This is a genomic window from Longimicrobium sp., assembly GCA_036389795.1.
In the GTDB taxonomy this organism is placed as follows: Bacteria; Gemmatimonadota; Gemmatimonadetes; order Longimicrobiales; family Longimicrobiaceae; genus Longimicrobium.
In genome coordinates, this window is record DASVWD010000007.1 from 1 (window position 1) to 51203 (window position 51203).

General features: G+C 72.5%; 48 protein-coding genes and 1 pseudogene. 20 read left to right on the top strand and 29 right to left on the bottom strand.

The genetic code is table 11. The features are described 5' to 3' along the window. The first annotated feature begins 163 nt into the window (after nucleotides 1–163). The 3 genes from VF746_00545 (at nucleotide 164) to VF746_00555 (ending at nucleotide 3954) form a co-directional block, all read left to right on the top strand. The gene (locus VF746_00545) at nucleotides 164–2461 is read left to right on the top strand and encodes an NADP-dependent malic enzyme (GenBank protein ID HEX8690898.1); all 2298 of its coding nucleotides are present in this window, start codon (nucleotides 164–166) and stop codon (nucleotides 2459–2461) included. 168 nt (nucleotides 2462–2629) lie between these two features. Next, complete coding sequence (locus VF746_00550; GenBank protein HEX8690899.1) at nucleotides 2630–3199, top strand: DUF402 domain-containing protein; 570 nt, start codon at nucleotides 2630–2632, stop codon at nucleotides 3197–3199. Further along, the gene (locus tag VF746_00555; protein HEX8690900.1) at nucleotides 3196–3954 is read left to right on the top strand and encodes a thioredoxin domain-containing protein; all 759 of its coding nucleotides are present in this window, start codon (nucleotides 3196–3198) and stop codon (nucleotides 3952–3954) included. Before VF746_00550 ends, VF746_00555 begins: the two co-directional genes overlap by 4 nt. A 95-nt stretch (nucleotides 3955–4049) precedes the next feature. On the opposite strand, the gene VF746_00560 is transcribed toward VF746_00555, so the two are convergent. After that, nucleotides 4050–4466: a hypothetical protein gene (locus VF746_00560; protein ID HEX8690901.1), complete on the bottom strand. Its 417-nt coding sequence runs from the start codon at nucleotides 4464–4466 to the stop codon at nucleotides 4050–4052. Nucleotides 4467–5030: 564 nt separating this feature from the next. Beyond that, a complete protein-coding gene (locus VF746_00565; protein HEX8690902.1) occupies nucleotides 5031–7427 on the bottom strand; it encodes a transglycosylase SLT domain-containing protein in 2397 nt (798 codons plus the stop codon). Between the two features lie 155 nt (nucleotides 7428–7582). On the opposite strand from VF746_00565, the gene VF746_00570 reads away from it, so the two are divergent. Next, nucleotides 7583–7975: a DUF1622 domain-containing protein gene (locus tag VF746_00570; protein ID HEX8690903.1), complete on the top strand. Its 393-nt coding sequence runs from the start codon at nucleotides 7583–7585 to the stop codon at nucleotides 7973–7975. Between the two features lie 66 nt (nucleotides 7976–8041). On the opposite strand, the gene VF746_00575 is transcribed toward VF746_00570, so the two are convergent. The 4 genes from VF746_00575 to VF746_00590 form a co-directional block, all read right to left on the bottom strand. Next, nucleotides 8042–8248, bottom strand: coding sequence for a pinensin family lanthipeptide (locus VF746_00575; GenBank protein HEX8690904.1), 207 nt, complete (start codon nucleotides 8246–8248; stop codon nucleotides 8042–8044). A gap of 102 nt (nucleotides 8249–8350) precedes the next feature. Next, nucleotides 8351–8644, bottom strand: coding sequence for a hypothetical protein (locus VF746_00580; GenBank protein HEX8690905.1), 294 nt, complete (start codon nucleotides 8642–8644; stop codon nucleotides 8351–8353). A 258-nt stretch (nucleotides 8645–8902) separates the two neighbouring features. Then, nucleotides 8903–9088 (bottom strand): hypothetical protein, encoded by a 186-nt coding sequence (locus VF746_00585; protein ID HEX8690906.1) that lies wholly within the window; start codon nucleotides 9086–9088, stop codon nucleotides 8903–8905. Further along, complete coding sequence (locus VF746_00590) at nucleotides 9088–9474, bottom strand: hypothetical protein (GenBank protein HEX8690907.1); 387 nt, start codon at nucleotides 9472–9474, stop codon at nucleotides 9088–9090. The genes VF746_00585 and VF746_00590 overlap by 1 nt, the downstream gene beginning before the upstream one ends. Before the next feature lie 57 nt (nucleotides 9475–9531). On the opposite strand from VF746_00590, the gene fusA reads away from it, so the two are divergent. Both fusA and VF746_00600 read left to right on the top strand, forming a co-directional pair. Then, nucleotides 9532–11637, top strand: a complete 2106-nt coding sequence (fusA, locus tag VF746_00595; protein HEX8690908.1) for an elongation factor G — start codon at nucleotides 9532–9534, stop codon at nucleotides 11635–11637. A 507-nt stretch (nucleotides 11638–12144) separates the two neighbouring features. Next, nucleotides 12145–13035, top strand: a complete 891-nt coding sequence (locus VF746_00600) for a DUF72 domain-containing protein (GenBank protein HEX8690909.1) — start codon at nucleotides 12145–12147, stop codon at nucleotides 13033–13035. A 132-nt stretch (nucleotides 13036–13167) separates the two neighbouring features. On the opposite strand, the gene VF746_00605 is transcribed toward VF746_00600, so the two are convergent. The 3 genes from VF746_00605 to VF746_00615 all read right to left on the bottom strand — a co-directional run bounded on the left by VF746_00605 (nucleotide 13168) and on the right by VF746_00615 (nucleotide 17997). Next, nucleotides 13168–14154 carry a hypothetical protein gene (locus tag VF746_00605; protein ID HEX8690910.1) on the bottom strand — a complete coding sequence of 329 codons (987 nt, stop codon included), beginning with the start codon at nucleotides 14152–14154 and terminating at the stop codon, nucleotides 13168–13170. Between the two features lie 463 nt (nucleotides 14155–14617). Next, nucleotides 14618–15865, bottom strand: a complete 1248-nt coding sequence (locus tag VF746_00610; protein HEX8690911.1) for an ABC transporter permease — start codon at nucleotides 15863–15865, stop codon at nucleotides 14618–14620. A gap of 317 nt (nucleotides 15866–16182) precedes the next feature. Further along, on the bottom strand, nucleotides 16183–17997 hold the full coding sequence (locus VF746_00615) for an AAA family ATPase (protein ID HEX8690912.1): 1815 nt from the start codon (nucleotides 17995–17997) through the stop codon (nucleotides 16183–16185). 276 nt (nucleotides 17998–18273) lie between these two features. Between VF746_00615 and VF746_00620 the strand changes: the two genes are divergently transcribed. Together VF746_00620 and VF746_00625 are read left to right on the top strand one after the other, a co-directional pair. Beyond that, nucleotides 18274–19194 (top strand): MBL fold metallo-hydrolase, encoded by a 921-nt coding sequence (locus VF746_00620; protein ID HEX8690913.1) that lies wholly within the window; start codon nucleotides 18274–18276, stop codon nucleotides 19192–19194. 399 nt (nucleotides 19195–19593) lie between these two features. Continuing rightward, the gene (locus tag VF746_00625; protein HEX8690914.1) at nucleotides 19594–20871 is read left to right on the top strand and encodes a lactate 2-monooxygenase; all 1278 of its coding nucleotides are present in this window, start codon (nucleotides 19594–19596) and stop codon (nucleotides 20869–20871) included. A gap of 21 nt (nucleotides 20872–20892) precedes the next feature. On the opposite strand, the gene VF746_00630 is transcribed toward VF746_00625, so the two are convergent. The 8 genes from VF746_00630 to VF746_00665 all read right to left on the bottom strand — a co-directional run bounded on the left by VF746_00630 (nucleotide 20893) and on the right by VF746_00665 (nucleotide 29540). Then, nucleotides 20893–21105, bottom strand: a complete 213-nt coding sequence (locus tag VF746_00630) for a DUF433 domain-containing protein (GenBank protein HEX8690915.1) — start codon at nucleotides 21103–21105, stop codon at nucleotides 20893–20895. Between the two features lie 168 nt (nucleotides 21106–21273). After that, a complete protein-coding gene (locus tag VF746_00635; GenBank protein ID HEX8690916.1) occupies nucleotides 21274–22086 on the bottom strand; it encodes a helix-turn-helix domain-containing protein in 813 nt (270 codons plus the stop codon). A gap of 154 nt (nucleotides 22087–22240) precedes the next feature. Next, entirely contained in the window at nucleotides 22241–23536 is a 1296-nt protein-coding gene (locus VF746_00640) for a tetratricopeptide repeat protein (GenBank protein ID HEX8690917.1), read from the bottom strand. Between the two features lie 453 nt (nucleotides 23537–23989). Beyond that, nucleotides 23990–24319: a hypothetical protein gene (locus VF746_00645; protein ID HEX8690918.1), complete on the bottom strand. Its 330-nt coding sequence runs from the start codon at nucleotides 24317–24319 to the stop codon at nucleotides 23990–23992. Between the two features lie 233 nt (nucleotides 24320–24552). Beyond that, a complete protein-coding gene (locus tag VF746_00650; GenBank protein HEX8690919.1) occupies nucleotides 24553–26334 on the bottom strand; it encodes a DUF885 domain-containing protein in 1782 nt (593 codons plus the stop codon). Nucleotides 26335–26614: 280 nt separating this feature from the next. Continuing rightward, on the bottom strand, nucleotides 26615–27943 hold the full coding sequence (locus tag VF746_00655; GenBank protein ID HEX8690920.1) for a thymidine phosphorylase: 1329 nt from the start codon (nucleotides 27941–27943) through the stop codon (nucleotides 26615–26617). After that, nucleotides 27940–28386: a cytidine deaminase gene (locus tag VF746_00660; protein ID HEX8690921.1), complete on the bottom strand. Its 447-nt coding sequence runs from the start codon at nucleotides 28384–28386 to the stop codon at nucleotides 27940–27942. The genes VF746_00655 and VF746_00660 overlap by 4 nt, the downstream gene beginning before the upstream one ends. Nucleotides 28387–28826: 440 nt before the next feature. After that, nucleotides 28827–29540 carry a hypothetical protein gene (locus VF746_00665; GenBank protein HEX8690922.1) on the bottom strand — a complete coding sequence of 238 codons (714 nt, stop codon included), beginning with the start codon at nucleotides 29538–29540 and terminating at the stop codon, nucleotides 28827–28829. Nucleotides 29541–29803: 263 nt separating this feature from the next. Here VF746_00665 and VF746_00670 point away from each other — a divergent pair, with 263 nt between their 5' ends. Then, complete coding sequence (locus VF746_00670) at nucleotides 29804–30487, top strand: uracil-DNA glycosylase (GenBank protein HEX8690923.1); 684 nt, start codon at nucleotides 29804–29806, stop codon at nucleotides 30485–30487. Here the strand turns inward: VF746_00670 and VF746_00675 are convergent. Then, on the bottom strand, nucleotides 30431–30622 hold the full coding sequence (locus VF746_00675; GenBank protein HEX8690924.1) for a hypothetical protein: 192 nt from the start codon (nucleotides 30620–30622) through the stop codon (nucleotides 30431–30433). The genes VF746_00670 and VF746_00675 overlap by 57 nt on opposite strands. Nucleotides 30623–31043: 421 nt before the next feature. On the opposite strand from VF746_00675, the gene VF746_00680 reads away from it, so the two are divergent. Then, nucleotides 31044–31808 (top strand): energy transducer TonB, encoded by a 765-nt coding sequence (locus VF746_00680; protein HEX8690925.1) that lies wholly within the window; start codon nucleotides 31044–31046, stop codon nucleotides 31806–31808. A 137-nt stretch (nucleotides 31809–31945) separates the two neighbouring features. Here the strand turns inward: VF746_00680 and VF746_00685 are convergent, their stop codons facing one another. Both VF746_00685 and VF746_00690 read right to left on the bottom strand, forming a co-directional pair. After that, nucleotides 31946–32155, bottom strand: a complete 210-nt coding sequence (locus VF746_00685; GenBank protein ID HEX8690926.1) for a CsbD family protein — start codon at nucleotides 32153–32155, stop codon at nucleotides 31946–31948. A gap of 349 nt (nucleotides 32156–32504) precedes the next feature. Beyond that, nucleotides 32505–33200 (bottom strand): NAD(P)H-dependent oxidoreductase, encoded by a 696-nt coding sequence (locus VF746_00690; protein HEX8690927.1) that lies wholly within the window; start codon nucleotides 33198–33200, stop codon nucleotides 32505–32507. A gap of 379 nt (nucleotides 33201–33579) precedes the next feature. Between VF746_00690 and VF746_00695 the strand changes: the two genes are divergently transcribed. Then, nucleotides 33580–34890 (top strand): S8 family serine peptidase, encoded by a 1311-nt coding sequence (locus tag VF746_00695; protein HEX8690928.1) that lies wholly within the window; start codon nucleotides 33580–33582, stop codon nucleotides 34888–34890. A gap of 161 nt (nucleotides 34891–35051) precedes the next feature. Here the strand turns inward: VF746_00695 and VF746_00700 are convergent, their stop codons facing one another. From VF746_00700 to VF746_00725, 6 genes are all read right to left on the bottom strand, one after another. Continuing rightward, the gene (locus tag VF746_00700) at nucleotides 35052–35777 is read right to left on the bottom strand and encodes an ABC transporter ATP-binding protein (protein HEX8690929.1); all 726 of its coding nucleotides are present in this window, start codon (nucleotides 35775–35777) and stop codon (nucleotides 35052–35054) included. Between the two features lie 69 nt (nucleotides 35778–35846). Continuing rightward, complete coding sequence (locus VF746_00705; protein HEX8690930.1) at nucleotides 35847–38261, bottom strand: ABC transporter permease; 2415 nt, start codon at nucleotides 38259–38261, stop codon at nucleotides 35847–35849. 190 nt (nucleotides 38262–38451) lie between these two features. Further along, nucleotides 38452–38895 carry a PIN domain-containing protein gene (locus tag VF746_00710; protein HEX8690931.1) on the bottom strand — a complete coding sequence of 148 codons (444 nt, stop codon included), beginning with the start codon at nucleotides 38893–38895 and terminating at the stop codon, nucleotides 38452–38454. After that, a complete protein-coding gene (locus VF746_00715; protein HEX8690932.1) occupies nucleotides 38895–39122 on the bottom strand; it encodes a hypothetical protein in 228 nt (75 codons plus the stop codon). Before VF746_00715 ends, VF746_00710 begins: the two co-directional genes overlap by 1 nt. 59 nt (nucleotides 39123–39181) lie before the next feature. Further along, nucleotides 39182–39580, bottom strand: coding sequence for a response regulator (locus VF746_00720; protein HEX8690933.1), 399 nt, complete (start codon nucleotides 39578–39580; stop codon nucleotides 39182–39184). A gap of 250 nt (nucleotides 39581–39830) precedes the next feature. Continuing rightward, on the bottom strand, nucleotides 39831–40409 hold the full coding sequence (locus VF746_00725; protein ID HEX8690934.1) for a DUF488 domain-containing protein: 579 nt from the start codon (nucleotides 40407–40409) through the stop codon (nucleotides 39831–39833). Nucleotides 40410–40984: 575 nt separating this feature from the next. On the opposite strand from VF746_00725, the gene ligD reads away from it, so the two are divergent. The 9 genes and pseudogenes from ligD to VF746_00770 all read left to right on the top strand — a co-directional run bounded on the left by ligD (nucleotide 40985) and on the right by VF746_00770 (nucleotide 46818). After that, nucleotides 40985–41989: a non-homologous end-joining DNA ligase gene (gene ligD, locus VF746_00730; GenBank protein HEX8690935.1), complete on the top strand. Its 1005-nt coding sequence runs from the start codon at nucleotides 40985–40987 to the stop codon at nucleotides 41987–41989. A gap of 62 nt (nucleotides 41990–42051) precedes the next feature. Continuing rightward, on the top strand, nucleotides 42052–43083 hold the full coding sequence (locus VF746_00735; GenBank protein ID HEX8690936.1) for an ATP-dependent DNA ligase: 1032 nt from the start codon (nucleotides 42052–42054) through the stop codon (nucleotides 43081–43083). A gap of 151 nt (nucleotides 43084–43234) precedes the next feature. Then, a pseudogene (locus tag VF746_00740) lies at nucleotides 43235–43576 on the top strand (endonuclease domain-containing protein). 116 nt (nucleotides 43577–43692) lie between these two features. Beyond that, on the top strand, nucleotides 43693–44583 hold the full coding sequence (locus VF746_00745; GenBank protein HEX8690937.1) for a deoxyribonuclease IV: 891 nt from the start codon (nucleotides 43693–43695) through the stop codon (nucleotides 44581–44583). 32 nt (nucleotides 44584–44615) lie between these two features. Beyond that, on the top strand, nucleotides 44616–44879 hold the full coding sequence (locus tag VF746_00750) for a hypothetical protein (GenBank protein ID HEX8690938.1): 264 nt from the start codon (nucleotides 44616–44618) through the stop codon (nucleotides 44877–44879). Beyond that, entirely contained in the window at nucleotides 44876–45334 is a 459-nt protein-coding gene (locus tag VF746_00755; GenBank protein ID HEX8690939.1) for a YhcH/YjgK/YiaL family protein, read from the top strand. The genes VF746_00750 and VF746_00755 overlap by 4 nt, the downstream gene beginning before the upstream one ends. A gap of 68 nt (nucleotides 45335–45402) precedes the next feature. Further along, nucleotides 45403–45945 (top strand): hypothetical protein, encoded by a 543-nt coding sequence (locus VF746_00760; protein HEX8690940.1) that lies wholly within the window; start codon nucleotides 45403–45405, stop codon nucleotides 45943–45945. A gap of 10 nt (nucleotides 45946–45955) precedes the next feature. Next, nucleotides 45956–46237 carry a hypothetical protein gene (locus tag VF746_00765; GenBank protein HEX8690941.1) on the top strand — a complete coding sequence of 94 codons (282 nt, stop codon included), beginning with the start codon at nucleotides 45956–45958 and terminating at the stop codon, nucleotides 46235–46237. Nucleotides 46238–46395: 158 nt separating this feature from the next. Then, nucleotides 46396–46818: a hypothetical protein gene (locus VF746_00770; protein ID HEX8690942.1), complete on the top strand. Its 423-nt coding sequence runs from the start codon at nucleotides 46396–46398 to the stop codon at nucleotides 46816–46818. A 136-nt stretch (nucleotides 46819–46954) separates the two neighbouring features. On the opposite strand, the gene VF746_00775 is transcribed toward VF746_00770, so the two are convergent. From VF746_00775 to VF746_00785, 3 genes are all read right to left on the bottom strand, one after another. Continuing rightward, nucleotides 46955–47482: a TlpA disulfide reductase family protein gene (locus VF746_00775; protein HEX8690943.1), complete on the bottom strand. Its 528-nt coding sequence runs from the start codon at nucleotides 47480–47482 to the stop codon at nucleotides 46955–46957. Next, complete coding sequence (locus VF746_00780; protein ID HEX8690944.1) at nucleotides 47479–48720, bottom strand: sialidase family protein; 1242 nt, start codon at nucleotides 48718–48720, stop codon at nucleotides 47479–47481. Before VF746_00780 ends, VF746_00775 begins: the two co-directional genes overlap by 4 nt. Nucleotides 48721–49110: 390 nt before the next feature. Next, nucleotides 49111–51203: TonB-dependent receptor (locus VF746_00785; GenBank protein HEX8690945.1), on the bottom strand; the 2093-nt coding region annotated here is incomplete at its 5' end.

A 51203-nucleotide genomic window follows, 5' to 3' on the forward strand; every position in this document is an offset into this window, starting at 1 on the left:
GGAGAGGGAGAACACACCGTGGGATGAGATTCGGGCCCGGAGCCGACCGCTTCGCACTTTCGCACTTCGCACTTCGCACTTCGCACTCTCGCTTGACACCCCCACCCCCGCGGCCTACGCTACCCGGCTCGCACGTTCCGACGCTCCACAGGCCGAAAGTCCCATGGCTGACCGAAGACAGGACGCGCTCGACTACCACAGCAACGGGCGGCGCGGCAAGATCGCGGTGGTCCCCACCAAGCCCGCCAGCACCCAGCGCGACCTCTCGCTGGCCTACTCGCCCGGCGTGGCCGAGCCGTGCCGCGAGATCGCCGCCAACCCCGAGGACGTCTTCAAGTACACGGCGCGCGGCAACCTGGTGGCCGTGGTCTCCAACGGCACCGCCGTCCTCGGCCTCGGCAACATCGGCCCGCTGGCGGCCAAGCCGGTGATGGAGGGCAAGGGCGTGCTCTTCAAGCGCTTCGCCGACATCGACGTGTTCGACCTGGAGGTGGGGAGCCAGGCGCCCGACGACGTGATCCGCTTCTGCGAGTTGCTGGAGCCCACCGTGGGCGGGATCAACCTGGAGGACATCGCCGCCCCGGAGTGCTTCTACATCGAGGAGGAGCTCAAGCGCCGCCTGGACATCCCCGTCTTCCACGACGACCAGCACGGCACGGCGGTGATCAGCGGCGCGGCGCTCCTGAACGCGCTGGAGATCGTGGGCAAGCGCATCGACCGGGTGCGCGTGGTGTTCTCCGGCGCCGGCGCGGCGGCGATCTCCACGGCCGAGCACTACGTCTCGCTCGGCGTGCGGCGCGGCAACATCTACATGGCCGACCGGATGGGGGTGATCCGCACCGACCGCGCCCCCGAGCACATGGACCCGTACAAGGCCCGCTTCGCGCAGGAGACGGAGTGGGAGACGCTGGCGGACGCGCTCCGCGGGGCGGACGTCTTCGTGGGCCTCTCCGTCGGCGGGGCGGTGACCAGGGAGATGGTGGCGGCGATGGCGGAGCGGCCGATCATCTTCGCGCTGGCCAACCCCGACCCCGAGATCCTCCCCGAGGAGGTGGCCGAGGTGCGCCCGGACGCCATCATGGCCACGGGGCGGACCGACTACCCCAACCAGATCAACAACGTCCTGGGCTTCCCCTTCATCTTCCGCGGCGCGCTCGACGTGCGGGCGCGGGCCATCAACGACGAGATGAAGATGGCGGCCACCCGCGCCCTGGCCGAGCTGGCGCGCCGCGACGTCCCCGAGAGCGTGGAGCGCGCCTACGGCGACGAGCGCTTCCGCTTCGGGCCCGACTACCTGATCCCCAAGCCGTTCGACCCGCGCATCATGCTGTGGGTGGCGCCGGCCGTGGCGACCGCGGCGATAGAGACCGGGGTGGCGCGGCGCGAGATCGACCCCGACGCCTACCGCATCGAGCTGGAGGCCCGGCTGGGGCGCGGCCGCCAGGTGATGCGCGACATCATCAACCGGGCGCGGCGCGACCCGCGCACCATCGTCTACCCCGAGGGCGAGCACGAGCGGGTGATCCGCGCCGCCGCGCTGGTGGTGGCCGAGGGGATCGCGCGTCCGGTGCTGCTCGGCCGCTCCGACCGCATCGAGGCGAAGGCGCGCGCGCTGGGGGCGTCGCTGGAGGGGGTGGCGGTGGTGGACCGCCTCGGCGACGAGGAGCGGCTGGAGCGCTACGCCCAGCGGCTCTGGGCGCGCCGCCAGCGCAAGGGGATGACACTGGCCGACGCGCGCGGCGAGGTGCGGCGCGCCATCCCCTTCGGGTGCATGATGGTGGCCGAGGGCGAGGCCGACGGGCTGGTGGCGGGCGAGGACCTGCACTACCCCGAGACGATCCGCCCCGCGCTGCAGACCGTCGGCACGGCGCCCGGGGTGCGGCGGGTGGCGGGGCTGTACATGATGGTGACCGAGCGCGAGATCCTCTTCTTCGCCGACACCACCGTGAACATCGACCCCAACGCCGAGACGCTGGCCGAGACCGCCACGCTGGCGGCGGCGTTCGCGCGGCGGATGGGGCTGGTGCCGCGGGTGGCGATGCTCTCGTTCTCCAACTTCGGCTCGGCGCCGCACCCGCACTCCGGCAAGGTGCGCCGCGCCACCGAGCTGGTGCGCTCGCTGGACCCCACCCTGGAGGTCGACGGCGAGATGCAGGCCGACACCGCCGTGGTGCGCGACCTCCGGCTGGGGCTGTACCCCTTCACCACGCTGCGCGAGCAGCCCAACGTGTTGATCTTCCCCGACCTGGGCTCGGCCAACATCGCCTACAAGCTGATGATGCGCCTCGGTGGCGCCGAGGCGTTCGGCCCGATCCTGCTGGGGATGGCGCACCCGATCCACGTGCTGCAGCGCTCGAGCGAGGCCGCCGAGATCGCCAACCTGACCGCCGTGGCGGTGGTGGACGCGCAGGAGCACGCCGGGATGCGCTTCCGCGCCGCGCCGCCGATGGCGATGGTGTGAAAGACGAGTGCGAAGTGCGACGTGCGGAAAACCAGTCTCACACGGAGTCAATGGAGTCAACGGAGAACACCCAAACATCTTCTGTTGACTCCGTTGACTCCGTGTGAGGCTTTTCGGTTCTGGATTCCAATTTCCCACCGATCCTCCGACCAGTAGCCACGAATTACGATGCCCGATCTCCCCACCGTCGAGATCCACTACCACCGCCTGATGGGCGCCGCGCAGGTCTTCCGGCAGATTGTGCTGGAGGACGCGGGCGACTACGTTGTCACCCTCCTCGAAGCCGCCGATCTGTCGCAGCCGGCCACCGACTCCGCCGGGAACGTGATCCTGGAGCCCGGCGCGCCGGTGGTCTGGTTCACCTACCGCGGCGCCTGGCACGACGTCGGGCGCTTCCACCGGGCCGACGGCACCTTCACCGGGCTCTACGCCAACGTGCTGACGCCGGTGAGCATGGTGGGCAACTGGTGGGAGACCACCGACCTCTGCCTGGACGTCTGGCTCTCCGCCGACGGGCGGCTGGAGGTGCTCGACCAGGAGGAGCTCAAGCAGGCGCAGGCCCGCGGCGCCGTGGCCCCCCAGGCCGCCCGGCGCGCCCGCGAAGAAGCCGTCCGCCTCTTCGAGGCCGCGCGCCAGGGCGCCTGGCCGCCGCCGCACGTGCACGAATGGACGCTGGAGCGCGCGCGGGAGAAGGCCTCCGGCGCCACCCCCGGCACCACCGCCCGGAACGACGCATGACCCCTCGCACCCCCGCCCCCCGCGCGCGCCTGGCCCCCGCGCTCCTGGCCGCCGTGCTGGCCCTGACCTCCACGGTCTCGGCGTGCGCGCAGCCGGGCTCCGGGGCCCAGGGGCGGCAGGGCGCCGCGGCGACGCCCGCCCAGGTCGACTCCATCCTCCCCCGCGCCGACCGCGGGCGCTCCAAGGGCTCCGACTCGGCCCGGGTGACCATCATCGAGGTCTCCGACTTCCAGTGCCCGTTCTGCCGCCAGTGGTTCGACCAGACGTACGCGAAGTTCGACAGCGCGTACGTCCGCACCGGGAAGGTGCGGATGGTGTTCATCAACTACCCGCTCCCCAGCCACACCCAGTCGTACCCCGCCGCCAAGGCCGCCCTCTGCGCCGGCGCGCAGGGGAAGTTCTGGCCGATGCACGACCGGCTCTTCTCCACCCAGCGCGAGTGGAGCGGCCAGAACGACGCGGCGCAGCGCTTCGCCCGCTTCGCGGTGGACGTGGGGCTGGACGCCGCCGCCTGGCGCGACTGCTACGACAACGACCGCGTGGCGCCGGTGGTGATCAACGACGTGAGCGGCGTCACGGGCGCGGGGATCCAGGGGACGCCCACCTTCATCGTCAACGGCCGCCAGCTGCTGAACGGCGCCGTCACGTTCGAGGAGATGAGCCGCGCCGTCGAGGCCCATCTCTCGGCCCCGCCCGGCCAGGCGCCCGCGCCCCCGCCCGCTCCGGCGCCCCCGCCGGCCCCGCCGGGAAGCTGATCCCGGGCGAAGCGAAGAGGCCGCCCTCCCGATGGAGAGCGGCCTCTTCCGCGTTCACGCGGGGCGCGTTCCGTCTGCGCGGCGCCGAAAGGGGGTCAGCCCTGCTCGCCGGCGCCGGGGGCCTCGCCGCCCAGCTCCAGCACCCAGCCGGGTGGCGTGCGCGAGAGCCCGGTGAAGACGCCGCGGAACGCGGTGACCACCTGCCGCACGGCCTGCGCGCGGTCGTCGCCGGAGAGCGGCCACAGCAGCATCTCCAGGGCGTTGGCCGCCTCGGGGGTGGGGAGCGAGTCGTCGGGCGCCTCGGCCACGCCCTCGCGCAGGTGCTTGAGGTACCAGCGCTTCCAGAGGCGCGCGTTGCGCTCGTAGGGGACGGAGCCCTCGATGAACTTCTTGGTGGCGCCGACCTTCACCCCGGCGCTCTTGGCGACCTTCCGGAGCGACGTCTTCGCCACCTGGGCGCGCGCGTGCTCGCGGATGCGGTCCATGGACGGCTCCGGGACGCGCTCGATCACCGGGACCTCCCGGCGGGGGTCCCGGAGCGGCGTCCGCGCGCCGCTTGTGCACTGTGTTTACTTAGTTTCGGCTTACACTCTACAGATTAAGGCCGATTTTTAAGCGTGGCAAGGGGCCTCCTCTCCACAAGTGCACAGATATACAACGTAGACGCCCCGGCACCTTCCCGAAACCTGTTCTGCCGGTGGCCGGAATCGTTCGCCTGCAACGACTTGGCGGATTTTGCGCACCTCCGTGCGCGGCGGGCGGCTCAGGGCTGATCCGGCGCACGATCCGGGCGTGCTGCCCGTCCCGCAAGCCCCCCCGGACCAGGGTGGCGGAGCGGCACGAGCGTGAGGGATGCGCGCCCGACAGGGCCGGGACCGTGGCGGCCGGGCAGTTTCGGCCGACGCGGGCCCGGCGCCGTTGGGCACGGTGGTATCGTGCCCTACGGCGCGCGCAGCCCGGCCCGGAGCGCAGCGGAGGGACACGCCCAAAACTGCAGTGCGAAAGTGCCAAGTGCGAAAGTGCGAAAGTAACTGCAGTTCGATCACTCTCGCACTCTCGCACTCTCGCACTTTGCGTCAGCCGCCGTAGAGGCCGCGGTAGACCTCGGTGTTGCGGGTGAGGATCTTCACGTAGTCGCGCGTCTCCTCGAAGGGGATGCGCTCGGTGAACAGCTCGCGGTCGCGCGCTTCGGGGAAGGAGCGCCAGCGCGCCACCCGCCCCGGCCCGGCGTTGTAGGCGATGAAGACGCTGACGAGGTCGCTGCCGTAGCTGCGCACCTGGGCGGCCAGGAAGCGCGTGCCCAGGTGCACGTTGATCTCGGGGTTGAAGAGCAGGTCGCGCTCCCAGCCGCGGATCCCCGCCCCCGCCGCCAGCCCCGCGCCCGTGGCCGGCATCACCTGCATGAGCCCCATGGCCCCGGCGCGCGACTGCGCGCGCGCCATGAACGACGACTCCTGCCGGATGAGCGCCGCCACCAGGAAGGGGTCCAGCCCGCGCTCGCGCGCCTCGGCGGCCACCAGCTCGCGGTAGGGGAAGGGGTAGAGGATGCGCACCAGCCGCGCGTCGTACGCCGCCCCCGCGGCGCGCAGCGCCAGCCCGATGCGGATCCCCTGCGGCGCGTAGCCGCGCTCGGGGAGCGCTTCGGCCAGGGGGTAGAGGAGCCCCGGGTCGGTGCCCGCCTCGCGGACGCGGCGGTCGACCTCCTGCTTCGCCTCGTCCAGGAGCCCCGCGGCGCGCAGCAGGTCCACGCCGCGCATCCACCCCGCCACACGCCCGGCGGCCTCGGCCGGGAGGTGCGGCGCCTGGGCGAAGGGGATCGGCCAGTAGCGCTCGCCCAGCCGCCGGGCGGAGAGCACCGAGTAGTACGAGAGCGGCTCGCGGGCGCGGACCTCGCGCCAGCGCGCCCGGGCGGCCTCCTGGTCGCCGCGCGCGGCGTGGGCGCGGCCGGCCCAGTAGCCGGCCTGCAGCCACTGCGGGCCCTGCGGGCTGGTCGAGCGGTACTCGTCCCACGCGCGCGCGGCGCCCGCGTAGTCGCGCGCCAGGAACGCGGCGCCGGCCACCCGCATGAGCGCCAGCCCCGCCGGCGCGCTCCCCGGGTACTCGGCCGCCACGCGGCGGTAGAGCTGCGCGGCGCGGGCGTCCGTCCCCGCGTCGTCGGTGAGGTCGGCGGCCAGGTAGAGCGCCTCCCCGGCGGCGGGCTGGCCCCGGTAGCGCTCCGCCGCCGCCAGCAGCGCGGCGACGGCCGCCGCGCGGCTCCCCCGGCGGTACTGCGCGCGGGCCGCGTACAGCGCCGCCTCGGCGGCCACGGGGGGAGGCGCCTCGGCGGGCAGCGGGCGCAGCGCCTCCTCGGCCTCGCCGTAGCGCCCGGCGGCGAAGAGCATCTTTCCCATGCGCAGCCGCACGTCGTGGCGCTCGGGCGCGGTCCCCGCGCCGGAGGCGAGCCAGGCGCGGTAGCCGCCGGCCGCGCGGGCGGCGTTGCCGTGGCGCTCGTAGACGGCGGCGATCGCCAGGTGGTCGGCGGGGCCCAGCCCCGGCAGCTCGGAGAGCCAGCGCGCCGCGTCCACGGCGGCCGCGGCCTCGGGGGCCGCCTGGGCGGCGGCACGCAGCTCGCGCCGGGCGCTCTCCGCGTCGCCCAGGTCGAGCGCCACCCGCGCGGCGACCGCGGTCATCTCCGCGCTGTCCTGGGGGGTGGCCGCGCGGGCGAGGTAGGCGAGGGCGGCCTCGCGGGCGCCGCGCAGGTCGCGGGCGGCGCGGTGGGCGGCCACGTGCGCCCGCTGCGCGCGCACCGGCAGCTCGGCGGCGGCGCGCGGGGCCAGCAGGGCGCGCACGCGGCCGGGGTCGCCGCGCTGGGCGACCGCCTCGGCGGCCAGGAGGCCCGCCCAGGCGGCGACCTCGGGGGCCTGGCCGCCCACCCGCTCCAGCCCGGCGACGCCCGCGTCCACCTGCCCCGCGCGCAGCAGCGCCCGCGCGTGCCGCAGCTCGGCGATCGCGCGCTCGTCGCCGCCGCGCTCGTGGGCCAGGCGCAGGTAGCGCGCGTAGGCGTCGGCCGCGGCGGGCCACTGCCCGGCCTCCTCCCGCGCCTGGCCGAGCAGGTACCAGCCCAGCCCGCCGCCTGCCGCGTCGAGCCACGGCCTGCCTTCCAGCAGCTCGCGCACGCTGGCCCAGCCGCCCCACCCGGCCTCGGCGCGCGCGGCCGCCAGCACCAGCTCGGGGCTGGACCCGGGGCGCAGGATCTCGCGCAGGCGCCGGGCGGCGCGCCAGTTCCGCCCCTGGCGCAGCAGCTCGCGCACGTCGGCCGGCACGTCCTGCGGGAGCGGGACCGCCTGCTCGGGGGTGGTAACGGGGGCCGCCACCTGCGTCAGCGGGCGCGCCTCGCCCTCGCGGGTACCGCCGGGCAGCAGCCGCAGCACGCCCCAGAGCAGCAGGGGCGCGGCCAGGAGCGGGAGGGCCAGGAGGAGCCGGCGGCGGTCCATTTCGGCTGGTCGCGGGTTCGTGGACGGGGGATCAGGGGCGCGGCTTGCGAAACGTATGCCTCGCCCGGGCCGCGCGGCGCCGCGAGCCCGCCGTCGGGCCCCCCGCTTGCACTCCGCCCGGTCCCGCTGTCCCCATGTCTCCGGAAGGCGGACCCGTGCAGGCGACGACGTTCTCGGCGTTCGAAGAGCAGGCGCGCGGAGCGGTGCACTGGATGCAGCTCGCGGTGGAAGCCGCGGGGGCGCTGGTGATCGCGCTGGGGGTCGTCCTGGCCGCCGTCGCCTTCGTCCGCTCGCTGTCGGGAGGCGACGACCGGCGCGGCTACGCCCGCGTCCGGCTGACGCTGGCGCACTACCTGGCGCTCGCGCTCGAGTTTCTCCTGGCCGCCGACATCCTGGCGACCGCCATCTCTCCCACCTGGGACCAGATCGGCAAGCTGGCCGCGATCGCCGCCATCCGCACCGGCCTCAACTACTTCCTGATGCGCGAGATGCGGGACGAGGGCAAGGAGGCCGTCCGCGGGCCGGGGGATGGGGGTGCTGCCGGTTGAGATGGCGGGGAGGCCTGATGGAGAGCCGGCGGCGGGAGGGCCGCCGCCGGCCTGGTCCGACGCGTGTCAATAAGCCGGGTCGGCGCACTCCGGGCAGGTGCGGTTGGGCAGGCACGTCGGCTTGCCGTACGCCGTGTAGCAGGTGCCCGCAGGCGTCGCGACGAGCCCGAGCATCTCGCGCCCGTGCACGGTTCCCCGCTCCGCTTCGTCCTCCCGCGTGGTGGGGAACGACTCGACGCGCAGGTGGTCGAGCTTCAGCCGCAGCTTTCTCATGTTCGCCTCTCCGGGTTGAGTGGTGCTCCGTCCGGGCGGCCGAGCGCGGCCGCGGACGGGGGCAAGCGCGCGCGCCGGCGGGGAGCCGGCGCGCGGGTCGGGTCAGCAGAGGTCGAGCTGGAGCGTCTGGCAGCACTCCGAGCCGCACGAGCCGCCGCAGCTGTTGGCGCAGGTGTACCCGCACGTGTTCACGGCCGCGTCGCACGTGTACTGGCACACCGAGGGCGAGCAGGCGCCCGTCTCCGTGTTGCACTGGTTCTCGCCGCAGTAGCTCGGGCCCGACGGGCAGTACTGGATGCTGTCGTGACCGTGGACGGTCCCGCCCTCGCCCCCCCCGGGCGTCGCCTCGAACGAGGCCACCTCCAGGTCGTCCACGTTCAGCCGCAGCTTCTTCATCCGGCCCTCCCTGGTGCGGGTGGACGCCTCCGCGCACCGGACTCCGTGACATGGCCCGGCCACTTCGAAGGCGGTTGATTCCCATCATGATATTTCGCCACTCCGACGCATCTGTCAATAATGGTCTGATAACGTGTAGCAACGATGCGATGACGGGACAGTATTCTCCCTGCTCGCTGGTCTCCTGGTAGGCCAGCGAAAGGAAAGACGCCCCCCGGAGTCGGCTCCGGGGGGCGTGAGACATGAAGCAGCGATGGATCAGTCTCCGGCGCTGGTCTGCAGCGCGCGCCGTATCAGCGAGCGCATCCGGTAAGCATGATCGATCTCCCGCTTCCGCCGCTCTGCCTCGTCCATCCGCTCATTGAAGCGGCGGAGGAAATCGGGGTCGCCTTTCGCGATCCGCATGAGCCGGTCGAACTCGGCCTGAAACTCTTTCTCGGTCATCACTCACCTCTTTCCTGATCCATAATCGCCTGACGGCGCAGCAGTTCTACCATCTCCGTCATCGTGTCGAGCCGCTCGGTCAGTTGCGTAACAGTCTCCTGCAACGTCGCGATTTGTTGATCCCGCTCCGCATCCTGGCTTTCGTTGCGCTCGATGCGGCCTTCCCACTGAAGACTGAGTATTGGTGCGTGGCGACAGGGGTTCGGCGGGGGCGCGAACAACCTATCACGACGAAAGCAAAATGAACAGAGTGGACCGGGCGTTTCGTTTTTCCACTCCCCTCCGCCGGTCTTTGCCGGGCCACACACTTTCGAGCGCGCCCGCCTCGATGGTCGCGCGCGGCGCCCCCACCCCTTGACGTAGCGCACGCGGCCGGAAAGGTTCACGAGAGAACTCCCCTCGCGGGACACCCCTCCCCTTGCTCCCTGTTTCAGGAGGTGCGTATGGCGTCAGCGCCCAGCTTTACAACCGACCGGCTGCGCAACGTGGTGGTGGTGGGCCACGGCGGCAGCGGGAAGACCACGCTGATCGACGCCTGCTGCCACACCTCGGGCGCCACCCGCCGCCACGGCTCCAGCGCCGAGGGGACGGCGCTCACCATGTTCACCCCCGAGGAGATCTCGCACGGCATCTCCATGAACGCCTCGGTGGCGTACGCCACCTGGATGGACGCCAAGATCAACTTCATCGACACCCCCGGCTACCTGGACTTCCTGGGCGAGGCCAAGGCCGGCATCCGCGTGGCCGACGGCGCCCTGGTGTGCGTCTCGGGCCCCAGCGGCGTGGAGGTGGGCACCGACCGCGTGTGGGAGCTGGTGCAGGAGCGGCACCTGCCGTCGATCTTCTTCGTCACCATGATGGACCGGCAGAACGCCGACTTCGAGCGCGTCTACCAGGACGTCAAGGAGCACCTGACCCCCAAGGTGATCCCCGTGGAGGTGCCGATCGGCGCGGGCGAGGACTTCAAGGGCATCGTCGACCTCTTCGCCGACAGGGCCTACTTCTTCAAGGACGGGCAGAGCGACGAGTACGACGAGCGCGACATCCCCCCCGAGCTCAAGCCCACCTGCGAGCGCTACTACAGCGAGCTGATCGAGACGATCGCCTCCACCGACGACACCCTGCTGGAGCACTACCTGGAGGGCGACACCATCACCCGCGAGGAGGCGATCCACGCCCTCAAGCAGGCCATGCTCCGCGGCGAGCTGTACCCGCTCTTCTGCGGCGTCCCCACCGCCGAGTGGGGGACCAAGGCGCTGCTCACGCGCATCGTGGAGCTGATGCCCTCGCCGCAGGAGCGCCCCGCCGAGGAGGCGCAGGGCCGCACCGGCAACGTGGTGGAGCTGCGCAACCTGAACAGCGACCCCTTCGCCGCGCTCGTCTTCAAGACCACCAGCGAGCCGCACGTGGGCGAGCTCACCTTCTTCCGCATCTTCGGCGGCAGCGTGAAGAACGGCGACGAGGTGACGAACGCCGGCCGCGACAAGGCCGAGAAGCTGGTGCACCTCTCCATCGCGCAGGGGAAGGAGCGCCTGGAGGTCGACGAGCTGCGCGCGGGCGACATCGGCGTGGTGGCCAAGCTGCGCGACACGCACACCAACGACTCGCTCTCCGCGCCCGCCCACCCGCTGGTGCTGAAGGGGGTGGACTTCCCCGAGCCCGACATCGCGGTGGCGCTGGAGCCCGCCAAGCGCGGCGACGAGGACAAGCTCTCGGTGGGCCTGCACAAGCTGCACGAGGAAGACCCCTGCTTCGCCGCCGAGTACAACGCCGAGCTGGGGCAAACAATTGCGCGGGGGCTGGGCGAGCTGCACCTGGACGTGCAGATCGAGCGGCTCAAGCGCAAGAACGGCGTGGAGGTGGTGGTCAAGCAGCCGCGCATCCCCTACCGCGAGACGATCAAGGCGGCCTCCGAGGGGCACGGCCGCCACAAGAAGCAGACGGGCGGGCGCGGCCAGTTCGGCGACGCGCACGTGCGGCTGAAGCCGCTGCCGCGCGGCGAGGGCTACCGGTTCACCGACGCCATCGTGGGCGGGGTGATCCCGGGCAAGTACGTCCCCGCGGTGGACAAGGGGGTGCAGGAGGCGGCGCAGCGCGGCATCCTGGCGGGGTACCCCGTGGTGGACTTCGAGGCCGAGTGCTTCTTCGGCAGCTACCACTCGGTCGACAGCTCCGAGGCCGCGTTCAAGATGGCCGGCATCCTGGCGTTCCAGGCCGCGGCCGAGAAGGCGCAGCCGGCGATCCTGGAGCCGATCATGGAGGTGGAGGTGTTCACCCCCGACGAGTTCCTGGGCGACGTGATCGGCGACCTGAACCAGCGGCGGGGGCAGATCCTGGGGATGGACCAGGCGGGGCGCAACCAGAAGGTGCGCGCGCTGGTGCCGCAGGCCGAGCTGTACAAGTACAGCACCACGCTGCGCTCGCTCACCCAGGGCCGGGCCACGCACACGCGCCGGTTCAGCAGCTACCAGGAAGTCCCCGCGCACGAGGTGCCCAAGGTGGTGGAGGCCGCCAAGAAGGAGCGCGAGGAGCTGGCGGCGGCGAAGTGAAGTGCGAAGTGCGAGGTGCGAGGTGCGAGTACGGCCCCGTCCGGAGCTTCCGGGCGGGGCCGGTCTCTTTCGCACTTCGCACTGCAGTTCCGGGCATGTCCCTCCGCTGCGCTCCGGGCCGGGCTGCGCGCGCCGTAGGGCACGATACAACTGTGCCCAACGGCGCCGGGCCACGATCGCGCCAAACCCCACGGCGCGCCCGTGTCCCGGCCCTGTCGGGCGCGCATCCCTCACGCGGTCCCTGGCGGACCAGAACCCCCGTAGGGGCGAGGCATGCCTCGCCCGCCGCGTCCTGCCTCGAAGCCCACCGCCCGCGATGATCGCCGCGAGGGAGTCCGCGAAGGCGGACTTTGTGCAGTTGTAGCCCCCAATTTCAATCGGGGGATGGGTGGTTCCAATCGGGAACCGCCGATTTCAACCGGGAAACACGGTTTTAACCGGGGACGAGGTCCCAACCGGGGCGCGGTGATTTCCATCGGGAAACGGCGGTTTCGATCAGGAGGCGCGGTGGCGAAGAAGCGCAGCGGCGCGGGGCGGCACTTCGTGGGGATCTCCGGGTGGACGTACAAGCCGTGGCGGGGCGTCTTCTACCCCGAGGGGCTGGCGCACCGCCGCGAGCTGGAGTACGCCAGCCGGCGGATGGGCTCCATCGAGATCAACGGCTCGTTCTACTCCCTCCAGCGCCCCTCCAGCTACCGCAGGTGGTATGAGGAGACCCCGCCCGGCTTCGTCTTCGCCGTCAAGGGGAGCCGCTTCATCACCCATATGAAGAAGCTCCGCGACGTGGAGGTGCCGCTCGCCAACTTCCTGGCCTCGGGCGTCCTGCGGCTGGCCGACAAGCTGGGCCCCATCCTCTGGCAGTTCCCCGAGCGCATGCCCGCCGATCTGGACCGCTTCGCCCGCTTCCTGGAGCTGCTCCCCGGGACGACCGACGAGGCCGCCGAGCTGGCGAAAGGACACGACGAGCGGATGGAGGGGCGGAGCTGGACCGAGGCCGAGGCGTCGCTCCCCCTGCGCCACGCCTTCGAGGTGCGCAACCCCGGCTTCCTGGGCCCCGACTTCGTGGCCCTCCTGCGCGAGCACGGCGCCGCGCTGGTGTTCGCCGACACCGCCGGGCGCTGGCCGTACGCCGAAGACGTGACGGCCGACTTCGTCTACGTGCGCCTGCACGGGGCCGAGCAGCTCTACGCCAGCGGCTACACCGACGAGCAGCTCGACTGGTGGGCCGCGCGCATCCGCGAGTGGAAGCGCGGCTGCCAGCCCCACGACGCCGCCTGCGTCGCCGCCGAAGGCCCCGCCGCCGCCGCCGCCCGCGACGTCTACGTCTACTTCGACAACGACGCCAAGGTGCACGCCCCCTTCGACGCGATGCGGCTCATCGAACGGCTGGGCGCGTGAGTGCGTGAGTGCGAAAGTGCGAAAGTGCGAAAGTGCGAAAGGCCGCGCGAGGCTCGCAATCACGCACCGAAGCCGGCGACCGCGCCGAACGAGCCCGCCTAGGCGGGCTTTTTCGCCGTTGTTGCCGCGGATTCATCCGCCACGCGCCCCCGGCCTATCCGCCGATTCCAGCGCGCTCAGGGGGATGCGGTAGATGTCGCCCAGCCCGTTCCCCGGGGAGAGCAGGCGCCGCTGGATCTCGGCGTACGGCAGCGGCGCGGGCGGCACGGCGTCGAAGCGGCTCCGCGTGCTGCTGAAGTAGAGCCAGCGCCCGTCCGGCGACACGCTCGGGTTGAAGTCGCCCGCGGGGGTGTTGACGCCGCCCCCCAGCAGGCGCGCCTTCTGCCAGACGCCGCCCCGCCGCTCGGCCACGTACAGGTCCAGCCCGCCCACCCCGTCCATCCGCCCCTGCCCGCTGAAGATCAGGTAGCTCTCGTCGGGCGCGATCCAGGGCTCCAGCTCGCCGCGGGCGGTGTTGATGGAGTCGCCCAGGTTCTCGGGCTCGGCGTAGCCCGCGCCCACGCGTCGCGCCACGTACAGGTCGTTGCCGCCCTTGCCGCCCTCGCGCACGGTGCCGAAGTACAGGTTCCCGTTCGCCGCCACCGCGGGCGACCACTCGGTGCGCGGCCCGTTCACCGGCGCACCGGCGCTCCGCGGCTCGCTCCACCCCGAGGCCGTCTTCTCCACGTACCACGCGTCGTACTCCGCCGCCGCCGTGTCGCCCGTCGCCGGGCGGTTGGAGATGAAGAAGAGCCGCCGCCCGTCGGGCGAGAGGTGCGGGTCGGCGTCGCTCCAGCGGCCGGAGAAAGGCGCCACGCGCGGCTCGCTCCAGCGGCCGCCCTCCAGCCGCGACTCCAGGATGGTGAACCAGGTGAAGCTCCCGTTGGCGCGGCAGAAGTACACCGTCTTCCCGTCCGGCTCCCACGCCATGAAGAAGTCCCACGCCGGCGTGGAGAAGACTCCCTCGCCGTACAGCTCCGGCCCCGCGGCGGCCCCCGGCGCCTGCGCGCGGAGCCCCGGGGCGGGCGGGAGCGCGGCGGCCAGCGCCGCGAGCGTCAGGAGGCGGATCAGCGTGCGCATCGGCGGCTCCGGGGGCGGAGGGGAGGAGAGAGGAAAGTGAACAGTGTCGCCGCTGGCCTATTTCACGCGGTCGCTTGACTTTGCATGGCCCCGCGCTTAAAGTCCACAAGTGTCCAATTGGCGATCCGCTTCGTCCGGGGCGGTGTGGCGCGAGGGCGGGGGAAATCCTTAAGCCCCTCCGTCCCGGGCGGAGCGGATCGCTTCTTTCGGCGGCGCGCGGAGGGGTCTCCGCGCGCCGCTCTTTAGTGGGGCGCACGCAGGCCCAGGTTGGGATTCACCGCTCCAGACCGACAGTCCGAATGTCTCACGCAGAGCAGTAGAGTCAGCGGCGAACAACGATCCGGATCTCTTCAATGCGGTGGCGCGTGGAAATCATCCGCCCGCCGCCGCTCCACTTTCGCACTTTCGCACTTTCGCACTTTCGCACTTTCGCACTTTCGCACTCACGCACTCACGCACTCCCCTACTCGTGCCGGATGGCGTCGATCGGCGAGAGGCGGGCGGCGCGCAGGGCCGGCCAGGTGCCGAAGGAGAGCCCCACCACCAGCGCCGAGAGCGCCGCCACCAGCAGGGTGGAGAGCGACAGCCCGGCGCGGAACGGCACCTCCAGCGAGGCGCGCATCCAGGCCGAGGCCGCCACGGCGCCGAGCACGCCCAGCAGCAGCCCCAGCGCGCTCCCCGAGCCGGTGATCGCCACCGCCTCGGAGAGGAACTGGAGGACGATGTCGTGCCGGCGCGCCCCCACCGCCTTGCGGATGCCGATCTCGCGCGTGCGCTCCGTCACCGACGCCAGCAGCACGTTCATGATGCCGATGCCGCCCACCAGCAGCGAGATGGCGGTGATGGCGCCCATGAACAGCTTGAAGAGCAGGAGCCCGCGCATCGCCTGCTCGGCGCGCGCCTGCTGGGTGCCCACCACGAAGTCCCTCCCGCCCCTGCCGTAGCGCCCCGCCAGCCAGCGCTCGGTGGCCGCCTTCACCGCCGCCACCTCCTCCACCCGCGGCGCCTTGACCAGCAGGACCCGGGGGCGCTCCGCCTCGCCCGCCGCCATCACCGCCGGCCCCGCCGAGAGCGGCACGTACGCCGCCAGCCCCCGCTCCCCCTCGCGCGGCGCCAGCACGCCCACGATCCGGCGCGGCCCGCCGCGGAACTCCACCGTCCGCCCCAGCAGCGCCTCGGGCCGGCCGCCGGGCGCCAGCGCCGCCGCGAACGGGTGCGAGACCACCGCCACGGGCGCGCCGGCCCGCGCCTCCGCCTCGCTGAAGAAGCGGCCCCAGCGCACTTCCAGGTCGTACATGCGCGCCGCGCCCGCGGTGGCGGCCGTGACCCGGGCGCCGCGGTCGCGCCCGGCGCCCGGCGCGCGCACCACGGTGGTCCCCGAGTAGGTGATCACCACCTCGGCCGCCCCGGGCACCCCCGCGGCGGCCGCGCGCGCGTCCTCCTCGCCGAAGAGAGTGAACTTCTCGCGCGGGACCGGCACCCCGTCCAGCGTGTCGAAGAGCACGGGGGAGACGAACACGTTCTGGATGTCGGTGGTGCGCGCGATCTCTTTCCGCGCGAAGCTCTCCATCCCGTCCCCCAGCGACAGCACCGCCACCAGCGAGGCGACGCCGATCACCACCCCCAGCGTGGAGAGGAAGGTGCGCAGCGGGTTCACGCGGAGCGCGGCCAGCCCCACGCGCACCGACGAGAGGGAGGTCACGCGCGCCACGGGACGCTCCCGGCGCGGGCGTTCGGAACGGGGACGTGCATCCGGATCGAAGACGGAGAAGGTGTCGGACGAGGTCGGACGGGCAGGCGGACGGTACGGGGCGCCGAGGGGGCGAGTTTCTCGGGCAACCGTCCCGGGCGGTTGAACCGCTGCAACAACCACGCGAAGTCCGCCTGCGCGGGACTAGCGGCTGCGCCGCGCGCTTCGCGCCTCGAAGCCAGTCTCCTGCACCGAAGCCGGCCTCCGCGCCGAACCAGCCTGCGAAGGCAGGCTTCTCGCCGTTGTTGCCGCGGGTTTACCCGCCCTGGCTCCCCTTCCTACGCCGCCGCCTCCGCCGGGGCGGGCTCCGGCGCCTCGGGCTCCGGCGCGGGGCGCTTCTCCTCGTCGGGCGGGGGGAGGAGGTGGTCGATGGGGATCACCTCCTCGGCCATCCCCTTGCGGCGCGGGTCGGCGATCCAGCGGGCCACGCGCTGCATGAACGCCCACACCCCGCCCTTCCCCGGGCGCTGGTAGTCGTCGCGGGTGGGGTCGGTCCCCATCTTCTGGAAGACGGCGGTGAGCCACTCCGGGCCGTGGCCCCCCACCTCCATCTCGGGAAGCCAGCACTCCAGCTCGCCCGTGGGCACCAGGAACAGCCCGTACTCGGCGCACCCCTCCAGCAGCGTCTCGGCCAGCTTCCGCACGTCGCCCGGCGCGCGGTAGATGCCGCCCTCCTTGTAGTCCTCGTTCCTGAACTTCTGGTGCAGGCGGTTGCGCTGCTCCTCCCACGGCTCCCAGAACACGGGGGGGACGAACGCCGCCTTCAGCAGGTCGCGGAAGTCCTCGCGCCCCTTGAGCAGGTCCAGGTCCACGACGGCCACCGCCGGGATCCCCATCTCGCGCAGCGGCCGCAGGATGCGGCGGATGGTCTGCTTGTTCTGCGCGTTCAGGAACACGCACCCGTCGGCCCCGCCCTCGCGCGCGGCCAGGAGCCGCTCGTTGACCTCGCTGTAGAAGACGCGGTCGGCGTCGGCCTCGCAGATGATGGCGCCCTCGTGGAACAGCGCCCCCAGCACGCCGGTGGAGCGCAGCAGCGGGTCCTTCATCATGGCGTCGAGCTTCTCGGCCGAAAGGAGCCGCGCGGTGGCCACGCCGGCGCGCCAGGTGAGCCGCACCACGTTCACCCGCTTGCCGCTCTGCACGCACCCCATCAGGAACTCGGGCGAGTGGGTGGAGGCCAGCACGTTGGCCCCGCGGTCGGCCGCGAGCTGCGTGAGGCGCTTGCCCAGCTTGCGGGTGAGCGGCGGGTGCAGGAACGCCTCGGGCTCGTCCACCAGCATGATGCGGTAGTCGGCGCTCATCACCGCCGAGGTGAGGCCGGTGAAGGCGCGCACCCCGTCGCTGAGCTCGGCGATGTCGTGCGCCCGGCCGTGGAAGGCCAGCGCCCGCTCGTCGTCGCCCTGCTCCTCGGCCGTGTCGAAGGGCGCGCGCTCCGACATGCGGATGCGGAACACCTCGCCGTCGGTCTTGTCGATGGCGAAGTAGAGCCCGAAGGCGTCGGCGGTGATCTCGCGGATGCGCTCGCGGGCCCGGTGGTCGCGGTAGAGCGCCCCCAGGTGGTGCGCGGGGTGGGCGTCGGGGTCGCCCGCGGCGCGCGGCTGCGTGAGCAGCAGGCGCGTCTGCCCGTCCAGGCGCACCGTGAAGAGGGTGAGCACGTCGCGGCAGAGCAGCTCGAACTCGTCCTCGGTGAGGTCGTCGACCGAGTGGAGCGCCTTGATCACGGCGTCCAGGTTGATGAGCTGCTCCTCCAGGGGCTCGGGCGCGTCGGTGGCGCGGCGGCGCGACACCTCGCTGGGCGACTTGAGCCGCACCACGCGCGTGTAGCCGGGGAGCGACTCGCCGGGCTCGTCCTTCAGCTGGCGCGAGAGCACCATCTGCATGACCACTTCGGGCGCGGGAAGGTCGGGCTCCAGCCCGGCGACGATGTAGCCCACCATCTCGCCGCCGCTCTCGATGAAGTCCTCCAGCTCGCGCAGCGCCAGGCTCTTCCCCGAGTTGTTGGGCCCCACGAACACGGTCATGGGCCCCGGCGAGAAGCTGAGCCCCTCGTCGCCCTCCTCGGCCCCGAACCGCAGGGTGATGGTCTTGAGCATCGTGGCGGAGATTCGGTGCGCCGGGAAGCTACCCGGCGTGCGGTGGCCGCGGCTGGACCCGTCCTGTCCTTCCCTCCCCGGCTTGCGGCCCCCGCGCGCCCCTGATTCTCCCGCGCGCCAGCATGCCGTTCGCACCGCGATCGCTGCCCGCCGGATTGCCAGAAGCGCGCCAGCCCCGTTTCATCCGTCCAGTCCGCCCCTTGTCGCCGCACGGGGGGCGCACGCACCTTGTCGCCGTCCCCGTCCGCCATCCGTCCATCCCCAGGAGGAGCGCCCATGCCCGCCACGCCCCGCTTCCCGGCCCTCGCGGCCGCCCTCGGCTTCGCGCTCCTCCCGCTCGCCGCCGCGGCGCAGCCGGGGACGGACACGGTGCGCGTGCAGGTGGTGCCGGTGGCGGGCGGTGTGTGGATGCTGGTGGGGCGCGGCGGCAACATCGGCGTGTCGGCGGGCGACGACGGGGTGGTGCTGGTGGACGACCAGTACGCGCCGCTCACGGAGCGCATCCGCGCGGCCGTGGCCACGGTGAGCCCGCGCCCGATCCGCTTCGTGCTGAACACGCACTGGCACCCCGACCACACGGGCGGCAACGAGAACCTGGGGCGCGGCGGGGCGCTGATCGTGGCGCACGACAACGTGCGGGTGCGCCTCGGCAGCGAGCAGTTCGTGGAGCGGCTGAACCAGCGCTTCCCGCCCTCGCCGGTGGCGGCGCTCCCGGTGGTGACCTTCAACGACGCGGTCACCTTCCACCTGAACGGCGACGAGGTGCACGCCTTCCACGTGGCCCCCGCGCACACCGACGGCGACGCGGTGGTGCACTGGCGCCGCGCCAACGTCATCCACATGGGCGACGTGTTCTTCAACGGCGCGTACCCGTTCGTCGACACCTCGAGCGGCGGCTCGGTGCGCGGCGTGCTGGCCGCGTGCGAGCGCGCGCTGGCGCTGGCGAACGCCGAGACGAAGGTGATCCCCGGCCACGGCGCGCTCTCCGACCGCGCCGGGCTGCAGGCGTACCGCGACATGCTGGCGACGGCCGTCCAGCGCGTCTCGGCCGCGGTGGCCGCGGGGAAGACGCTGGAGCAGGTGAAGGCCGAGCGCCCCCTGGCCGACCTGGACGCCGCCTGGGGCCGGGGCTTCATCACCCCCGAGTCGTTCCTGGAGACGCTCTACCGCGAGCTCGCGAGCGCGGCGCGGCGGTGAGGGGCGGATGACGCGGATGACGGACTCGCGCGCTTCGGCGGGCTCCGGCGCCGCGGCGGGCGGCCCTCACCCGCCGCCTTAGAGCGGCAACCCTCTCCCAACTTCGGGAGAGGGTGGACTTTACGGGGCTCGGCGGGGGAATCGGGGGTTGCCGGCTGTCCCCTGTACCCTATCCCCTGTTCCCTGGCGGTTGCGTGAGGGATGCGCGCCCGGAGGGCCGGGACACGGGCGCACCGGGGGTTGGGCGCGAACGTGGCCCGGCGCGGTTGGGCACGGTCGTATCGTGCCCTACCGCGCGCGCAGCCCGGCCCGGAGCGCAGCGGAGGGACACGCCCGAACCCGCAGTTCGTCGTTCGTCGTTCGCATGTGCCTGATCCCACCCGAGCGCGGAGGAGAGACGTGGCGGGCTCCGAGGCGGCGATCCGCAGGCAGTCCGAGGTCTACGTGGGCGGGATGGCGGGGAGGACGCCCACCATCCCCGTGGACGTGCGCGAGCTGGAGGAGGAGGCGCGCCGGGCCATGTCGCGCGAGGCGTACGCCTACGTGGCGGGCGGCGCCGGCGGCGAGAGCACCGTGCGCGCCAACCGCGAGGCGTTCGAGCGCTGGCGCATCGTCCCCCGCGTGCTGCGCGACGTCTCCGAGCGCGACACCTCGGTGGAGCTCTTCGGGCGCGAGCTTCCCGCGCCGCTCCTGGTGGCGCCGATCGGCGTGCTGGAGCTGGCGCACGCGGAGGCCGACCTGGGCGTGGCGGCCGCCGCGGCCGAGGCGGGGGTGCCGATGGTGTTCTCCAGCCAGGCCTCGGTGCCGATGGAGGAGTGCGCCCGGGCGATGGGCGGCGCCCCGCGCTGGTTCCAGCTCTACTGGAGCAGGAACGACGCGCTGGTGGAGAGCTTCGCCCGCCGCGCGGAAGGCTGCGGCTGCGAGGCGATCGTGGTGACGCTCGACACCACGCTGCTCGGCTGGCGCACGCGCGACCTGGACCTGGCCTACCTCCCCTTCCTGCGCGGCAAGGGGATCGCGCAGTACGTGAGCGACCCCGTCTTCATGGCCAGCCTGGACGACGTGGCGCCCTCCGCGGCGGCCGGCCAGAAGCGCGAGGTGAACCTGCGCTCACTGGCGGCGTTCGTGGAGCTCACGCGCGCGCACCCGGGGAGCTTCTGGAAGAACCTGCGCTCGAAGGCGCCGCTGGCGGCGGTGCAGCAGTTCGTGGGCACCTACTCGCGCCCGTCGCTCACCTGGGACGACCTCCCCTTCCTGCGCGGGCGCACGAAGCTGCCGATCCTGCTGAAGGGCATCCTCCACCCCGACGACGCCCGCCGCGCGCTGGATCACGGGATGGACGGGGTGATCGTCTCCAACCACGGCGGCCGCCAGGTGGACGGCGCGATCGCGACGCTGGACGCGCTCCCGGGGATCGTCGAGGCGGTCGCCGGCCGCGCACCCGTGCTGATGGACAGCGGCGTGCGCGGCGGCGCGGACGTCTTCAAGGCGCTGGCCCTGGGCGCCCGCGCGGTGCTGGTCGGCCGCCCGTACGTCTACGCGCTGGCGCTCGCGGGCCGCGCGGGCGTGCTGGAGCTGCTCAGGAACTGGATCGCCGACTTCGAGCTGACCATGGGGCTGGCCGGGTGCCGCTCGGTGGCCGAGATCGGACCGGAGGCGCTGGTGCGGGCGCAGTAAGGCGAGCAGGTGTGCGTCGAATTACCCGACGACGACTGGATAATCGATTCGCCGCGATGCAAAGCGGAGGCAGGCTTCGACGTCCTCCGGTTCGAGATCCGGAAGCTCCTCCAGGACCTGCTCGCGCGTCAGCCCGGAGGCGAGCAGGTCGAGGACGTCGGTCGCGCGAATGCGCATTCCCCTGATGCAGGGGCGCCCGCTGCACTGGCGGGGGTTCACGGTGATGCGATCCATCAAGCCCACAGGACTATACCAATCAGCTGAGGATCCGTCCAAGATCAAAAAAACCTACAACTCAATGCCTCACACGGAGTTAACGGAGACAACAGAGAACCCGTGCCGTTCTCCGCTGACTCCGCTGACTCCGTGTGAGATTCTGCAGTTCGTCCCCGGCCCGGCGCCTCACATCGGCGTGGCGCCGCGGTACTTGGAGAGCGCCTCCAGGAACACCTTGCTGGCGCGGGCGAAGGCGCCGCGGCGGCGCAGCTCCGTGGGGCTGGAGCCCACGAACTTCTGCGTGACGCGCCTGAGCCCGCTGTCCGACGAGTAGCCGCAGGCGTGCGCCACCGAGAGCACCGTGCGCCCGGGGTCGTCCAGGAGCTCGCACGCCAGCAGGATGCGCATCCACGCCAGCAGCTTGCGCGGCGGCGGCAGCTCGGCGCGCTCGCACCAGCGCAGCAGCGTGCGGCGCGAGAGCTGGAGCGAGCGGGCCAGGTCGCGCCCGTGGCCGCCCACCGCCACCACCTCGGCGGCCGCGTCGACGATGGCGCGCGCGCGCCCCGGCGTGTCGGGCGGCAGCACGTTCTCCAGCAGCGCCTTGAGCGGGCGGCCCTGCGAGGCGCGGAAGCGCTGCACCAGCGCCTGCGGCGTGTCGTCGTGGGCGATGGAGATCACCTGCACCACGCCCCACTTCCCCAGCGTGCGCAGGTCGTCCACCCGCTCGGGCTTCACCTCCAGCGCGGCGAACACCGCCGTGGAGGGGAACTCCACCAGCAGCGAGCGCAGCGCCGGCGAGGGGCCCGCGCGGCCGTTGGTGTCTTCGTAGGGGTTCACCACCACCAGCGCCGAGGGGGGCGAGTCGCGCACCGCCTCTTCCAGCGAGGGCCAGTCGGGGACCGCCTGGAACGTGTACTCCTTGCCCGCGACCTTGCGGACGCGCTCGCGGAACTGCTCGTCGCCGTGCAGGACCAGAAGGGGGCGTGCTCCGATCTTCATAAGCGTGGCCGGGCTGAAGGTGACCTGGGTTGTCCGCGGGTGGCGGGGGTGTGTCTTTCGGTGTCGCCCGCCGGGCGCACCGAAGCCTCCGCCTGCCGCGGGAATACGCTTCACCGCCGGCGCGCCCCCGCGTCAGGGGCGCGCCGGCGGGGGACTACCGGGCGACCAGCGAGGCGTTCAGCGAGCGGACCAGGTCCGCCGCGAACGCGTCCGTCTCCTCCTCGCGCTCGGGGCGCGGCGGCGCCTCGGCGCGGGTGCGCACGGCGCGGCCGCGGCGCGCCGACTCCAGCACCGACTCGGCGGTGAGCAGGGTGCGTCCCTCGCCCCGGTCGCGGGCGATCTTCACCGCGCGCTCGGCCGCGCGCTCGGCCCGCTCGCTCTCGCCGAGCTGCGCGGCGCCGTGGGCCAGCTCCAGCAGCACCGCGCTGGCGTTCTCGGTCTGCTCGTTGCGCGCGAGCCCGTCCCACACCTCGTCCCAGCTCTCCTCGAAGAGCCGCCGCTGCCCGGCGCCGGCGGAGGCGCGCACGATGTTGGCGAGCCCCACCAGCCGGTCCTCGTGCCGCATCATGTGCGGCAGGAGCGCCTGGAACACGGTGAGCGCCGCGGCGAAGTGGCCGCGCTCCATCCAGAAGTAGGCGATGTCGTTGGCCAGCGCCGAGAGCCGCGGGTGGTCGGGGCCGTACAGCTCGAAGGCGCCCCGGGCGTAGCGCTCGGCGTCGTCGTTCTGGTTGGACCCGGCCGCGAGCACGAACAGGTCGTGCAGCGCGGCGCCCTGGATCGAGCGCAGGCTGTGGCGGCGCGCCGCGCGCAGCGCGCGCACGTGGAAGCGCCGCGCCGCGGGGAAGTTGCCGCGCTGCTTGTACAGGTTGCCGAGCCCCGAGAAGGCCAGCGCGTAGCTGGTCCAGTCGCCGCTCTGGCGGGCCAGCGCCACGGCGCGGCGGAACCAGGTCTCGGCGCGCGAGTACTCGGCCCGCCGCCGCGCCAGGCGCCCCACCGCGTACGCCGCGCCCGCGTCGAACGGCACCGCCAGCGCCGCGGCCTGCGCGAAGGCGATGGAGGTGGCGGCGTGGTCGTGGTTGTCGGCCCAGTGCGCCACGTGCTGGCAGGCCAGCTCCACCGCCTCGGGCCGCGCCTCGCCGGGCGAGGCCACCATGCGCATGATGGTCATCAGCGGCGACTCGAGCTGCACGTCCACCTCGGCCGAGCGGATCATCCCCAGCAGCCACGCGTCGGCGCCCGGCACGAACACCTCCGCGCGCTCGTCGGGCGGAAAGCTGGACCACAGGTTCACGTCGCGCAGCGACTGCCACAGCAGGAGCCCCAACGGCCCCCGCACCTCGTCGAGCACGCCCAGTCCTTCGAACGCCTCCTGTCCATGGGTGATCGCGGGAGGGGTCCGCCAGCGGCGCGTGGTGCGGCGCACCGGCGGCGTGAGTCGCTTGGGTCGCATGTCCTGACTCCGGGAGTGCAGCAGGTGGGAAGGGACGGCCCCGGACCAGCGGGTTGGGAAATTTGCACGGTATGATAAGCGCTATCTCCCTGCCGCGCCATGGTCTTGCGAAGCCCCTCCCTCAGAAAGCTACTCCCACCTGAGCGCAGTCGGTCCCATTAAGATCGCACACGAAAGTGCCAATATCGACACCCACGGGACATTAGATCATGTAGCGGGGGTTCGTGTATACACGCAAGTCCGCTCGTATTCTTCCCTCCGGTGCAGCCCCCGGACGCATACTGGCCGCCCCCTGGACCGTACCCGCGCCGGCCGCATTGTGTCGGCAAGCGAGGAGAAATCGTTTCCATCCGGACCCGGTCCGAGAGCCTCGGGAGGGGGGACGGGAGGCGTGACGGGGCCCGCGCGGCGAGCTGGAGCGCCGGACCGTTCCCAATCGGGAACACCCGCTCCTCACCCGCTGTCCCCCGCCACCCGCCGGAGGTCGGCGATGGCCCGCTCGGCGTAGCGCGCCGCGTGGGGTCCGCCGCGGTCGAGGTCGATCGACTGCAGGGCGGAGGAGGCGTCCACCAGCAGCCCCTGCTCGCGCGCGAAGCCCGGGGCGCGCAGGTCCAGCTCCTCGATCTGCTCGTCGATGCGCGCCAGCAGGCCGCGCAGCTCGGGAATCAGCGCCCCGCGCTCCAGCGGGTCGGCGGCCGCGGCCAGGGCGTGGAAGCGCTCGATGGCCTGCCCGCAGAGCCGCCGGAACTCGGGCGGATGGGAGGGAATCGCCGGGTCGGTCATCGGACGGGGCACGGGAGAGGCGGACGTCGCCTGCAACATGCCCCCGCGCGGCGGCGCGGTCAACCGGGCTCGCCGGAGTGCGACAGCCCCGGTCTCGCTAGGGGTTCCTCTGCTGACTTCGCTGACTCTGCGCGAGACCTGCCGTTTCCGATCCGGGGCGCGGACGCATAAGGCGAACGGCACCGGACGCGAGCGCCCGGTGCCGTTCTCCGTTTCGGCTGATCGAGGAAAGACTACCGCGCCTTCGCCTTCTCCTCGGCGATCCAGCGCTCGATCTTCTCGCGCAGCATGGGGAGCGTGACGGTGCCGTCCTCCAGCACCCGGTCGTGGAAGGCGCGGATGTCGAAGCGGCCGCCCAGCTCGCGCTCGGCCTGCTCGCGCAGGGACCGGATCTCCAGCATCCCGGTCATGTAGGCGGTCGCCTGGCCGGGCCAGACGATGTAGCGGTCCACCTCGTTCTCCACCTGCGTGCGCGACTCGGCGGTGTGGCGCAGCATGTAGTCGACGGCCTGCTCGCGCGTCCACCCCAGCACGTGCATCCCGGGGTCCACCACCATGCGCGCCGCGCGCAGCGCCTCGTTGGAGAGCAGCCCCATGCGGTCCAGGTCCGACGAGAAGAGCCCCATCTCGTCGGCCAGCCGCTCGGCGTACAGGCCCCACCCCTCGCTGAAGCCCGAGTTGCCCAGCACCCGGGTGACCATGTGCGCCTGCGGCCGCTCCAGCGCCAGCGCCAGCTGCAGGTGGTGCCCCGGGATCGCCTCGTGGAAGGCGGTGGACTCGATGGAGGTCCTGCTCGTCTTCTCGGGCTCGTAGGTGTTGATGCGAAAGCGCCCCGGGCGGCTGCCGTCGGCGGTGGGGAGCTCGTAGCTGGCGCCGGGTGCCGAGCGCTCCTCGAACTCCTGGTACGGCTCCACCACCACGTCGGCCCGCGGGAGGCGGCCGAACCACTTCCCCATCTCCCGCTTGCTCCGCCCGATGGCCGCGTTGGAGTAGTCGATGATCTGCTGGCGCGTGCGGAAGGTGTACTGCGTGTCGGTGCGCAGCCGCTCCAGCAGCGCAGGGACGTCGGAGGTGTTGAAGCTGCGCTGGGCGATGGTGCGCATCTCGGCCTGGATCTTCTCCATCTGCTGCAGGCCGGTGCGGTGGATCCACTGCGGGTCCTTCTCCAGCGTGGTGAAGCTCCTCACGCGCGCCCGGTAGCACTCCGCCCCGCTCGGCAGCGCCGAGACGCCCACCGCGTCGCGCGCCCGCGGCAGGTACTCGCTCGCCAGGAAGTCGTGGTGGCGCCGGATGGCGGGGTTGATCTGGGTGGTGACGAGCTGCTCCCACTCGCGGCGGAACGCGGCGTCGCTGTCGCGCTGCGCGGGCGAGTAGAAGGGCGACTGCGCGGCCGCGCCCGCCACCATCAGCTCCAGCTGCTCGATCACGCGGCGGACGTTCCCCTTGGGCGACGAGTACCCCTGGCGGAGCCCCTCGCGCAGGTTGGCGGTCTCGTTGTCGATGAAGCGCGGCACCTGGCGGAAGCGGGCGAGCGCCTGCTGCCTGAGCTCCGCCGTGCCCACGGGCTGGATGGCGGCCAGCTGCGGCAGGCTGGTCTGCCACCCGCCCAGCTGGTCCACGTTCCAGTACTCGCCGTGGCAGACGCGGCTCTGGCGCCCGCTCTCGCCGTTCTCGCGCAGGAAGCCGAGGGTGATGTACTCGGGGCGGCCGGCGAGCGCCCGCGGGTCGAGGGCCATCACGCGGGCGTGGAAGGCGTCTTCCTCGCGCTCGCGCTGGCGCATGGCGGCCAGCGAGTTGTCGGTGAGCCGGTCGTGGCGCACCCCGGGGAGGCCGTAGTAGGTGCCGAACTCGGGGTAGTGCCTGAGGCCGACGGCGATGAACTCGTCTGCCAGGGCGTTCACCCGCGCGGCGAGCGAGTCGGCGGCGGGGCGGGCGGCCTGCTGCTGTGCCGCCGCGGGCGCGAGCGCCGACAGCGAGAGCGCGGCCGCCGCGGCCCAGCGGAAGCTTCGGTTCATGGGGAGGTCTCCAGCAGAGATTTTCGGGGAGCGCTGCGCGCACGGGCTGGTACGCGCGCACACGCGAAAGGATTCACCGGCCTGTGAGGCTCCGGTCCGGGGCGGCTGAAGCCGCAGCAACGACGGCGAGAAGCCTGCCTTCGCAGGCTGGTTCGGCGCGGAGGCCGCCTCCGGCGCGAGAAGGCGGGTCACACGGCGCGAAGCGCGCGGTGCACCCCGCGCGCTTCGCGCCGCGCGGGCTCGTACTAACGCACTTCCGCACTCACGCACTCACGCACTTTCAGTCCCCCACCACCTCATACCCGGCGTCCGACGCCTCCACCGGCTCCGGGGAGAAGCGGATCGCCTCGGCGAGGGCGGCGGCGGCGCGGTCGGCGTCCGACGGCGTGCGGGCGTGCACCTCGGCGACGGCCTGGCCGGGCTCCACGCGGTCGCCGATGCGCGCGAGCATGACGATGCCGACGGCGGGGTCCACCGGGTCGTCCTTCTTCCGCCGCCCCGCCCCCAGCGCCAGCGCCGCGTCGCCGACGGCGCGGGCGTCGGCCTCGGTGATCCAGGCGGGCCCGTCCAGCGCGGGCGCCAGCTTCGCGACCACCGGCGCGGCCGGGAGGAGGCCGGGGTCGTCCACCACGCGCGGGTCGCCGCGCTGCGCCTCGACCAGCTCGGCCAGCTTGCGCGCGCCGGCGCCGGAGTCGCGCAGGCCCGTGAGCGTGGAGCGCGCCTCGTCCGCGTCCCGCGCCAGGCCGGACATCAGCAGCAGGTGCGCGCCCAGCTCCAGGGTCAGCGCCCAGAGGTCGGCGGGGCCGCGGCCGTGCAGCGTCTCGATCGCCTCGCGCACCTCCAGCGCGTTGCCCACCGTGCGGCCCAGCGGCTCGCGCATGGAGCTGAGCACGGCGCGCGTCGCCCGCCCGGCGCCCCGGCCGATGCGCACCAGCGTGCGGGCCAGCTCGCGCGCCTCTTCCAGCGTGCGCATGAAGGCGCCCGAGCCCCACTTCACGTCCAGCACGATGGACGACGCGCCGCCGGCCAGCTTCTTCGACATGATGCTGCCGGCGATCAGCGGCACCGAGTCCACCGTCGCCGTCACGTCGCGCAGCGCGTAGAGGGCGCCGTCGGCGGGGACCAGCGCGGGGCTCTGGCCCACCAGCGCGCACCCGGTCCGCTCCACCTGCGCGCGCATGGCATCGGGCGACAGCTCGGTGGCGAAGCCGGGGATCGACTCCAGCTTGTCGAGGGTGCCGCCGGTGTGCCCCAGCCCGCGGCCCGACATCTTCACGAACGCCGCCCCCGCCGCGGCCATCAGCGGCACCAGCACGATCGACGTCTTGTCGCCCACGCCGCCGGTGCTGTGCTTGTCCACCGTGGGCCGGCCGATTCCCCCCCAGTCGAGCGTGGCGCCGCTCTCCACCAGCACGCGGGTGAAGGCGAGCGTCTCGGCCTCGGTCATCCCCCGCCACACCACCGCCATCAGCCAGGCGGCCATCTGGTAGTCGGGGACCTGCTTCGCCAGGTAGCCGCCGACCAGCGACGCCAGCTCGTCGGCCGAAAGCTCGCCGCCCTGCTTCTTCCGCTCGATCAGGGCGACGGCGCTCGCCGCGTCCGCCGTCATCCGCCCGTTCCCGGGTGGTGGAGCCGCTCGGAGTCGAAGGCGCCGGGGAGCATCTCCGTGAGCGGAGTGACGCGCACGCCCCCGCCCGGCGCGGGGGTGACGACCGGGATGCGCGGCGCGAACTCGTGGAGGACCTGCCGGCACCCGCCGCACGGCGTGCACGGAAGGTCGTCGTCGGGCCCGACGACGGCGATGGCCACGAACTCGCGCGCCCCCTCCGAGACCGCCTTGCCGACGGCGATCCGCTCCGCGCACGAGCCGAGCGGGTAGGCGACGTTCTCGACGTTCACGCCGGTGAAGACGCGCCCGTCGGCCGCCAGCAGCGCCGCGCCCACGGGGAAGTTGCTGTACGGCGCGTACGCCCGGCCGCGCGCCTCGCGGGCGCGCTCCAGCAGCCCGCGCGCGGCGGCTTCGTCGAAGGTGGAGCGGGAGATATCGGCCAAGCGCGGCTCGCGGGATCCGGTGAATCGGGAAAAACGGGGCTGGAATATACGCGGGAGGCGAGCGTTCGTGCACCCGGGGGTCTCCGCTCGGCGCTTCGCGCGACGGATGACACCGGGGCCCGGTACGTTTCGGCAGGCTCCGGCGCGGCGGCGGGGGCCCTCACCCGCCGCCTGAGAGCGGCAACCCTCTCCCCACTTCGGGAGAGGGTGGACTCGACGGCATGGCGCGAGGGACGGAGATCCGGCCTCGGCGCCACGCGATGGGAATGCACGGGAGCGAATGGGGTTCTGCGGTCGAAGCCTGGCGGGGTTCGCGAAGCTCCCCGTGGTTCCAGCGGATGTCTTCAGGCACTCGCACTCCGCCGCTCCAGCCTGAACGAATCGCCCCTCTCCCCGGTGGAGCGGGAGAGGGGCGGCGGCGGACGGCCGGGAGACGCGTGTCAGTCGCCGTAGTGGCGCTTGAAGTCGTCGGTGACCTGGCGCAGGAGGCGGTCCACCGGGTCCTTCGCGGCCGGGAAGAACACCGCGTCGGAGAGCGAGTTGAGCGCCGAGCGCACGTCGGTGAAGCGGTCGGCGAAGCTCATGAACAGGTCTCCCACCCCGTGCCGCAGGGCAAGCTCGTTCGCGGCGGCGGTGCGGAAGCCCACCGCGCCCAGGTCGTCGTAGTAGGAGATGGACGGGGCGCCCTTGCGCCGCACCCGGTGCGTGATATGGTCGGGGAAGAGCCCGCCCAGCCAGAGCGCGAAGTTGCCCAGGTGCACCCGCAGCATGAACTCCCGCTCGCCGCGCGCCCGCTCGATGGCCTGGAGGATGTCGGCCAGGTAGAAGAACGGCCCCTCGCCGGTGCCGCCCACCGTGTACGCCCTCCCCGCCATGCCGAACTCCAGCAGCACGGCCGCCGTGTAGTCGGCAAGCTGGCGGTCGTGGATCTCGCGCTGCAGCAGCGCGTGCCGCACCAGCAGGTAGAACAAGAGCGGCGCCGGCGCCCGGCTGATGCCGTCGCGGCGCAGCAGCTCGCGCAGCACCCCCACGTCGTCGAGCAGCGCGTCGAGCCCCTGTTCGCGGAGCCGCTCCTCGCCGCCGGGACCGACCAGCGCCAGGAGCAGCTCCGCCTCCCGCCTGCCGAAGGACGCCCTCACGTTCGGCTTGATCATCCCCTTTCCTCCGAGTGGCTTGCAGCGTGGGTCACCGTCCGTTTCGCCCTTCTCTACCCGCGCCCGGGCCGCCGTGGTTCCGCGGTCCGGACGCCTCGAAACGTCCGGTTGTGCAGGAGAAGTGCCGCGCGTGCCGACACCGTGCGCGGGAGCGGGTTGCGGGGTGGGCCGGACGGCGGGTGTGCGCTTCGTGCACTTTGCGGACCCGGGCTTGCATCTGCGCGGGGTGGGCGCAACGAACCACCCGCAACCCCACGCGACCGATGAAGCTGCCTCTCCCCAGGTCCTGGCGGGCGCACCTCGACCCCGAGCTGGAGAAGCCGTACTTCCGCGAGCTGCGCGAGTTCGTGGACCAGGAGCGGGCGCAGCACGAGGTGTATCCGCCGGAAGACGAGGTGTTCAGCGCCCTGGAGCTCACGCCGTACGAGCGGGTGAAGGTGCTGGTCCTGGGGCAGGACCCCTACCACGGCCCCGGGCAGGCGCACGGGCTGGCGTTCTCCGTCCGCCCGGGCGTCACGCCGCCGCCGTCGCTGCGCAACATGCTCCGGGAGCTGAAGGACGAGCTGGGTTGTCCGGTTCCCGACAATGGTTATCTCGTCCCGTGGGCGAAGCAAGGGGTTCTGCTGCTGAACGCCGTGCTCACCGTGCGCGCGGGCGAGCCCAACTCGCACAAGGGGAAGGGGTGGGAGAAGTTCACCGACGCGGCGATCCGGGCCGTGAACGCCCGCCCGGACCGGGTGGTCTTCGTCCTGTGGGGCGGCTACGCGGCGAAGAAGGCGGCCCTGATCGACGGCGGCAGGCACGCCGTGATCCAGTCGGCGCACCCCTCGCCGCTTTCCGCGAAGCGCGGCTTCTTCGGCAGCCGCCCGTTCTCGAAGGTCAACCGGGAGCTAGAGCAGGCCGGTCAGGCGAAGATCGAATGGTGCCTGCCGGATCTCGGCCGGTAGCTCGGCCACCTTCAGCGCGGGGATGCGGATCCGCCGCACCTGGGGCTGGTGGTGGCGGAGCGCGGCGGACGGCGCGGTGCGGGCGCCGTACCAGGTGCGCGGGCGGCGGTGCAGGGGCAGCGGCGGGGGCGTCACGGAAACCTCCTCTGGCGCTTCGAGACGCTCGGGGAACGGCCGGCGCGGCCGGACCTTCACCCTCCCGCCCGCGCAACCCGCGAGCCAGAAACGCAAGTCATCTCCATCTGCTACATCTGATTGCACCGCAACAGCTTGGAATGTGTACGGCATGGACAGCGGCCGGCACGCCGGGGCACCGCTGGTACAGGTGAGGCAAAGATTTCTCCAGGTGGACGGCGGGCTCACCCTGTCCGGGGGATGCCGAAACCGCGGGGGACGCCCGGCTCGAAGAGACCGGCCCGCGCCGCCGTCGCGGCACCGGGAGCCCGCGCGGACGGAGGTGCGGCGGCGCGGTGTCAGAATCGAAAGGGAGTGGTCCGTTACACCCGTGCAGGCCGCCGCGAGGGCCGCGAGATCCACCCCCGCCAGGAGAAGCCCGATGTTCAGCGTCTACGTCCGCAACCGCAAGCGCCGCCTGTGGTCGCCCGGCACCATCGTGGCGTCGGTGCTGGCGCACGTCCTCCTGCTGGCCGGCGCCGTCTCCGCGGGGGTCGGCGACCTGGGGCCGCAGGACGAGCCGCAGGCCGACATCGAATGGATCGCCGAGGTGACGCCGAAGCCCGTGACGCCGCCTCCTCCCCCGATGGATCCCACCCCGCCGCCCCCGGCGCCCGAGCGGCCCCGGATCGTGGAGGGCGACCACCGGGAGATCGAGAACGTGGAGACGGTGCCGACGGAGCTCCCGAAGATCGATCCCAACGAGCGGCCGGTCGACCCCAGGGAGTACTCGGGCGAGGGACGCCAGGCCGGGAACGTGATCGTCCCGAACCCGGCGCCGAACCCGGCCCCGCCGGCGGGCGACCCGCAGCCCTCGGGCAACGGCGAGGGCCCGGTGTCGGCCGAGGTGGCCACGGAGCTGCCGGCGCTCGCCAACCGCGCGGAAGCCGAGCGGCTGCTGCGGCGGTACTACCCGCCCCTCCTGCGCGAGTCGGGGATGACCGGGCGCACCGTCGTCACCCTGATCATCGACGCCGAGGGGCGCGTGGAGCCCGGCAGCGTGAGCGTGCAGGAGACCTCGCACCCCGCGTTCGCCGAGCCGGCGGTCAAGGTCGCCGAGAAGATGCGGTTCCGCCCCGCGAAGCTGGGCCGGGAACCGATCTCGGTGATCATCGCCATCCCGATCGAGTGGCGGCTGGAGAACTGAGCGGGCCGCGGCAGGCCCCTCGCGCGAAGAGGCCCGGCTCGCGAGCCGGGCCTCTTCGCGTCTCGAGGGATCTCCGCGAAAACAAGTGGGGCGGGAGCCCGTGAGCCCCCGCCCCGCTTCGCCGCTCCGTCCGGAGGTTACAGGTCGCGATCCCGGCCCAGGTCGCGCTGCAGGTCGCCGAGCTTGTCCTGCACCTTCCCCTCCAGCCGGTCCATCTTCCCCTCGGCCTGCAGGCTGCCGTCGCCGGTGAGGCCGCCGACCGCGTCCTTCACCCGGCCCTTCAGGTCCTTGCCCTGGCCTTCGAGCGAGTTCTCCAGGCCGCGATCCTCCAGGTTCCGATCCGCCATCTCTCCCTCCTCGTTGCCGGTTTCCCCAGTCCAGAAAGGGGCGCCCCGAGACGTGGCAAGATGTGTTCCCACAATCACTTGCCTGGACGGAGCGGACGCGCCGGCGTCGACGGACGGCCGTCGAGCCGGACAGCGGAAGGCTGTCGTCCCGAGGGGAGCGGCAGCGGCCCGAGGGATCTATTCGGCCTTCCTGCTGGCTGGTCACGCTCACGGTGGCCGGCGCCCGGCGGCATCGGAGTAGATCCCTCGGGCGCACAGGCGCCTGCGCAGACGCGGTCCCCTGCGAATGCGACCTCGGGATGGCGGCGTTTTCGCCGATCCAGATCCCGTCACACCAGCGGCCGAAGCCTCACGCCGGCGCGGGCTCGTGGAGGGCGGGGACCGTGACGGCGCCGGGGACCAGCGGGTGCGCCTTCAGGAGCTGGGCATAGAAGACCAGGTTGCGCGCCAGGTTCTTCGCCATGTTGGCCGTGGTCTGGTTGCGCAGCCGCTTCCCGCGGTCGTCCGCGGGCGGGAACCCCACCTCGCCCACCCAGTACGCGGCGCACTCCGGCGGCAGGGTGAAGCCCATCCAGGTGAGCACCATCATGATGCTCCCCATGGTGGCCAGGGCGCCGTCCTCGCTGCCGGTGATCACGACGCCGGCCACCTTGTTGTAGAGCGCGCTGCGCCCCGAGGCGTGGTACTCCTCGTCGAGCGCGTCGAGGCGCTCGATGGCGCGCTGCATCAGGCTGCTCCTGCCGCCCCACCAGATCGGCGTGGCGAAGATCACCACGTCGGCCGCCTTGAGCTTCGCCACGATCGCCGGCCACTCGTCGTCGTCCGCCTCGCGGAAGCCGAGCCCCACGGGAACGATGCGGTCGGCCAGGCGCACGGTCTCGGCGCGGATCGGGGCGTGGGCGGCCATCTCCTCCAGCACCAGGTCGGAGAGCTCCTCCGTGTTGGAGACGTCGGGCGCGTGCTTGAGCGAGCCGTTCAGCACCAGCACGCGGAGCTCCCGGTGCGCGGGCATGGGGCAGTCCTGGTGGGGCTTGGTCCTGTACATCGGCGGCCTCGGCGGATCGAAGGGGGGATGGAGACGGAAGGAGCGGCGAGACTGCGCGCCACACCGACCGAATCCGCCGCCCGCGCGGGAGGTTCCCGGACCGGCCGGGCGTGGGTTCGACGAAGCCGGGACACGCGGAGAATGTTCCAGCCCCTTCCGGCCCTTCCCTTCGGCGCCAGCCGCACCAGCCTGGTGCAGCGCGCACAACGACGGTTCGCCGGGACCAAAGCGACACACCATGCAGAATCATGTCCGGTAATCGCTTACCACGACGCGAACGGGCCTCTGGAATGGCGCCTCCCTTGCCCCCGCTTCCGCCCACTCCTGCCGCCCGCCACCCCGGGCTCCGTCATTCCACTGCAGCAAAGGAGAGTCGCCGATGCATCGTTCTTCCGTGGTGGCCGTCGCCGTGCTGGCGCTGGCGGCGGCGTGCGCCGACGCCGACCAGGCGGCCGTGGCGCCCGACTTCGACGCCCCGCTGCTGGCCGCGAGCCCGCGTGCGCCCGAGCAGGTGATGCCGGGCGAGGTGCTGGTGAAGGTGAAGCCGGGGGCCGACGTGTCCGCGGTGGGGCAGGCGCACGGGCTGGCGCTGGCCGAGATGGGGTACAGGGGTGCCTTCGCGGTGCTGCGCGGCGCGGCGGGGAACGAGCACGCGATGGCGGCGGCGCTCAAGGGCGACGCGCGGGTGGAATGGGCCGAGCCCAACTACCTGCGGCAGCCCAACGTGATCGACTCGCGGCTCTGGGCGTTCTTCAACCCCGGCGGGCTGAACATGAAGTTCACCTCCGGGAAGAACTCGGGGCAGCCGATCGGCACCAGCTACGCGTCGCGGGCGGACGCCGACATCGACAACATCGAGGCGTACGCGGCGGGCGGCTCGCCCGTGGTGGTGGGCAGCATCGACACCGGGGTGGACCTGACGCACGTGGAGTTCACCGGCCGACTGATCGTGGGCCGTGACTGGTACAACAACGACAACGACCCCACCGACGACGACGGGCACGGCTCGCACACCTCGGGCACCATGGCGGGCGCCACGGTGGGCGTGGCGGGCGTCTCGGGCGCGACGGCGAACGTGAGGGTGCACGTGCAGAAGGTGTGCGGCCGCCGCGGCTGCCCGATCAGCGCCATCTCCAACGCCATCCGCGCCGCGGCCGACGTCCCCGGCATGGTGGCGGTGAACGTCAGCATCGGCGGCAGCAGCCTCTCCACGTCGGAGGCCGACGCCATCGACTACGCCAAGGCGCGCAACGTCCTGGTGGTCGCCTCGGCCGGCAACTCGGGGGCGAGCACGGTGGAGTGCCCGGCGTGCGACCCCGACGCGATCTCGGTGGCCGCCACCAACTGGAGAGACGAGTTGACCAGCTATTCCAACTACGGCTCGGGGCTCGACATCTCCGCGCCGGGCGGGCAGTGCTACTCGAACACCACGCCCGAGGGGTGCATCTACAGCGCCTCGCTGGCCGGCGGGTACGCCTGGATGCAGGGCACCTCGATGGCCACCCCGCAGGTGACCGGCACGCTGGGCGTGGTGGCCTCGGTGACGGGGCTGCGCGGCGCGCAGCTGCGCGCCCGCGTGGAGAGCACCACCGACGACCTGGGCGCCGCCGGCTACGACACCCGCTTCGGCAACGGCCGCCTGAACACCTACCGCGCCGTCACCGGCAACTCGCTGGGCGCCGGACTGTAGTCTCCCCGCCGCAGCCTGACGTGCGAAGGCCGCCCCGGTGCGCCGGGGCGGCCTTCTTTTGGTACGAGGTACGGAGTACGAAGTACGAAACCACGTAGGCTAAGGCTCGGTCGTCCGTACCTCGTACCCCGTACCTCGTACTCCCGTACTTTCGTACCTCTCTAAACTCCCGCCATCACCCGCTCGCCGTGCCCCGCCGGGGTCTCGTCCAGCACCCGACCGTCGAAGAGGTGGATCGAGCGCTCGGCGTACTCGGCGTAGCGCGGGTCGTGGGTCACCATCACGATGGTGGCGCCGCCCCGGTGCAGCTCGGCCAGCAGGTCCATCACCGCCTCGCCGTTGGCCGAGTCCAGGTTCCCGGTGGGCTCGTCGGCCAGGAGCACCGAGGGGTCGCCGGCGATGGCGCGCGCCACGGCCACGCGCTGCTGCTGGCCGCCCGAGAGCTGCGACGGGTAGTGCCGCGTGCGGTGCCCCATCCCCACCTTCTCCAGCGCCTCCTGCACCCGCCGCTTCCGCTCGGCCGCCGGCATCCCGCGGTAGGTGAGCGGCAGCTCCACGTTCTCGGCCACCGTCAGGTCGCCGATCAGGTTGAACGCCTGGAAGATGAAGCCGATCTCGCGGTTGCGGATGGTGGCGCGCTGCCTGGTGGTCAGGGCCGACACCGGGTGCCCGTTCAGCGTGTAGCTGCCGCCCGAGGGCGAGTCGAGCAGCCCCAGGATGGAGAGCAGCGTGGTCTTGCCGCACCCCGAGGGGCCCGCGATCGAGACGTACTCGCCCCGGCGGATCTCCAGGTGCACGCCCGCCAGCGCGTGCGTCTCCACCTCTTCGGTGAGGAACACCTTGCTCACGTCCTCCATCCGCACCAGCGCCGGGTTCGGAGCGATCATCGTTCGGTCTCCAGTCAGATAGCGTGGAGCGCCGGCCCGGGCGGGGGCCGGCGCGTCGTCGTCGTCAGGTCACTCGTAGCGGAGCGCCACCATGGGGTCCACGCGGGTGGCGCGGCGGGCGGGCACCAGCGAGGCCGCCACGCCCGCGGCCACCAGCACCAGCAGGGTGAGGCCGAACACCGCCGGGTCCACCCGCTCCACGCGGTAGAGGATGATGCGCAGCCCCCCAGCCAGGAAGTACGCGAGCACCAGCCCCAGGGCGATGCCGACGCCGAGCTGGAGGAGCCCCTGGCGCAGCACCAGCCGGGTGACGTCGGCCGGCTGGGCGCCCAGCGCCATGCGCACCCCCATCTCGCGGATGCGGCGGCTCACGTTGAACGCCATCACCCCGTACAGCCCGATGGCCGCCAGGAAGAGGGCCACGAAGCCCATGATCATGAAGATCGTCCCGAACACCCGGTAGAACCACGTCTCCTCGTCGATGCGCGCCTGGAGGGTGCTGACGAAGTAGATCGGCAGGTCGGGGTCGAGCGCGCTCACCATCTCGCGCACGGGGCCGGTGAGCGCGCCGGGCTCGCCGCGCGTGCGGGCGATCACCGACATGAAGCGCTGCGGCGACTGCGCCAGCGGCAGGTAGACGCCCTGCGGGTCCTCGTCGTCGGATTCGGGGCCCTGCATCCACATGTCGGGCACCACGCCCACCACGGTGAGCCACGGCCCCCGGCTGTCGGGGCCGCCCAGCCGGAAGCGCCCGCCCACCGCGCTCCGCCCAGGGAAGTGCAGCTTCGCGAACGACTCGTTCACGATCGCCACGGGGACGCTCCCCATGCGGTCCTGCGCGGTGAAGTCGCGCCCGTCGACCGACACCTGGAAGGTGGAGAAGTAGCCGGGCGACACCGAGGCCACGCGCGTGAACGGGTAGTCGCGCTCGGTGGCGTACGCCTTCCCCTCCAGCGCCACCCGGTCCATCCCCGTCCCCAGCGCCGGGAGCGCCGTGGCCAGCGCCACGCTCTCGGCGCCCCGCAGCTCCACCACGCGCGCCTGCAGCTGGTCCAGGAAGCGCAGCTGCGCCGCCGAGTCGCCGTACTGCGCCTCGGGGAGGCCGACGCGCGCGGTGAAGACGTTCTCGGTGGGGAAGCCGTAGTCCTGGTTCTTCAGCTGGGTGATGCTCTTGACCGCCATCCCCGCCGCCACCAGCAGCGCCACCGAGAGCGCCACCTCGAACACCACCAGCGCCTTCGACAGCCGCCCGCCGCGGAAGCTGGAGGAGCCGCGCGACTCGTCCTTGAGCACCTCGTGCACGTTGGCCTTCGACGCGCGGAGCGCCGGGAGCACCCCCGAGACGAAGGTGGCGAAGAGGGTGATGGCCAGCACGAAGAGCAGGATCGGCCCGTCGATCTTGATGTCGATCCAGAACGGCGGGTCGGTGCCGGCGATGGCGTTGTTGAAGGAGCGCACCCCCAGCCAGGCGAGCCCCAGCCCCAGCACGGCCCCGGCGGCGGCCAGCACCATCGGCTCGGTGAGGAACTGCTTGACGATGCGCCCGCGCGAGGCGCCGACGGCGGTGCGGATCCCCACCTCCTTGGCCCGCATGGCCGCCTGGCTGAGGAGCAGGTTGGCCACGTTGGCGCAGGCGATCAGGAGCACCATGAACACCGCGGCCAGCATGGTCATCAGCATGGCGGTGATCTCGTCGCCGATGTACTCCTCGGTGTACGGCTTGAGGACGGCGCCGATGTCCTTGTTGCTCTCGGGGTAGGCGATCGCCAGCCGCTTCGCGATCGCGCTCATCTCCACGTGCGCCTGGTCGATGGAGACGCCGGGGCGGAGGCGGCCGAACACCTCCAGGGTGGTGCCGTCGCCCCGCCTGGCGGGGAGCGCCTCCTGCATCGGGAGCCAGAGGTCTTCGGTGAAGGGGAACTCGAAGCCCTCGGGCATCACCCCCACCACCTCGGCCTCCACCCCGTTGGCGCGGATCGTTTTGCCGACGATGTTCGGGTCGCCGGCGTAGCGCTGCTTCCAGAGCTGGTAGCCGAGGATGACCACGCGCGGCGCGCCGGGCTGGTCCTCGCCCTCGCGGAAGGTGCGGCCCAGGTGCGGCTGCACGCGCAGGAGGCGGAAGGTGTTGGCGGTCACGTAGGCGCCGTCGAAGCGCTCGGGCTTCTCGGCGCCGCTCACGTTGACCGTGCCGTTCCAGAAGGCGGCCAGCCCCTCGAAGCTCTTCTGCTGGGCGCGCCAGTCGTAGAAGTCGTGCAGCGGCACCTCGAGGCTCTGCTGGTCCTGCGGGAGGTTGTTGCGCTCCAGGTGCACCAGCCGCTCGGACTCGGGGAAGGGGAGCCCGCGGTAGATGGCGCCGTAGACGATGCTGAACATCGTGGTGGTGAGCCCGATGCCGAGCGCCAGGGTCAGGACGGAGACCGCCGAGAACCCGGGGTTTCGGACCAGCTTCCGCGCGCCGTAGCGGAGGTCCTTGAGTAAAGACATTGGATCCGGCTCCGGTGTGGTGGGCGGGACGGGGCGTCCCTTCCGGCCGGCCGGGCTGAGGCGCCCATGCCGCGAAAAATGCGAAGTGCGGGCGCCCTTACGGGGCAGGTGCAGCTCTGGTTTCGCGGGCGGTGACGGGGCGTGGATGGGTGAGATGAGTACCAGCGGAGCGGGATGAAGATGAGGAGCGTCAACTTGTTGGAAAGGGCGGGAGAAACTCGAACTGTTCCACCTTCCTGATTCGTTCGAAGTCAGCCAGGTTCTCGGTGATGAGCTTATGACCGAATTCCCGGCACGACGCAGCGAGCAGCACGTCGGTCAGGAACGAGCGGGTGTACGCGCCGGGCGAAAGTAGCCTGCGCTCCACCAATCGTGAGATGATCTCGCCGCTCCTCTTCCAGGTGCCGAAGGTAGGTACGACGATCCGTCTCTTCCGCTCGAACGGGAGGATGAAATCACGATGGACGACCCGTGCACGCCTGGAATCGCGGGCTCCCGCCAGCAACTCCTGGGCGACGGCTGCGTGCAGGAAGGTGGAGGAGAGATGATCGTCGTAGAACTGCTTCAGTTGCTCGACCTTCTGTCGGTCCCGGTCCGCACCGACGTAGATGTTCGTGTCAAGGATGAAGCCCATCAAGCCGCGTCCTCAGCCACATCATCGAATTCATCGAGGTCGCGGATGCTGTTGGACCCGCCGATGCGATCCAGCCCGGCGTAGACTTCCCGGCGAAACGCGACGAGGTCCAGTGCTGCCTCGACCGTCTCGGTTTCGGTCTTTGTGCCCAGGATCTTTTTTGCGCGATCCAGCTTCTCCTGATCGATGCGCATGTTCTTGCGGCGGACGGTGCTCGTGCGTGCCATCGCTACCTCCTCTGCTGTTGTACAGACGCAATCTACATCTGTACAGCAAAGAAGGGAAGTCAGCCGCCGCCGCCCGTGCCGCCGTCGTCGGCGGGGCCGATGCGGCGGCGGACTTCGTCGAGGAAGCTCAAGGGGAGCAGCGGCTTGATCAGCACGCCCTCGAAGCCCTCGCCGCGCAGCTCCTCGCGGTCGATGGAGAGGGCCATGGCGGTGAGCATCACCACGGGGATGTGGCGGGTGCGCTCGTCTTCCTTGAGCAGGCGGGTGGCCTCGCGGCCGTCCATCACCGGCATGGCCAGGTCCATCACCACCAGGTCGGGGAGGTGCTCGCGCGCCATCTCCACCGCCTCGCGGCCGTTCTCGGCGCCCAGCACGCGGTAGCCGTCGCGCTCCAGCACCAGGAGCAGCGCGGTGCGGTTGTCTTCGTGGTCGTCGGCGAGCAGGACCGTCTTGGGCATCGGGATGCTGGACCGGAAGCCGATACGCACGCACCGCGGCGGAGGGCGCCCGCAGGTCCAGCGAACCTGCCGCCGCCGCGCGCCGCGCGCAAGGCGCCCTCGCGCACCCTCGCGGAGGTTCGGAGCGCCCGGATGTTCGAGACGGAAATCTTGGCGGACCGTCCGCAGTCCGCACCCCCCTCCGGCCCGCGCGAGTGCGCAAGAAGGGCGCCGCGTGGCGCGACACTCCGTTCAGCTTTGCGAGAAAAGCTTACCCGGCAAAGAGATCCTCCTGCACGCCGCCCGGCGCGGGGTAGACCACCGTGGCGTCGGGGAGGACGACGGCGTGCTCGGAGAGCCGCGCCGGGGTGGCGGGGCCGGGGCCGGTGATGTCCCGCACCGGGATGCCGCGGGCCAGGAGCGCGTCGGTGATCAGCCGGCGGTGGCAGCGCCAGGGGACGGCCTCGGCGCACATGATCACCGCCGTCCGCTCGCGCGAGAGGGCGGCCAGGCGGTCCAGGGCGGCGCGGAACGCGGGGGTGGCCATGTAGTCGGCGTAGGCGCGGAAGGCGGCGTGGCGCCAGGCGGTGTTCGGCGAGACGGCGCCCGCTTCGGAGGAGCGGCGCCCGCCCAGCGCCTCGGCGTGCTCGTAGGCGATGCCGGCGGCGGCGAGCGAGGCGGCCAGCGCGGCGCTGCCGAACTGCGGGTGCCGCCGCGAGCCGGGGAAGCGCCGCACGTCCACCAGCAGCTCGATCCCGTGCTCCTCGAGCAGCGCGACGAACTGCTCGATGGTGCGCGTGGAGTGCCCGATGGTGTAGACCGGGCGCGGCGGGGCGGCGTCGGGCGGCATGGGGGGAAGATGCCCGGCCGAAGCGTCGGCGGGCAACCCTCGCCAACTTCCCGGGCGGGAGGGTCCGGCGCGCTTCGACCGGCGACGGCACGGCGGCGGGGGCCCTCACCCGTCGCCTTAGAGCGGCAACCCTCTCCCAACTTCGGGAGAGGGTGGACTTCACGGGCGGGGAATGGGCGGTTTCGTAGGGGCGAGGCCTGCCTGAGGCCTGCCTCGACCGGCGGATGCCGGCATGTGCGCGGTAGGCGGCCTCTTGCGCCGAGGCCGCCTGTGCTCGGACTCGCAGGCTCGCCCCTACGAAAAACCCATTGCCGCGACGCGACCCGCGTGAGGGATGCGCGCCCGACAGGGCCGGGACGCCGCCGCCACACGGGGTATCGTGGGGGCGGTGGCCCGGCGCCGTTGGGCACGGTCGTATCGTGCCCTACGGCGCGCGCAGCCCGGCCCGGAGCGCAGCGGAGGGACACGCCCGGAACTGCAGTGCGAAGTGCGAGGTGCGAAGTGCGCCAACCGGCAGGCTTGTTGCGTTCCCGTGCGCCGCGACCCCAGCACGATGGACGCGAGCAGACGCACCGATGCCTTCGAAGAACGCCGTCCGCAAGCCGAAGCCCACGCCCAGGAAGGCGCCGCCGCCCAACGTGCGCGCCGCCGACGCGGGGCCGGAGCTGATCCCGGCCAGGGGGAAGGCGTGCGAGGTGAAGGTGGGCGGCAAGGCGGTGCGGCTCACCAACCTGCACAAGCCGTTCTGGCCGGAGCTGGGGATCACCAAGGGCGACCTGCTGCGCTACTACCTCGCCGTCTCGAAGTGGCTGCTGCCGCACCTGAAGGACCGCGCGATGGTGATGAAGCGCTACCCGCAGGGGTGGAACGGCCCGTTCTTCTTCATGAAGCGCACGCCCGAGCACGCGCCGCCCTGGCTGAAGACGTGCTCGATCCTGCACAAGTCGAAGAGCGTGATCGACTTCCCGATGGTGCAGGACGTGGCGTCGCTGCTGTGGGTGGTGAACCTGGGGTGCATCGACCTGAACCAGTGGTACGCCACCTGTGACGACTACAACACCCCGGACTACCTGCACTTCGACCTGGACCCCGTCCCCGGCGCGGACTTCGGCAAGGTGCGCGAGACGGCGCTGCTGGTGCGCGACGGCCTCCGCAAGCTGGGGATGAAGAGCTACCCCAAGACCACGGGGTCGAAGGGGATCCACGTGTACGTCCCCATCGTGCGCGGGCCGCACCAGAAGCAGGTGTGGGCGTTCGCCAAGGAGTTCGCCCGCGCCATGGAGGCGCTGCACCCGGACCTGGTCACCGCCGAGTACCGCGTGGCCAAGCGCCCGCCCGGCCGCGTGCTGGTCGACTACAACCAGAACGCCTGGGGGCGCACGCTGGCCTCGGTCTACTCGGTGCGCGCCAAGCCGCAGGCCACGGTGTCGACGCCGGTGACGTGGGAGGAGGTGGAGCGGGGGATCGAGATCGAGGACTTCACCCTGCGCAACGTCCCCGCGCGCCTGGAGGAGGTGGGCGACCTCTACAAGCCGCTCCTGCAGAGCCGCGGCCGCTTCGACCTGCGCACGCTGCTCTGAGGAAGCGGCGCACTTAGCACTTAGCACCTCGCACTTCGCACTTCGCACTCAGGACTGTTCGAATGGACCTGCCGCTGGGCGTGGACTTCGCCCCCATGGAAGCCGACACCGCCGCCAAGATCCCAACGGGCCACGGCTGGCACTACGAGCCGAAGTGGGACGGCTTCCGCTGCCTTGCTTTCCGTGACGGCGGCGAGGTGGACCTGCGCTCGAAGGCGGGGAAGCCGCTGGCGCGCTACTTCCCCGACGTGGCGGAGGCGCTTAAGGAGCTGCGGGCGAAGCGCTTCGTGCTGGACGGCGAGATCGTGGTGCCGGTGGGCGACACGCTCTCGTTCGAGGAGCTGCAGCTGCGCCTGCACCCGGCGGCCAGCCGCGTGGCGAAGCTGGCGGCGGCGCACCCGGCCACCTTCGTCGCCTTCGACCTGCTGCTGGGCCCCCGCGGCGGGCCGCTGGCCGACCTGCCGTTCGAGGAGCGGCGGAAGAAGCTGGAGGACTTCGCGGGGCAGTTCTTCCCCGCGGGCGGGCGCGTCCGCCTCTCGCGCGGGACGACGGACGAGAAGGAGGCCAGGCGCTGGCTCACCGGCGGGCTCGGCGGGCTGGACGGGGTGATGGCGAAGCGCGTGGACGAGCCGTACCGCTCGGGCGAGCGCGTCGGCATGGTGAAGGTGAAGAACGTGCGCACGGCCGACTGCGTGGTGGGCGGCTTCCGCTACGCGCAGAAGGAGCGGATCGTGGGCTCGCTGCTGCTGGGCCTCTACGGCGAGGACGGGCTGCTGCACCACGTGGGCTTCTGCTCGGCGATCCCGCGCGAGGAGCGGGTGGAGCTGACGCCCAGGCTGGAGAAGCTGGTGCGGCCGCCGGGGTTCACGGGGTCGGCGCCGGGCGGGCCCAGCCGGTGGAGCACGGAGCGCAGCACGCAGTGGGAGCCTCTCGCGCCCGAGCTCGTGGTGGAGGTACAATACGACCACTTCAGCGGCGGCCGCTTCCGCCACGGGACCGGCTTCGTGCGCTGGCGCCCCGACAAGGAGCCGCGCCAGTGCCGCATGGAGCAGGTGGCGCGCGAGAGCCGGGCGTCGGCGGGACTGCTGGGGTGAAGCTTTCGGAGCGCTCCGACTTACATTTGCGCCGCCGTTGGAGCCCCCCTCCCCGGCCCTCCCCCCGCTGCGCGGTGGGAGGGAGAACAGCAACACCGCCTTCGAGAGACTTCGGATCGATGCGTGACGTCAGCCGGCGGTCAAGCAGGCGGCAAAGCAGCTTCGCGGCGAGATGACGCAGGCGGAGAAGGTGCTCTGGGAGGGCCTGCGGAAGGGGCGCCTCGACGGGCTGCACTTCCGCAAACAGCATCCGATCCACCGCTTCATCCTCGATTTCTTCTGCGCGCCACTGAAGCTCTGTGTGGAGGTCGACGGGTCGGTTCACGAGCAGCAGCGCGAGCGGGACGAGGAGCGCACCACCCATCTCGCCGCGCGCGGAATCACGGTGCTGCGGTTCACGAACGACGAGGTGCTGAACGACAGGGCGAGCGTGCTGCGGCGCATCCGGATGGAAGCCCGGCGACTCGCGGCGATGGACGCACCCGAAGTGTAGTTCTCCCTCCCACCGCGCAGCGGGGGGAGGGTCGGGGAGGGGGCTTCCCGCGGCCGCGCGAACGTCCGCTCGATGCTCCGATCAAACCCAGCTTGCAGTTCCACACGACGGAACCGATGCCACACATCTTCGGCACGCACGCCGTGGACAACGGCGGGATCGACATGGCGGTGCGCCGGGCCGCCGGCGCGGGGCTCCGCGCGGTGCAGGTCTTCTCCGCCAAGCCTACCTTCTACGGCGACAAGTCGGGGATCAACCCCAAGCGCGTCGAGCGCTTCCGGCAGGCGCTGGAGGAGACGGGGATCGACCCCGCCCACGTGGTGGTGCACGCGGCGTACGTGCTGAGCGTGGCCACGGCGGACCCCGACAAGTGGGCGCGCGCCGCGGCCGGGCTGGCCAAGGAGATGGAGCGCTCCACCGCGCTCGGCGTGGGCGCGGTGTGCTTCCACCCCGGCTCGGCGAGCGACGGCGACACCGCGGCGGCGGCCCAGCGCGTGGCGAAGGCCATCACCGGCGCGCTCGAGGGCGTGAAGGGGAAGACGCGGCTCCTGGTGGAGAACACGGCGGGCGCGGGGAAGACGCTGGGGCGCACCGCGGCCGAGGTGGCCGACATCCTCCGCCACGTCCCCGACGAGCTGCGCGAGCGCACCGGGTACGGGCTCGACACCTGCCACCTGTTCGCGTCGGGGTACGACATCCACGCCTCGCAGAAGCGCTTCGGCGAGATCCTGGACGAGTTCGAGGACGCCGCCGGCGAGCGCCCCGGCTTCTTCCACCTGAACGACAGCGAGGGCGCGCTCGGCAGCAACCGCGACCGCCACGTGCTGCTGGGCGACGGGCAGATCGGCGCGGAGCCGTTCCGCTGGCTGCTGAAGGACAAGCGCAGCCGCGGCGTCCCGCTCATCCTGGAGACGCCGCAGGAGAACTACGACGTGGGGCCCGACGACCCCTCGCCCGACCCGTACGACCTGCGCATGGCGGCGCTCCTGAAGGAGCTGGCGGGATGAGGCCGCGGGTCCTCCACACCCCCTGATCGTCCATGTCCGACGACGAGGTGCGGCGGCGCCGCGAGCTGCGCCGCCGCTTCCTGGAGCTGCTGTACGAGCACTCCGAGCGCGGCGACAGCGAGTACCAGGACGGCTACGAGCTGGCCGCCGGGCTGGGGCTCTCGCGCCAGGACGCCGAGCGCGTGGTGCGCTACCACGAGGACCTGGGGTTCGTGCGCAAGTCGGGGAGCCACGGCCTCACCGTGCGCATCACCGCGCAGGGGATCGACCACGTGGAAGCCGGCGGCGGGGGATGATCCTCACCACGCTGGCCGGGGCGGACGCCTACGCGCGCCTGGCGCCGGGGATCGCCGCGGGGCTGGCCTGGCTGCGCGCCTTCGACCCGGCCACGCCGGACGGGCGGCACCCGGTGGACGGCGACCGCGTGTTCGCGCTGGTGTCGTCGTACGACACCGGGCCGGCCACGGAGCGGCGCTTCGAGTCGCACCGGCGGCACCTGGACCTCCAGTACGTCGCCTCGGGCGCCGAGCGCATCCTGCACGCGCCCGCCGCGGAGCTGGCGGTCGAGACGCCGTACCGCGAGGAGGACGACATCGTCTTCTACGCCGAGCCGAAGGCCAGCAGCTCGCTCCTGCTGCGCGCCGGCGCGCTGGCCGTCTTCCACCCCGGCGACGCGCACAAGCCCGGCTGCATGGCCGGCGGCCGCGACGCCGTGCGCAAGGTGGTCGTCAAGGTGAGGATCGCCCAGTGAGCGACGCCGACCTCCGCCAGGCGCTGCACGAGGCCGTCGGCGATTCCAGCCTCCCGCACGTCCGGAGGATGTCGCTGGCCGCGGCGATCGTCTCGACGGCGCTCGAACGGGCGGGGATGGAGGCGACGCTCGTCGGTGGGAGCGCCATCGAGTTCTACGTGACCGGCAGCTACACGACGGCCGACATCGACTTCATCGTGGAGCGCGCGACCCGCGAGAAGCTGGCGGAGGTGTTCGCCGCGCTGGGGATGCAGCGGAAGGACCGGCACTGGTACGTAGGCGACCTGTACTTCGAGGTGCCGAGCTTCCGGCGCGAAGATCCCGCGCTTACGTTCGAAGTCGGCCCGTTCACGCTCCGCGTCATCGCCCGCGAGGTCGTGCTCGCGGAGCGGATCACCGGCTTCAAGTACTGGAAGTACTGGGGCTACGGCTTGCAGGCGGTGGACATGATCCGCACCTTCCGTCATCTGATCGACGAAGAAGCGCTGCGGAACTGGCTGAAACGCGAACAGGCCGAAGACGCCTACGACCTCCTCTGTGACGTGGCCGATTCGGGCAGGGAGCTCACCGAGCGGGAAATGGGCGAGATCTGGCAGTCCCGCTTCGGTTGACGGAGGGACCATGATCAACCTCGAAGACATCGATTGGTCGCGGCTCCAGGAGATGTGGGACCGCAGCGCCGCCGCCGTCGAGGAGGTGCGCCGCCGTTCCGATCCGACCGGGATGACGCGCCCCGCCCGCGACCCCGAGGAGGCCGCGTTCCTGCGCGAGACGGGGCAGGAGGGGCCGTTCCTGGAGGTGGCGATGCCCGGCTGGCGCGAGTGGCTGGAGAAGCGCGACAAGCCCGCGCGCTGCTACTCGCCGTACTGGAAACCCGAGGACGACGATCCGGCGACGTCCTGAGCCGGCTCCGCGGTCGTAAGGAAACGGGTCGGGCCCCCACGCAGGGAGCCCGGCCCGCTTCGTTCGATCGTCGATGGCGATGACGTTTTCCACCCGCCCTCCACGGCTTACATTGGCGGCTCGCACGTTCCCGTCGACGCCCACCCCCGATCAGCCCGATGCCCGAGCCCACCGCCGACGAGCGCCCGACCGCCAACGCCGCCACGCTGTTCATCATCCGCCTCTCGCTCCTGGCGGGCGTCGCGATGTTCGGCGCCGTGACGTGGTTCCTGTACTCGAGGGGGCGGCAGCCTTCCGCTCCGGACCCGGTGCTCGACTGGGTGGTGATCGGCGTGTGGGCCGCCGTGGCGGTGGGGCTGATGCTGATGTCGCGCCGCTACCGCGCGGCGCCGCGCCGGACCGACCGCGTGACGCTGGCCATCATCGGCTGGGCGTTCGGCGAAGCGGCGGCGATGTTCGGTGGCGTGCACTACTTCATCACCGGCAACCCGCTGCGCTACGGCTACGGGCTGCTGATCTTCTGCATCGCGCTGATGCTCTTCCCGATCCCGCGGGACGAGGACCCGCGGGCGCACCGGTAGGCACGACGAGAGGATCGGCTCCGTCGGTTCCGTAGGGGCGAGCCTGCGAGTCCGAGCGGAGCCGGCATCGGCGCGGGACCCGCCGTCGCGCGCGCCGCCGACACCCGCCGGGCGAGGCAGGCCTCGCCCCTGCGGGTCACGAGCGGCGGGCGAGGGACTCCGCGAGCAGCCGCGTGAGCTCGGGGTCGTCGGCCTTGACGGGGCCCACGTGCTTCCAGAGCACGGTGCCGTCGGGAGCGATCAGGAAGGTGCTCGGCACGCCCACGGTGCCGAAGGTGGAGGCCACGTCGTTGCCCGGGTCGTGCCAGACGTCGTACGTCACCCCGTACTCGACGGCGAACTCGCGGATCGCGTCCTCCATCCCCGCCTCGTCGATGCTCACCCCCACCAGCCTCAAGCCCCGCCCGCCGTTCGCCACGTGCAGGCGCTCGAGGTCGGGGAGCTCCTGGCGGCAGGGCTGGCACCAGGTGGCCCACACGTTCAGCAGCACCGTCTGCCCGCGCAGCCCCTCCAGCGACACGGGCTTGCCGTCCAGCGTCCGCGCCGCGTAGGCCGGCGCCGGGTCGCCCACCTGCGGCGGCCCCTTGCCGCGGATCGCGTCGCACCCCGAGGCGAGCACCGCCAGCGCCAGGGCGGCGGCGAAGACCGGCAGGCGGCGTCTCATCGTCCCTCCTCCAGCGCGGCGGCGGCCGTGTGCACCGCCGAGGGCCTCCCCGGCTCCGTCCAGGCGAAGACGACCTGGCGCCCCACGCGCGTCATGCGCGGGAAGCCGCTGGCCCGCTCCGCGCTGGACGACGCCACCACGCGCGGCGCGCCCATCCGTCCGTCGGCGGCCACGTGGCGGACGCGCACCTCGGCCGCCTTCTCGCCCGTCGCCTCCATCCAGCTCACCAGCGCACCGGTCTCCAGCAGCTCCACGTCCACGCGCCCCAGCGGCTGCCCGCCGTCCACCTGCACCGGCGCGCCGAAGGTGGCGCCCGCATCGTCCGAGAACGCCACCCGCACCCGCGCCGTGCTGTCCGCGCCGGTGAACCACGCCACCGCCACCCGCTCTCCGTCGGCCGACACCGCGGGTCCGTTCACCGGGCAGGCGGGCATCACCCAGCCGTCCGCGTGCACGGGCTTCGGAGCCGTCCAGGCGCCGTTCACCCGCCGCACCGCGTAGATGTCGCGCACCTCGTCGGCCGAGCGGTCGCGGTAGACCACGATCGGCCCCGCCGACGTCATCGCCAGCCCCGTCTGGCAGCAGTCGCAGATGCGCTCGTCCACCGGCCGCTCCGCGCCCAGCGAGCCGTCCGCCGCCAGCGTGGTGCTCACCAGCATCATCTCCTCGGTCGGCTCGCCCCCGCCGGGGCCCCGCGCGTACCTGCGCCCGTCGAGCCAGACGGCGCCCAGCGAGTCGCCCCCCGCCGCCCAGAGCGACGCGAAGCCGTGCTCCGCCGGCACGCCGTCGCGGTGCGGCACCACCCCGGGCGACCAGGTGGCGCCCCCGTCCGCCGACCAGGCGATGCGCACGTCGTAGGCGTACTTGTCGGCGCCGCTCTTCTGCAGCCAGTGCGCCGCCATCCGCCCGCCCGGCAGCACCGCCAGCGACGGGAAGTCGGCCCAGTTCACGAACCAGCCGCCCCCGGCCGCGATGGTGCGCGGCGCCGACCAGCGCCCGCCCTCCAGCACCGAGTAGCGGAGCGCGTGCGTCGAGTCCGGCCCCGGCTCGATCCACGACAGGTAGGCGCGCCCGTCCGCCCCCGTGGTCAGGTTCGGCTCCGCGCTCCCCGCCGCCGCGGGCGAGGCGATCTCGCGCAGCTCCCCCAGCACCGGCCCCGCGCCGCCCATCCCGCAGGCGCCCAGGACGAGCGCGGCCGGGCCGATCGACGCGAGAAGGGCCGCAAATCTCTTCCCCATCTCACTTTCGCACTTTCGCACTTGGCACCTGGCACTGCGGTTTTGGGCGTGTCCCTCCGCTGCGCTCCGGGCCGGGCTGCGCGCGCGGTAGGGCACGATACCACCGTGCCCAACCGCGCCGGGCCGCCGCCGCCACGAAACCCCCGTGGCGGCGCCGTCCCGGCCCTCCGGGCGCGCATCCCTCACGCGAGTCTCGTCGCAGTCCACAATTTCGTACAAGGGGCGAGCCTGCGAGTCCGGACATCGGCGGCGTCGGCGCAAGAGGCCGCCTGCCGCGCACGAGCCGGCATCCAGCGGTCGAGGCAGGCCTCGCCCCTACGGAACTTCGTCCCGCGCGCCGATTCCGTAAAGTACCCTCCCGCACCTCGCACTTCGCACTTCGCACTCCCCCTACCACCCCACCCCCACGTCGACCCCCACGTACACCGACCGCCCCGGCCCGGGCTCGTAGTAGCGCCGCCCGAACGCGTTGATCACCACCGACGAGTTGTACGTCTCGTCGAAGAGGTTGGCGACCTCCAGGTGCGGGGTCGCGCGAAGGCGGCCCAGGCGCAGCGCGCTCCACCCCGCGCGCAGGTCCACCAGCGTGTACGCGGGCGAGTCGAACTCGCCGCCCGCGTCGGTGTCGGCCACGGAGACCGCGGAAAGGCGCCGCAGCTCCACGCCCGCGAAGGGCCCGCGCTCCGCCGCCCAGGAGAGCGCCGCGTCCCAGCGGTGCGGCGCGATCCCCGGGACGCGGTTCCCCTCCAGGTTCGTGGTGTCGTCGACGAAGTAGCGGTCGAAGCGCGCGTCGGTGTACGTGTACGCCAGCCGCACGGTGACGTCGCGGACGGGCTCCGCGCGGGCGGCCGCCTCCACGCCGCGGTGCGTGGCGCGGCCCGCGTTGCGGAAGAACTGGCGCCCGGGCGAGCCCTCCACCTCGAAGGGGATCAGCGCGTCGCGCACCCGCGCGCGGTAGGCGGCCAGCTCCAGCCACGCCGGGCCCAGGCGCGCCTTCGCCCCCGCCTCGTACGAGGTGGTGCGCTGCGGCTCCAGCTCCGGGTTGAAGCCGCCCACGCCCGTGGGCCGGTTCGCCAGCTCCGTGGTGGTGGGCGTCTCGAACGCCGTCGCCAGGTTGGCGTAGAGCGAGAGGCCGCGCGCCGCCTCCACGCTCACCCCCAGCGTGGGGCTCCACGCGTCCATGGTGCGCGAGCCGGAGTCGTCCGGGTTCTCCGCCGTCACCAGCCGGTCGTCCGCCTCGAAGCGGAAGCGGTCGTAGCGCAGCGCCCCCAGCACGTCCACCCGCCCGAGCGCCAGCGTGGCCTCCGCGAAGCCCGACGTGGCCAGCACGCGTTCCAGCTGGTCCAGCACCAGCGCCCCGCGCGCGCCCTGCTGCAGGTCGAAGTTCCGCCGGTCGTCGCGCTGCATCTCGGCTTCCGCGCCCACGGCCCAGCGCAGCGCCTCGCCGCCGAGCGCGCCGGAGAGGGCGGCCCGCGCGCCCCCCGCCCGGCGGTCCAGCTCGATCAGGCGGCGGGGGATCGGGTTGTCGAGCGAGCGGGCCAGCACGTGGGCGCTCACCTCCAGCGCGCCGGGGCCCGCCGCCCGCTCCCAGGTGACGCCGAGCTGCCCCTGGCGCCCCTCCTCGCCCGTGTCGTCGGCCAGGTTGGGCGGCGCGGCCTGCGTGCGGTCCTCGTCGAGCAGCGCCCGGGTGAGGCCGCCCGGGTTCTCGGCGTCGTAATGGACCGCGGTGAAGGAGAGCCGCACGTCGTCGCGCCCGCGCCGCCAGCCGAGCGTGGCGCCGCCCAGCGTGTTCGCGGCGGACTGGTGCTCGCGGAAGCCGTCGTACTCCAGCCGGGTGACGCTGGCGCGGTACGAGAGCGGGTCCGCCATCCCCCCCGCGCTCCCCTGCATGCGCAGCAGCCCGTCGGCCCCGCCGGTCGCCCGGTACTCGGCGGCGATGGGGACCGGCGGCGGGGCGAAGGTGGAGAGGCGGATCACCCCGCCCGAGGCGTTGCCGTAGAGCGCCGACGCCGGCCCGCGCACCACCTCGGCGCGGGCGACGGAGCCCACGTCGACGTGGTTGAGCGTGGTCTGCCCGTCGGGCATGGTGGCGGGGAGGCCGTCCACCAGCACGCGCACGCCGCGCACGCCGAACTGCGCCCGCGCCCCGAAGCCGCGCACGGAGATCCGCTCGCCCAGCGCGTAGTTGAAGCGGTTGTCCACCTGCAGCCCGGGGACGCCCGCCAGCGCCTCGTCGAGCGCCAGCCCGGGCGCGGCGCGGCGCGTGGCCTCGTTCCCCGCCACGCTCACCGCGTACGGCGCGCGGAGCGGGGGGAGCGGCGTGCGGAGCACCCGCACCTGGAGCGTGTCGATCGGGAAGACGCGCGCGGTGTCGGTGCGCTGCGCCATCGCCGGGACGGCAAGCAGCGAGAGCGCGCCAGCGAGCGCGAGGGAGCGTCGGACGTGAGCGGGCATGGTGGGTGGTGGACGGAGCGTGGGACGAA

Bases quoted from the DNA above. Each gene is read 5' to 3' on its own strand.
- VF746_00545 (HEX8690898.1), top strand. From the start codon at position 164: ATGGCTGACCGAAGACAGGACGCGCTCGACTACCACAGCAACGGGCGG.
- VF746_00550 (HEX8690899.1), top strand. From the start codon at position 2,630: ATGCCCGATCTCCCCACCGTCGAGATCCACTACCACCGCCTGATGGGC.
- VF746_00555 (HEX8690900.1), top strand. From the start codon at position 3,196: ATGACCCCTCGCACCCCCGCCCCCCGCGCGCGCCTGGCCCCCGCGCTC.
- VF746_00565 (HEX8690902.1), bottom strand. From the start codon at position 7,427: ATGGACCGCCGCCGGCTCCTCCTGGCCCTCCCGCTCCTGGCCGCGCCC.
- VF746_00575 (HEX8690904.1), bottom strand. From the start codon at position 8,248: ATGAGAAAGCTGCGGCTGAAGCTCGACCACCTGCGCGTCGAGTCGTTC.
- VF746_00580 (HEX8690905.1), bottom strand. From the start codon at position 8,644: ATGAAGAAGCTGCGGCTGAACGTGGACGACCTGGAGGTGGCCTCGTTC.
- VF746_00585 (HEX8690906.1), bottom strand. From the start codon at position 9,088: ATGACCGAGAAAGAGTTTCAGGCCGAGTTCGACCGGCTCATGCGGATC.
- fusA (HEX8690908.1), top strand. From the start codon at position 9,532: ATGGCGTCAGCGCCCAGCTTTACAACCGACCGGCTGCGCAACGTGGTG.
- VF746_00605 (HEX8690910.1), bottom strand. From the start codon at position 14,154: ATGCGCACGCTGATCCGCCTCCTGACGCTCGCGGCGCTGGCCGCCGCG.
- VF746_00615 (HEX8690912.1), bottom strand. From the start codon at position 17,997: ATGCTCAAGACCATCACCCTGCGGTTCGGGGCCGAGGAGGGCGACGAG.
- VF746_00620 (HEX8690913.1), top strand. From the start codon at position 18,274: ATGCCCGCCACGCCCCGCTTCCCGGCCCTCGCGGCCGCCCTCGGCTTC.
- VF746_00630 (HEX8690915.1), bottom strand. From the start codon at position 21,105: ATGGATCGCATCACCGTGAACCCCCGCCAGTGCAGCGGGCGCCCCTGC.
- VF746_00635 (HEX8690916.1), bottom strand. From the start codon at position 22,086: ATGAAGATCGGAGCACGCCCCCTTCTGGTCCTGCACGGCGACGAGCAG.
- VF746_00640 (HEX8690917.1), bottom strand. From the start codon at position 23,536: ATGCGACCCAAGCGACTCACGCCGCCGGTGCGCCGCACCACGCGCCGC.
- VF746_00645 (HEX8690918.1), bottom strand. From the start codon at position 24,319: ATGACCGACCCGGCGATTCCCTCCCATCCGCCCGAGTTCCGGCGGCTC.
- VF746_00650 (HEX8690919.1), bottom strand. From the start codon at position 26,334: ATGAACCGAAGCTTCCGCTGGGCCGCGGCGGCCGCGCTCTCGCTGTCG.
- VF746_00655 (HEX8690920.1), bottom strand. From the start codon at position 27,943: ATGACGGCGGACGCGGCGAGCGCCGTCGCCCTGATCGAGCGGAAGAAG.
- VF746_00665 (HEX8690922.1), bottom strand. From the start codon at position 29,540: ATGATCAAGCCGAACGTGAGGGCGTCCTTCGGCAGGCGGGAGGCGGAG.
- VF746_00670 (HEX8690923.1), top strand. From the start codon at position 29,804: ATGAAGCTGCCTCTCCCCAGGTCCTGGCGGGCGCACCTCGACCCCGAG.
- VF746_00680 (HEX8690925.1), top strand. From the start codon at position 31,044: ATGTTCAGCGTCTACGTCCGCAACCGCAAGCGCCGCCTGTGGTCGCCC.
- VF746_00685 (HEX8690926.1), bottom strand. From the start codon at position 32,155: ATGGCGGATCGGAACCTGGAGGATCGCGGCCTGGAGAACTCGCTCGAA.
- VF746_00690 (HEX8690927.1), bottom strand. From the start codon at position 33,200: ATGTACAGGACCAAGCCCCACCAGGACTGCCCCATGCCCGCGCACCGG.
- VF746_00695 (HEX8690928.1), top strand. From the start codon at position 33,580: ATGCATCGTTCTTCCGTGGTGGCCGTCGCCGTGCTGGCGCTGGCGGCG.
- VF746_00700 (HEX8690929.1), bottom strand. From the start codon at position 35,777: ATGATCGCTCCGAACCCGGCGCTGGTGCGGATGGAGGACGTGAGCAAG.
- VF746_00705 (HEX8690930.1), bottom strand. From the start codon at position 38,261: ATGTCTTTACTCAAGGACCTCCGCTACGGCGCGCGGAAGCTGGTCCGA.
- VF746_00710 (HEX8690931.1), bottom strand. From the start codon at position 38,895: ATGGGCTTCATCCTTGACACGAACATCTACGTCGGTGCGGACCGGGAC.
- VF746_00715 (HEX8690932.1), bottom strand. From the start codon at position 39,122: ATGGCACGCACGAGCACCGTCCGCCGCAAGAACATGCGCATCGATCAG.
- VF746_00720 (HEX8690933.1), bottom strand. From the start codon at position 39,580: ATGCCCAAGACGGTCCTGCTCGCCGACGACCACGAAGACAACCGCACC.
- VF746_00725 (HEX8690934.1), bottom strand. From the start codon at position 40,409: ATGCCGCCCGACGCCGCCCCGCCGCGCCCGGTCTACACCATCGGGCAC.
- ligD (HEX8690935.1), top strand. From the start codon at position 40,985: ATGCCTTCGAAGAACGCCGTCCGCAAGCCGAAGCCCACGCCCAGGAAG.
- VF746_00735 (HEX8690936.1), top strand. From the start codon at position 42,052: ATGGACCTGCCGCTGGGCGTGGACTTCGCCCCCATGGAAGCCGACACC.
- VF746_00745 (HEX8690937.1), top strand. From the start codon at position 43,693: ATGCCACACATCTTCGGCACGCACGCCGTGGACAACGGCGGGATCGAC.
- VF746_00750 (HEX8690938.1), top strand. From the start codon at position 44,616: ATGTCCGACGACGAGGTGCGGCGGCGCCGCGAGCTGCGCCGCCGCTTC.
- VF746_00755 (HEX8690939.1), top strand. From the start codon at position 44,876: ATGATCCTCACCACGCTGGCCGGGGCGGACGCCTACGCGCGCCTGGCG.
- VF746_00760 (HEX8690940.1), top strand. From the start codon at position 45,403: ATGTCGCTGGCCGCGGCGATCGTCTCGACGGCGCTCGAACGGGCGGGG.
- VF746_00765 (HEX8690941.1), top strand. From the start codon at position 45,956: ATGATCAACCTCGAAGACATCGATTGGTCGCGGCTCCAGGAGATGTGG.
- VF746_00770 (HEX8690942.1), top strand. From the start codon at position 46,396: ATGCCCGAGCCCACCGCCGACGAGCGCCCGACCGCCAACGCCGCCACG.
- VF746_00775 (HEX8690943.1), bottom strand. From the start codon at position 47,482: ATGAGACGCCGCCTGCCGGTCTTCGCCGCCGCCCTGGCGCTGGCGGTG.
- VF746_00780 (HEX8690944.1), bottom strand. From the start codon at position 48,720: ATGGGGAAGAGATTTGCGGCCCTTCTCGCGTCGATCGGCCCGGCCGCG.